The sequence below is a fragment of the uncultured Polaribacter sp. genome, from assembly GCF_947501385.1.
Classification (GTDB): Bacteria; Bacteroidota; Bacteroidia; order Flavobacteriales; family Flavobacteriaceae; genus Polaribacter.
Map to the genome: position 1 here is coordinate 115343 of NZ_CANMVP010000004.1, position 57671 is coordinate 173013.

A 57671-nucleotide genomic window follows, 5' to 3' on the forward strand; every position below is an offset into this window, starting at 1 on the left:
AAAATAGTTTTCATTTTATTTAAATTTAGTTGCGAATTTAAAAATGCCTTCTAAGACTTATATAGAAATTATTTTTGTATGTTTAGTTCTAAGTTTTTCAGTGAAAAAAATACCTAATGATCTAGAAATTGATTGTAGATTTCTTAAGTTGCAATTTACCAAATTTAAATATTTAGAAGTATTATAGTCAAATATTCCATTAACTTTTAAAAATATTTTCAGCAATCTTTAGCTAGTTTGTTACTAAAAAAAGGTTGCTTAAAAAAGATTTTAAGCAACCAATAAATTAAAACGAATTTATACAAGTCAACTAAATAATTTTCTTACCAACCTGGGTTTTGGGTTAAGTTGGGGTTCAAACTTAATTCATCTAAAGGAATAGGTAATAAATAAGCTCTTGTAGGGTCAAAATTATAATTGCCAATATCATTAAAAGGTAAAATATAACCTTCGGAGTCTAAATCTGCATTAGCTGGATCTAATTCAACATTTACAACACCATCATCATAATACGCTCCTCTAGGTTGATCTCCGTCGAATAAACTATGTGCTCTCCATCTATATAAATCACTAGCTCTAAAACCTTCTGCAAGAAATTCTACAGAACGCTCTCTTCTTATTTCGTACAATATATCTGAAAGTGCATAACCATAATTTGGCCAATTTGGATCTGTAACAATTGCTCCAAGTACAATATTTGGCATTCCTACTCTAACTCTTAATAAATTTATTGATTTGTCTAAATCTCCTTGGCTAATAGTCCCTAATTCTGCTTTTGCTTCTGCAAATATTAATAAAGCTTCTGCATAGCGCATAATAATTCTAGAAGTACTTCTTGTAAAATTATTAATATCTGCGTCTATATTTGGATTCCTATATTTTTGTGATTCATAGCCTGTATCTCCAGCATTGGCAGTGCTAAAATCTGGATTAGCCCATAAAACTTCTGAATTGTCTGTATTTTTAGTTAATAAGTCACCAGGAACCATTATAGAAGCCATTAATCTTGAATCTCTGTTATTTTCGATAGTATTTAAGTCTTGATCTCCAACATATAATGGGCTTACCGCAGTAGGTAATCCATCAGAACACAAGTAGCTACGAATGGCAAACCTAGTGTAAGCACATCTATTTGGCCAAGAAAGTTGTAACACGTTATTAATATCTAGACCTATATCGTTATAATCTCTCCAAAGTATCACCTCACTATTGCCACTTAAACCTATTTGTATAAACAAATCTCCATAATCAGGACTTAGAGAAAAAATACCACTATCTATAATATCTTCAGAAGTATCTGCAGCAATTTGTAGAAAAGAAGATCCATCAGAATCAGTAACACCAAAAACAGTTCCAGCATGATATTTTTCCCAAGTACCTTCAAATAGTGCTACTCTTGCTTTGAGTAGTTGAGCAGCTTCTTTGCTAATTCTTGGTCCAGCATCAGGGGTATTTGGAAAAGATTGGAGTAAAGATATTGCTTTGTCTAAATCTGAAAGAATAAAATTAGCGACATCACTTCTTGGGTCTCTAGCTTTAAATACCAGCTCTTCATCATTATTATCGAAATATCTATCTAAAATAGGCAGATCACCATGACTAATTAACATCTCAAAATAATAGTAGGCTCTAAAAAAATAGCCTTCACCAATGTAGTGATTAATTTCCTCTTGCTCTTGTTCACTTTCAGCTTCTGCTTGGTCAGAGCGATCTAAAAACCAGTTTGTTTCTCTAATTTCATCCCATCTACCCCAATTACCAGCAGAAGAAGTTGCAGGAACATTATAATTAGTGCCACTTAATCGTGCTGGTGCATTTTGACCAATAACCATATCTGTTCCAGTATCTGGTAAAGTGTTAAAGCCTACATTAAGTGATGCCCAACCAGGTAAAGTCTGATAAAAATCGTTAGCAGCTATTCGTAATTCTGCAGCGTTTTTGTAGAAATCTTCTGAATTAACTTCATCTAAAGGAGTTCTATTTAAAAAGTCTTCACATGACGATAAAACTATTATCGTACAAAGTATACTTATTTTTAATATATTTTTCATGATTTTTTGAATTTTTAAAATGAAACATTAAGTCCCCAAGAAATTATCTTAGATAAAGGATATGATTGTGCGCTACCTACTACCCCAGCAGTTACAACTTCTGGATCAAAAAACATTAGATCGCTAATAGTAAATAAATTTTCTCCTGTAAAAAAAAGTCTTAAGTTTGAAATATTGTATTTATTAGTGATATCCTTAGGAATAGTGTACCCAAATTGTAAGCTTTTCAATCTTGTATACGCACCATTTTGGATATAACGGTCTACAGCTCTTGCATAGTTTTTATTATTTCTTCCAGGATTTGCTGTATAAGGAGCAGGAAAATAAGCATCGGTATTAGGGCCTAACGGACTTGTTGTATCTTCAGGTCTAAAGTAATCTAAATGTTCTTCCCATACATTAATATGAAAGGGTCCTTGTGCAGGTCCTCTAAAACGTTGGTGGTTAGATAACAATACATCTCTTTTTCCAACACCTTGTACAAAAGCATTAAAATCTAAATTTTTGTAATTAAACCCAAATGTTATACCATATTGATAACGTGGAGTAGAGTTCCCTATAACACTAAAATCACCATTATCTCCTAGTTCTCCACTACCTTGATTAATGACACCATCACCATTTAAATCTTTATATTTAGTATCTCCTGCGGAAAATGCCCAACCTGTAACTGCAGATTGATCTATAGGATGATTTGCTGCTTCTTCATCAGTTAAAAACCATCCATCCCATTGGTATCCCCAAATTTCTCCTAAATCTCTACCAGCATATAAATTTGTACCAGCATTTCCTATAAAATTAGTATCATTTGGATATTCAAGAACGGTTCTTTGATAGTCTCCTAATATAGCTCTTATATTATAAGAAAAATTTTCATTTATCTGTTGTCTCCAGTTTATCTCTAAATCTATTCCTTGAACTCTTGTTATTCCTATGTTTGTCAAGGGAGCACTTGTACCCAATTGAGCAGGTAAATCGAAACCTGGAGCTATTGTGCCATCTGTATCAGAACGATACCAAGAAAAGCTAATACCAAGCTTGTTATTAAAAGCACTCATATCAAAACCAATATCTGTTTTCTTTGATACTTCCCATGATAAGTTTTCTGTAGTTAAAATTGGAGTTGGAGCTCTTAATTCTTGTGTCCCATCAAATAAAAATGTTGTAAGTTGGTTTACATCTAAACTTGAAATGTATCCATAAAGTCCACTTACATTTTGATTACCTGTCTCACCATAAGAACCTCTTAATTTAAACATATTAATATCTTCAAGAGGCCAAAATTCTTCTTTGGCAATATTCCATCCAGCTGAAAAGCTGGGAGTGAATTCGTTTCTTAAATCAGGTTCAAACCTAGAGGAATAATCCATTCTACCGCTAAATTCAAATAAATACTTTTCATTGTAGTTATATCTAAATCTACCAAAAACACCTTGTGTTGCCCAATGTGTTAAAGCATCATTTACTGTTTGGTTTTCTTGGTCTAAAGATGTACTTATAGATATAAAATTATCAGTAGCCAAATATGGAGCACTAGCACTTATTGAATGAAAATTACTTTCTTCACTTTGATAACCTGCCATTGCTTGAAAATTATGATCTCCAAAGGAAGCGTCATAAGTTGCAAAAATATTTGGTGAAAAATATTCATTGGTAATAAAAGACGGACTATAAGAGGTGTTTTCCTGAGTAATTCTATCAATAATACCTGCAGGTCTTACCAATTGGCTCGATAAAATAATAATTTCTTGTAGATTATCATCTCTTCTGTAGTTAAATTGAGCGTCTATTTTTAAACCTTTAACAGGCTTAATTATTAACCTTGGTGAAATAACCAACTGGTTATTTTTTGTTTTAGCACGTTGAGAATCCCAAAAAGGATAATAGGAATGTTGAAGGAGTTCTTCGCCATAGATTGGATCGAATTGAGGTAATGTTGGTTTTAATTTTGAAAGTAAATCTAATACCCTAGATTTATTACCAGCTACACCGAAATTTGAAGTCTCTGTTGGAAAATCGCTATAGCTTTTTCTATATTTTGTAATTAATTCTATTTCTAACCAGTCTGTAGCTTTTGCGCCTATTTTTGAATCTAAGTTATATCTTTGAAAAGATTCATTACCAACAGCTAATAAACCACCTTCATCAAACGCTCCAGCAGATATATAATAATTTAATTTTTGCGTTCCTCCAGTAATACTAAAATCATGCTTAGTTCTCTCTGCCCAATCCTTAAAAATGATTTCATCCCAGTTTGTAGCTCCAGTAGCATCAATCCCTATTGAAGAATAGCTCCAGTTTGTTCCTGCAGCATTTGCACTAATTGATGGAGCACTTCCAGGATTTTCCATATTTGCTAAAATATTTGCTAAGTCTGTTTCATCATGATAAGGATTTTGTCTGTTATTTATTCTAGCGTCATTTACAGTATAGGCAAAATCTATAGGACTCGCACTTTTAGGCCATTTTGTAGGTTGAGAAAGGGAAAAATTATTACTATAATTTACTCTCATCTTTCCATTCATACTTTTACCACTTTTTGTAGTAATCAAAATAGCGCCACCCGATGCTTGAGAACCATAAACTGCTGCAGCCGATGCATCTTTTAACACTGAAACAGATTCAATATCTTCTGGGTTTATATTATTTAAACTCATACGTATTCCGTCAACAAGTATTAATGGTCCATCGCTAGCAAGTCCTCCTGTTTCGGTACTCGCTAAATAACCACGTATATTAATGTTTGGAGCAGTCCCTGGCTCACCACCTGTAGAAGAATTGGTAATTACCAAACCTGGCACAGAACCTTGTAAAGACTGAATAGCATTTGCTGTAGGTCTGTTTTCAAAAATTTCTGAATTAATTACAGATACGGCAGCAGTTAAATTTACTTTTTTCTGAGTACCATAACCAACCACAATAATTTCATCTAATTGGGTTGCATCTTCTTCTAAAGTAACAGTTAAATTTGTTTGAGTACCAACAACAACTTCTTCTGTCTTATATCCTAAATAGGAAAAGGTTAAAGTTGCATTTGCACCCACAGAAATGGTAAACTTACCATCAAAATCTGTTTGTTTTCCGTTAGTAGTTCCTTTTTCTAAGACACTTACTCCTGGCATCGGGCTTCCAGTATTGTCTATTACAGTCCCACTAATTTGTTTTTGTAGCATAGAATTATTTAATTCGAAGTTTACTGGAGAAGTAGCAGCATACTGGATGGAGTTGAATCCAGAACATATAAGTATCAAAAGAAAGATAAGATTTTTTGAAGTAAGATCTGTTTGCTTTTGTTTATGGCAGCAACTAATTTTTTGTAGTTTAATTTTCATAATAGATAAATTATAATCATTTATATTAATTAATTTTATGATAGGAAAACCCTATTTTTGGCTGTTTAAAATCATTTATTGTAGTAGTTTTAGCATCATAAATTTATGGTTTTATCATCATTAATATGTTGCCCACTTTTATGTTACAATGAATTAACAATTATTTAAACTTAGAAATTTCTTTTTCTAAGGAATTAAAAATTTCGACGAACAACTGCCCAACTTCGATAGAAATGATAAAATTGCATTAATTTGATTAGTAGTGCTATAACTATAAATAAAATTTATTTGAAAAGTTAGTGTATATTCATAACTATGAATATGTACTATTAAAATCATACGATACAGCATCTTTTTTATCTACTGTTACTTTATGGATGAGCATTTTAACCACGTAGACATTTCTTTAGAAAATATAAATATTCCTGATGGAAGTGGAAGCGTAAATATTGAGGAGCTGCTTGATTACTGTTTTACATTACAAGCATACCATTAAAGAACTAGAAGGTTTAGATTTTCAACTGTTAGGTATTGGTTGAATAGGGATATATTGATTTTAATGAACCTACTTCTCATTTTAATTCAACTACAAATGAACAGAATTAGTGTAAACTAATTATGTTGGCATATAGTCCTTTAAACGTTATCCCTTTTAAAGTAAGTAATTAGATAGAAGAGTTTAAAATTTTATGTTTTACACTTTCTATATACGACCTGCCTATAACGTATCTAAGGCCTTCAATTTCTACACTATTTCCCTCAACAGCATCAATTTTATTAATAGCAATGGTATACGATCTGTGAATTCTGATAAAATTATGAGAAGGCAATAAATTGGTAAAGTCAGATAATGTGCTATGAATGATGTATTTACCTGTTGTTGTGTTTATTTTTAAATAATCTTTCAGAGATTCTACGGTTAGAATTTCATCCAAAAAAATTTTCTTCATTTTTTTCTTATCAATTTTTACAAAAAGATAAGGCCTGTCGTTTGTTTTGTCAAGAACGGTACTAGAACCGTCTAATCGTTTGCTAATTTTATTTACAGCCTTTACAAACCTTGGAAACTCTATTGGTTTCACCAAATAATCTAACACATCTAACTCATATGTTTCTAACGCAAAGTCACTATAGGCACTTGTAATAATAATTAAAGGAGGATTTTCTAAACTTTTTATAAAATTAATACCGTCTAAAACAGGCATGTTAATGTCTAAAAAAATAACATCTACACTCGTGTTTTTTAAAAAATTCAAGCCATCTATAGCATTGTCAAAAGTATTGACAACTTCAAAACTATCTAATTGTTGTAAGTAGTTTTTAATAATATTGATTGCTAAAGGCTCATCATCTATAATTAAACATTGTACGCTCATAACTAAATTCTATAAATTTTAAAACTATACTTTAATTCGTAATCTTACTATAAATTTATTATTGTCTGTATGTATTCTAAGTTTATACTCATGTTCTTTATACCCTAAAGCTAATCTTTTTTTTACATTTTCTAATCCGATACCACTAGATTTGTTTAAATAATTATCATGAATCGTTATTTTAGGCATAGGATTAGAGATGGTAAAAAATAAAAATCCTTTTCTGATAGATAAATCGATATCAATTTTTATATTTCCTATATTTTTTTTCACCCCATGTTTAAAAGCATTTTCTATAAAAGACAATAATAAAATAGGCGCAATTTCTTTATCTTGTATGTCTCCAGAAATAGACATATTTACTTCTAGGTCTTCATTATGTCTTACTTTTTCTAACTCTAAATAATTTTGAATACATAAGATTTCATTCTCTAAAGATTGTCTTCTGCCTTTTGTTTCATACAAAAGATAACGCATCAACTCAGAAAGTTTTAAAATTATTTTTGGTGTTTTTTTTGATTGTTCTACAGCTAAAGAGTAAATGTTATTTAAGGTGTTAAAGAAGAAATGCGGGGAAATTTGAGTTTTAAGAAATAATAATTCTGTTTCTAATTGAGCTTTTTCTAGATTGGCTACCCGTTGATGCTCTTTCAAAAAATCTAAGGTGATTTTTATGGCAGTAACAAAAGTAACCACATACAATTCGCCAAAAAACATCTCTACTACATAGTTAAGTGTTAAATTACTGGTGGGTTCTGGACCTTCTGGCCAAACATTTTGGCTTACCAAATAGTACGTAAGATTAAATTTGGCAACTACCATCAAAAGAATAGCAATCAAAATAAACAAAATATATTTAAGGTACTTTTTTCTAAAAACAAACCTTGGCATTAACACATAGATATTGAGATAGCACAATATCATGTGAATTGGAAAGCCAATTAAATTGGTAATTAAAGAATACAAATAATCATCAAAATAACTACCCCATCGCAACGTATTTAATGTAAAATAAGTAGCCCAAAACAACAGATGATGTTTTAAAGACATTTTATAAATTTGGTTAGAAATAACTTTCATTGTACTGTAAAATTGAATCTTTTTTGGTGTTTAACCTCGTTTAGGTGTTATCTGTCTAAATTTGTTTTCAATCTATTTAAAATTATGAACTTTTATACAGACGATATGTTTCACAATGTTTACATGAAAAGAAATTACCTCTTACTTTTATTGTCAATCACTATTATAAGTTGTAATAATAGTAAAAAAACTTTTAATACTTTAAATAGTAGTATTAGTTTCACAAAATACGTAGACCCTTTTATAGGCACAGGAGGTCACGGGCATACCTATCCAGGCGCTACAGTTCCTTTTGGTATGTTGCAAGTGAGCCCAGTAAATGGTATGAATGGTTGGGACTGGTGTTCTGGCTATCACTATTCAGATAGTATTATTACTGGTTTTAGTCACTTAAGCTTGAGCGGCACAGGTATTGGCGATTTGGCAGATATCTTATGTATGCCCATTAATAAAGAAGTAGACATCACGTTAACGCCAAAATCTAGAGATTCATTAGCATATACATCATCTTACAGTCATGACAATGAAAGCGCCTCTCCTGGTTATTATCAGGTGTATTTAGATGATCATAACGTAAATGTTGAATTAACGACCAAATTAAGAACAGTATATCATAAATATACCTTCAAAAAAAATGAGACCCAATCTGTAGTGATCGATTTAGGCTTTGGAATCAATTGGGATAAAGCAGTGGAAACATTTATTTCAGTTGATGATGATCATAGTATAAGTGGTTATAGATTTAGTAAAGGTTGGGCAAGAAATCAAAAAGTATTTTTTACAGCCAAATTTTCAAAACCTATTGTGAAGCATAATTTAGTTTCAGACGGTAAAATTATTGAAGGAAATATCTCAAAAGGGATAAAAACAGCTACGCAATTATTTTTTAAAAATAATGAAAATTCCATTTTAGAAGCAAAAGTGGCATTGTCATCTGTAAGTATAGAAAACGCAAAAGACAATTTAGAAAAAGGGAATTTTACTTTTGAAGAGGTAAAAAAGGAAGCCAATAGTATTTGGAATGAAGCGTTATCTAAGATCGAAGTGGATACGGCTACAGATTCTTTAAAAACAATTTTTTATACCGCTTTATACCATTCTCAATTAGCACCAGTTACATTTAGTGATAAAAATGGACAATTTAGAAAAGAAAATGATAGCATTATTACTGCTAAAAATTATACTGCCTATTCTACACTATCATTGTGGGATACATTTCGTGCAGAACATCCTTTGTTAACTTTAGTTGCTCCAGAAAAAGTGTCTGATATGGTACGTACGATGCTAGAATATTACCAACCTAAAAAGATTTTACCAGTTTGGTCCTTGTATGGCAATGAGACCAATACCATGACAGGATACCATTCTATTCCTGTAATTGTGGAAGCCTATTTAAAAGGAATCAAGGGTTTTGATGCTGAAGAAGCTTATAAAGCGATGAAAACAACCATGATGCAAGATGAGCGCGGTTTAGATCATTATAAAAAATACGGCTTTATTCCTTATCATTTATTAGACGAATCTGTGACCATTACTCTAGAATATGCGTATGATGATTGGTGTGTTGCGCAAATGGCAAAAGCTTTGGGCAAGGAAAATGACTATGAATTTTTCTTACATCGTTCTAAAGCATATCAATTTTTATTTGATAAAAAAACGGGTTTTATGCGTGGAAAATCTCAAGATGCAACATCTTGGAACGAACCTTTTGATCCGAAGTATTCAAACCATAGAGAACATACAGATTATACAGAAGGGAATGCCTGGCAACACAGTTGGTTTGTGCCACATGCCGTAAAAGATCTAGCAAAACTTCATGGCTCTAATGAGATTTTTACAAACAGATTAGAACAGTTATTTACAGAAAGTTCAGAAATTACGGGAACAAATGCATCTGCAGATATTTCTGGTTTAATTGGACAGTATGCACATGGCAATGAACCTAGCCATCACATAGCGTATTTATTTAATCATGCTAATAAACCTTGGAGAACACAATATTGGGCTCGGCATATTCTAGACACCCAATACAATACCACTCCCAATGGATTAAGCGGTAATGAAGATTGTGGGCAAATGAGTGCATGGTATGTTTTTAGTGCTATAGGCTTTTATCCTATGAATCCAGCATCTACAAACTATGAAATTGGAAGTCCGATTTTTGAAAAATCAACAATTAAAATTTCCAAAAATGTCTCATTTGTAATTGAAGCAGAAAACGTTTCATCAGACAATAAATACATTCAATCTGCAAGCTTAAACGGACTACCATTTCATCAAACAACTATTGCTCAAAAAACCATTGTAGAAGGCGGAAAATTGCATTTTGTGATGGGGAACCTACCGAATAAAAATTGGGCAACTAACAGCCACAAACCAATAACCACAAACTAAATGCATAGTATAGATGTCTTCATAATAATACTGTATGTTTTCTTAACATTAGGTGTTGGTATTTGGATATCTAAGCGTGCCTCCAAAGGTTTAAACTCTTACTTTCTTGGTGGGAAAAGTATCAAATGGTATTATTTAGGTTTGAGTAATGGCTCTGGAATGTTTGATGTTTCTGGAACTGCATGGATGGTGGGTTTGTTATTTTTGTATGGCGCAAAAAGCTTTATGTTTATGTGGATTTGGCCTATTTGGAATCAAATTTTTATAATGGTTTTTTTAGCGGTTTGGATTCGCAGATCTAATATCATGACGGGTTCTGAGTGGATTTTAACACGTTTTGGAGATGGCAAAGCTGGTAGAGCCTCTCATTTAATCGTAGCCATTTTTGCCATTGTAGCTTCTGTAGGTTTTATTGCATATTTCTTTGAAGGTGTTGGTAAATTTATGACCATTATTTTACCTTGGGATATGGCATTTGCTATATCCGATACTTCATTATTAACTTCCAGCCAAAGTTATGCGCTCATCATCATTTTTTTGACGACTATTTACACCATTAAAGGAGGGATGTTTTCTGTGGTTGCCACCGAAGTATTGCAATATGGTATTATGGTAATTGCGGGTGTTTTAATTGCTGGGTATACGTTTGTTTCAGTTTCAGACCTAGAAATTAGTACAATTATTTCAACAGAATGGAGTACCCTTTTTTTTGGGAATACTTTAGAAGGCTCTTGGTCTGGAAAACTCGCTGCTTTTAATAATTTAATAGATACTCAAGGATATAAAATGTTTGGTGCCTTTATAGGAATGTGCTTGTTTAAAGGTTTTTTTGCAAGTGTTGCAGGACCTACACCAAGTTACGATATGCAACGGATTTTATCTACTCGTTCTGTAAAAGAAGCAGCATATATGAGCGGATTCACCAATTTAATTCTTTTTATTCCGCGTTATCTATTAATCGCAGCAATTGTAGTTTTAGCATTGGTTTTTTTAGCACCAGAACTAGCCACATCAACAAATCTAAATTTAGGGGATTTAGAAATTATTTTACCAAACGTAATTAATAATCATGTACCAGTCGGAATAAAAGGGTTGCTGTTAGCGGGTTTGTTAGCTGCATTTATGTCTACATTTTCAGCCTTTGTAAATTCAGGTCCCGCTTATATTGTAAATGATATCTATAAAAAATACTACAAGCCAAAAGCAACGGACAAACATTATATCAAAGTGAGTCACATTGCTTCTTTTGCCGTGGTAATACTAGGTGTAATTATGGGCTTTTTTGCAGATTCAATTAATGCAATAACTTTATGGATAACAAGTGCATTGTATGGTGGTTATGTAGCATCTAATTTTTTAAAATGGATTTGGTGGCGTTTTAATGGTTGGGGCTATTTTTGGGGAATGACTTCTGGTTTAATAATTGCAACATTTCAATTTTTATTGGATCAAAATAAAAATAATTTTGAAGTAGATTCTTGGTTGTTCAGCATTTCTCATGTTTCTATCATTTATATTTTTCCTATCATTTTTTTGGTATCTTTAATCGGTTCTTTTTTAGGGACGCTATTAACACCAGCAACGCCTATGGAAACATTAAAATCATTTTATGCCACTGTTCGTCCTTGGGGCTGGTGGCAACCTGTTTATAAAATTTTAAAAAGTGAAGATAAAAGCATCGCTAAAAATAAAAATTTTAGAATAGACATGCTCAATTGTGGCATCGGTATTATCTGGCAATCTAGCATGATTTTGTTGCCAATTTATTTAGTGATTAGAGACTATCCTAAAATGTGGATGACCATAATGGTATTTATAATTACTACTATTCTTTTAAAATTTACGTGGTTAGATAAAGTGCGTAAACTTCCTGATTACAAAGAAATTTCAATATTAAAAATTAATTCAACTAGTAAAGATGAAGAAAGCTATTCCTTGGCAAGAGAAACCGAGCAATTGTAATGATGTTCTTTGGAGATATGCTAAAAACCCAATTATAAATAGATATGCTATTCCTTCTTCAAATAGTGTATTTAATAGTGCTGTAGTTCCTTTTCAAGAGGGTTTTGCAGGTGTGTTTCGATGTGATAATAAAGCAGTGCAAATGAATATTTTTGCAGGTTTTAGTGACAACGGAATTGATTGGGATATCAAGCACAATCCGATAACATTTAAAGCAGGAAATACCCAAATGATTGCTTCTGATTATAAATATGACCCACGCGTTGTTTTTATAGAAGATCGGTATTGGATTACTTGGTGTAATGGGTATCATGGCCCCACTATTGGTATTGGATATACCTTCGATTTTAAAGAATTTTTTCAATGTGAAAATGCTTTTTTACCTTTTAATAGAAACGGAGTGTTATTTCCAAAAAAAATAAACGGAAAATACGCCATGTTATGCAGACCAAGTGATAATGGGCATACACCTTTTGGTGATATTTATATCAGTTACAGTCCAGATATGAAATTTTGGGGAGAACATCGGTGTGTCATGAAAGTTGCAAAATTTGAAGATAGTGCATGGCAATCTGCTAAAATTGGTGCAGGACCCATTCCTATTTTAACAAACGAAGGATGGTTAATGATATATCATGGAGTTATTAATACTTGCAACGGATTTCGTTATGCAATGGGTGCAGCTTTATTAGATGAAAACGAACCAGATAAAGTAAAATTTAGAACGCAACCTTATGTATTAGGACCAGCAGTAGCTTATGAACAAATAGGGGATGTACCAAATGTGGTATTTCCTTGTGCTGCTTTGCATGATATTGAAGAAGATAAATTAGCCATTTATTACGGTGCAGCAGATACAGTTGTTGCGTTGGCTTTTGGGAAATTAAGTGAAGTTGTTTCTTTTACTAAAAATAATAGCTTTTGATGCTGAACTTGTTTTAGTTATCATGAATTTTGATTTAGTATCTTTAAAAACGAAAAGTGATGTATATCAAAAATTTAAATTGATTGAAAAAAGAATTATAATGATTATGAATAGAATTTTCCGCTATTCCAGTTGTCAGTTCGAGCGCAGTCGAGAACATTTCAATTCATACAGTCTGTTTTTTCTGTGCTTTTTTCTTATTTCTTTTTTTACAAGTTGCGCACAATCAAAAAAGGAAATAACACCCAAAACATACATCGCTTACAAAATAAATAAGACAATTATAATTGATGGAAAAGCTTCTGAAGAAGTTTGGAAAAAAACAAAATGGTCAACTCCTTTTATAGATATTGAAGGCGAAAAAAAACCTACCTATAAAACGCAAGTAAAAATGTTATGGGACGATACCTTTTTTTACATTTTAGCAACATTAGAAGAACCTCATGTTTGGGCAAATCTTACAAAAAAAGATACTATTATTTTTCACAATAATGATTTTGAGATTTTTATAGATCCAGATGGTGATGCTTCTAATTACTACGAACTAGAAATAAACGCACTAAACACAGTATGGGATTTATTTATGACCAAACCTTATAGAGAAAACAACACTGTTTTAAATGATTGGACACTTACTGGCTTAAAATCTGCCGTAAACATCAACGGAACATTAAACAACCCAAAAGATATAGATAAAGGTTGGACGATAGAATTGGCAATACCTTGGAAGGCTTATAAAAAAGGATATTTCGATAAAAACATACCAAAAGATACATTTTGGCGTGTTAATTTTTCTAGAGTAAATTGGGAGTATCAAATGAATAATGGAGATTACGAAAGAAAAAAAGACAACAAAGGGAAGTTGTTACACGAATACAATTGGGTTTGGTCTCCAATGGGCGTTGTAAATATGCACGAACCAGAAAAATGGGGTTATGTGTATTTTTCATCAAAAGAAGTGGGTAAAAAAGAGCAGTTTGTGATTCCGAATGATGAAAAAATAAAATGGAAATTATTTGAATTGTATCGTTCTCAGAAATTGTATTTTAAAAACCATCAAAAATGGGCAATACATTTAGATAGTTTAGGGGCTACAAATTTTAAAATTGATGATAAATTCATCATTCCAAAATTAGAAAATCATAGTTTTGGTTGGAATATTTCAGTTAAAAGTCCGTTTTCAAATAAAGAATTAATTATTAAAGAAGACGGTGAATTTAAAATAAAATAAGATGAAACTTATAAAAATACTTTTTTTATCTGTCATTGTAGGTTTTGTTTCTTGTAACCAAAAAGAAACAGCACAAAAAACAACTGTATCTGAAGAGCACAAAGAAATACCAATCAATTTTAAGTATTGGAATTGGATGACCATCGGGCATAAGAAAACAGATGCTGCTTATACAGCACATTTTAAAAAATTAAAAGAAAATAATATTGATGCCGTTTTGTTGAATACAGGAGCAGACCCCAAATTATTAGAAAGAGTAACCCCATTAGCAAAAAAAGAAGGTTTAGAAGTCCATGCGTGGATGTTTACCACAAACAGGCCTGGAGATTCTATTGCACTAAAACATCCAGATTGGTATATGGTTAGCAGAAGTGGAAAATCTTGTTTTGATGAAAGACCTTATGTGGGCTATTATCAATGGCTATCACCAAGTCATCCAGAAGCAAAAAAACATATTTTAAGTTTGGTAGAAGGTTTGGCGAAAGTTGAAGGAGTTTCTAGTGTTCATTTAGATTATATTCGGTATCCAGATGTGTATTTACCAATTGGTTTACTGCCAAAATACAACTTAAAACAAGAAGAAGAATTACCAGATTACGATTTTGATTATTCTGAGGCAAGCGTAGAAAAATTCATAAAAATTCATCACAAAGACCCAAGAAAAATGAAAAATCCTGCAATTGATGTTGAGTGGAAAAATTTTCGTCTAAATGAAATAAAATCTTTAGTAGATGCTGCCTATGATTTAGTACATACATACGATAAGAAATTAAGTGCAGCTGTTTTTCCATATCCAGAAATGGCAGATCACATGGTTCGCCAGCGTTGGGATAAATGGAAAATTGATATGGTATTACCAATGATTTATTATAACTTTTATAATGAAGAATTAGATTGGATTGGGTATGCTACAAAACAAGGTGTTTTAGATTTAGAAAAGAAACCCATAGAATTACACACAGGTTTATATACGCCAAAATTAACAGCACAAGATTTAAAAAAAGCCATACAATATGCCAAAGATAATGGCGCAAAAGGAGTTGCCTTTTTTGATGATTACACAATGACAGAAGAACAATTTAATGTTATTAAAAATTCAAAAGAATAGCAAACTTTCCTGCAAGGTTTTAAAAACCTTGTAGGTATCATTTTATATATCGTTATTTCGATTACGGTCAAGAAATCTCATTAAGCAGTCTAATTATATATTATATAATATGTTTAAAAGAAGAAAATTTATAAAAAAAGTAGCATTAGGTACTGTAGGAGTAAGTACAATTTTAGCTTGTTTAGACAATTCAAAAGAGGCAAAAAAAGTGGCTATGGTTTCTAAAAAAATAAAAAAACCTGTAATTATTTCTACATGGAGACATGGTTTGGCAGCGAATGAAGAAGCTTGGAAACAACTAGAAAATGGAGCTTCAACATTAGATGCTATTGTTGCAGGAGTTGGCATTCCAGAAGCAGACCCAAAAGTAAGTAGCGTGGGTTATGGTGGTCTGCCAGATAGAGAAGGCAAAGTAACTTTAGACGCTTGTATTATGGATCATCATAGCAATTGCGGTTCCGTTGCTTTTTTACAAGGAATTAAACACCCTATTGTAGTGGCCAAAAAAGTATTAGACAATACACCACATACTATGTTAGTAGGTGAAGGAGCAAAACAGTTTGCGTTATCTGAAGGTTTTGTTGAAGAGAATTTACTGACAGAAAAATCAAAGCAAGCTTGGAGAAAGTGGTTAAAAAAATCAAAATACACACCTGTCATCAATATCGAAAATCACGATACCATAAGTATGTTAGTTATTGACGAAGCAGGTAATTTATCTGGAGGATGCACAACAAGTGGAGCTGCTTGGAAAATGCACGGGCGTGTTGGAGATTCTCCCATTATTGGTGCAGGTTTATTCTTAGACAATGATGTTGGTGCAGCAGCTGCAACAGGTCTGGGCGAAGCTATTATTAGAACGGCGGGAAGTGCGATGGTTGTTGAATTGATGCGCCAAGAAAAATCTCCTAACGAAGCTTGTAAAGAAATAGTAGAACGTATATACAACAAGCATAAAAACCATAAAGACATGCCATATTTACAAGTAGGTTTTATTGCCTTAAACAAACAAGGTGAATATGGAAGTTACAGTTTGCGAGGTGGTTTTAATTGTGCTGTTTATGATAAAGAAAAAGGAAACAGAATGGAAAAAGTAACTGCTAGAATGACTCGGAAAGATTTTTAGTCAATACTTTTTCTAACTTAGGATTATAGACAAAATAAAATATAAAAAAATGAAGAATTTTAAAATTTATACTCAATATTTATTTCTTTTAACATTTCTTTTTTTGAATTCTTGCAAAAAACCAGTTGATAAGATTTATAGAGAATCAGACATTAACATTATTCCAAAGGTAGCATCATTAGAAATAAATGCGGGTGTTTTTCAGTTTGATAAAAACACACAATTTGTAGTTTCAAATGACACTCAAAAAAATGTTGCCAAAATTTTAATTGATAGATTTAAGATAGTTGCAGATTGGGACTTAAAAATTACAGAAACCGCTCCAAAAGAGAATTATATCATTTTTAAAAAGGATGGAAGTTTGGCCAACGAAGCCTATGAATTACTCGTTACTAAAAATGAAATAACAATAACTGCTTCCAACCTTTCAGGATATTTATATAGCATACAAAGTCTTCGCCAATTACTACCTGTAGAAATCGAGCGTCAAGAAAAAGTATCTAATGTAGATTGGGAAATTCCCAACCTTACCATAAAAGACAGTCCGCGTTTTCAATGGCGAGGATTGATGTTAGATATCTCACGGCATTTTTTTGGTAAAGAATACATTAAAGAAACCATTGATGCTTTGGCAATGCATAAAATGAACATTTTACATTTGCATTTGGTAGATGATCAAGGTTGGCGAATTGAAATAAAAAAATACCCAAAATTAACTGAAATTGGAGCCTTTAGAGTAGATCAAGAAGCGCTGCATTGGAATAAAAGAAAGGCAGTTACTTCTGAGCAAAAAGGAACTTATGGTGGATTTTTAACACAAGAAGAATTAAAAGAAATTGTAGCCTACGCAATCTCAAAAGGCGTAGAAGTTGTGCCAGAAATTGAAATGCCTGCGCATGTTTCTAGTGCTATTGCTGCGTATCCAGAATTGTCATGCTTTGATAAAGAAATTGGAGTTCCTTCTGGGGGTGTTTGGCCAATAACAGATATTTATTGTGCAGGAAAGGAAAATACATTTCACTTTTTAGAGGCCGTGTTAACAGAAGTAATGGCTATTTTTCCATCAAAATACATTCATATTGGTGGCGATGAAGCAACTAAAACCAATTGGAAAATCTGTCCACATTGTCAAAAGAGAATGAAAAAAGAAGGACTTCATGATGTAGAAGAATTGCAAAGTTATTTTATTCAACGGATAGAAAAGTTTATCAACGCAAACGGGAAAAAACTAATTGGTTGGGATGAAATTCTAGAAGGAGGGCTTGCACCAGATGCAACTGTTATGAGTTGGCGCGGTGTAAAAGGAGGTTTACAAGCAGCTGCAGAAGGGCACGATGTTGTTATGTCTCCAACCTCACACTCGTATTTTGATTATTATCAAGGACCTGCAGAAAAAGAACCTTTAGCAATTGGCGGGTATACCCCTTTAAGTAAAGTGTACCAATTTGATCCTATTGTTCCTTCCATGTCAGCAAAAGAGGCAGCCCACGTTTTAGGTGGTCAGGCCAATTTATGGTCAGAATACATTCCCACAGAAAGTCATTCGCAATATATGATTTTTCCAAGATTAACGGCATTGTCAGAAACACTTTGGAGTACAAAAAAATCTCGAAATTGGCCAGATTTTTCAAATCGATTGCAACCGATGCTACAACGATATGAATATTTAGGAATCAACTATGCAAAAAGTTCATTTTTACTAAAATCAGAAATAGCAATAAATGCTGATAAAAAATCGGCTTCCTTAATTTTAACGAACGAACATCCAACAGCTAATATCAAATACGCATTAGATAATGATGCATTAAATAGGTCATCGAAAACATATACAAAACCAATTTCCTTAACAGCAACTACAGTGGTAAAAGCGTCCATTTTTAGTGATGATAAACTTACGGGAGCACTATTTTTAGATACCATAAAATTCCATAAAGCTATTGCGAGTAACCTAATTTTTAAGACGAAGTATAGTAATAAATATAAAGGTTCAGGGGAATTTACACTAGTGAATACATTAAGAGGAACCAAGAATTTTAGAGATGGCAGATGGCAGGCATGGCTAAATAAAGAGGCACATATTATTTTAGATTTAGGCGATCAAAAATTGGTAAGCCAAGTAGTTGTTGGTGCTATGGAGAACCAAAGAAACGGCATCTATTATCCATCAGAAATAAAGATTTTTACTTCAAATGATGGTGAAAGCTTTAAGGAAATCACTGCTTTAAAAAGGCCTTTTAAAGTAAACAAAGCTCAAGAATTAAAAGATTTTAAAATCGATTTTAAATCACAAAATACAAGATTTATAAAGATAGAAGCCAATTTTTCTAAAAAGCGAAAAGACATCAAAGAGTTTTGGTTGTTTTTTGATGAAATTTTAATCTATTAAAACTACAATTGAATTCTAATTAAAAACTATGAGGAATTTTGTTTTTATTATCTTTTTATTACTGGCGAATTCTATAATTCTGGCACAAGAATTCACGCAATATGTAAATCCATTTATCGGTACTTCTAATTATGGGGCTACCAATCCAGGAGCTATTGCGCCAAGAGGCATGGTGAGCGTATCGCCTTTTAATGTATCTGGAAAACAGAATATTATGGAGAAAGATAGCAGATGGTTGTCGAATCCTTATGTAAACGAAAACACTTTTTTAACGGGTTTTTCTCATGTAAATTTAAGTGGTGTGGGCTGTCCAGATTTAGGGGTTCTTTTATTGATGCCAACAACGGGTAAGTTAGAAACCAATCATTTAAAATACGGAAGTACCTATAAAAATGAATTTGCAAAAGCGGGGTATTATAGTACAACGTTGCATAAGTACAATATAAAAGTAGAAACTACAGCAACTATAAGAACAGGAATTTCGAGATATTCTTTTCCAAAAGGCGAAGCTAATATCTTACTAAATTTGGGTGTAGGACTAACAAACGAAGAAGGTGCATTGATAAAAATAGTTTCATCAACAGAAATTGAAGGAATTAGGAATGTAGGATCTTTCTGTTATTACAAGCCTGAAGAAGCCTATCCTGTTTATTTTGTAGCAAAGTTTAGCAAGCCAGCAAAGGAATTCGGAATTTGGAAAAAGCCAAGTATTTATAAAGGAAAAGAAGCAGCATGGATGCCTTATAATGGCAAAACCAGATTGTTTAAAAGCTATAAAAAAGAAGTAATTGGCGATAGTATTGGCAGTTATTTTAGCTATTATTTTGAGACCCCAACCCAAGTAGAAGTTAAAATTGGGGTTTCTTATGTAAGTATTAAAAATGCCAGAGAAAATTTAGAAAAGGAAACGGAAAATTTATCTTTTGATGAAGTATATCAACAAACTTCTACTACTTGGAATGAGCAACTCTCTAAAATAAAAGTAGAAGGCGGTTCTAAAGACGATAAAACTATTTTTTACACTGCATTATATCATACATTAATTCACCCAAATATTTTAAATGATTTTAATGGCGAATATCCAAGTATGGGAACCCGTAAAACTTTAAAAACAGCAGGTACAAGATTTACGGTATTCTCTTTTTGGGATACTTATCGAAACTTGCATGCGTTTATGTCTTTGGTATATCCCAAACAACAGTCTAATATGGTAAAAAGCATGTTGACCATTTATGATGAAAGTGGCTGGTTGCCCAAATGGGAATTGAACGCAACAGAAACAACTACCATGGTAGGTGATCCTGCGGGAATCATTATAACAGACACCTACTTAAAAGGAATTAGAGATTTTGATATTGAAAAGGCATATAAAGCCATGCTGAAAAGTGCTACGCAACTAGAGAAAAACCCATTAAGACCAGGAATTAAAGAATATATAACTAAAGGCTATTTAACTACAAATCATAAAGGTTCTGTTTCGACCACTCAAGAATATAATATTAGTGATTATGCTATTGCTTTGTTGGCAAAAGAACTCGGTAAAAAAGATACTTACAAACAATTTTTAAAACGCTCAACATCTTATAGAAATTTATTTGATAATAATTTGAAATTATTGCGACCTCAAAATCCTGATAGAACTTGGTACAAACTATTTGATCCTTTGGCAGGGGCAAATTTTACGAAGAACGAAGGTTTTATAGAAGGCAATGCTTGGCAATATACTTTTATGGTGGCTCATGATACAAAAGGTTTGATAAAATTAATGGGAGGAAAAAAAGCATATAGCCATCAGCTACAAAAAGTATTTGATACCCATCAATTCGACATGGCAAATGAGCCAGATATGGGGTATCCGTATTTGTTTAATTATATAAATGGTGAAGAATGGCGTAGTCAGAAAAAAGTAAAAGAATTGGTGCGAACGTATTTTCAAAACAAACCTGCAGGACTTCCAGGAAACGATGATACAGGAACCATGTCTGCATGGCTACTTTATAGTATGATGGGCATATATCCAATTTCTCCAGCAGCACCTTTTTACACAATTACAACACCAATGTTCGATAAAATTACGGTTGAATTGGACCAAAATTATTATAAAGGAAAACAATTAATCATTACCAAAAAAGGTTCTAAAGATGGTTTGGTTAACAAAATTCAATTAAACGAAAAAAATCATAAAAGTTATTTTATAGACCATAAAGAGTTGACAAAAGGAGCAATTTTAAACATCATTCTAAAATAGCAAGCCTTAATTTGCACCAACACCTTTTCAAATTTGTTATTGGTCGAACAAATTTGAGTCTTATTTTCTTTGTTGGTTAATTTATAGAAGAAATTTAATTCTTAATAGTTGAGTAAATTGAGTTTTTGTTTGAGTTAATTTAAATTGAAAAGGGAGAATATGATACATTTTTCCTTTTTTTATTTGTTAAAATATTAAGCTGTTTTTTACAATTACAATTTTTATAGTAATTTATGGCTTTAAAATTTAACCAAATTTTTTTATTACTGTTTGAAAAAAGGTTTTCAACTATGAATGTTTTAAAATAAAATCAATTTTAATATAAGATGAAAAGCGTAAAATGCAATATTGTTAAAAAAAAATCAATTTTAGTACTTTTATTTGTGTTATGTTTTGCGTTTGCTACTTGTAAAACAAGACAAAAAGAAGAAAAAATAAAAAAACCCAACATCATTTTTATAATGAGTGATGATCATGCATATCAAGCAATTAGTGCGTATGGGCATGACTTAAATAATACACCAAATATTGATAGGATAGCGAACGAAGGCGCTATTCTTAAGAAAGCTTTTGTAACCAATTCTATTTGTGCGCCAAGTAGAGCGGTGATGTTAACAGGGAAACACAGTCATATAAATGGTAAAGTTGACAATATTAGACCTTTCGATTGGAATCAAAATAATTTTGCCAAAGATTTGCAAAAAGTAGGGTATGAAACTGCTTTGGTTGGTAAAATTCACCTAAAAGGAACTCCACAAGGGTTTGATTATTCGAACGTTTTAGTAGGTCAAGGACATTATTATGCCCCAGAATTTATAGAAAATGGTGTCAAGAAAAAAATTCCAGGATATGTCACTCAAATAACCACAGATATTGCTATTGATTGGTTAGATCATAAACGGGAAAAAGACAAGCCTTTTTTATTATTATACCATCAAAAAGCACCGCATAGAACGTGGATGCCAGAAGAAAAATATTTGGATTTATTCACGGATAAAACCTTTGACCCGCCAGCTAATTTGTTTGATGATTACGAAGGAAGACCTGCTGCAGCTACTCACGAAATGGGTATTTATAAAGATATGGATTTAGTTTATGATTTGAAGATGTTGGATAAAGAAGGCGACATAAAAACGACATATAGAAATGCTTTTAAAGGGCGATACAATAGAATGACCGATGAACAAAAAGCTGCTTGGGATGCTCATTACTACCCTATTATAGAAGATTTTAAAGCTAAAAATTTAGAAGGCAAAGATTTAGCGCTTTGGAAGTATAACAGGTACATGCAAGACTATTTAAGCACTATCCAGTCTGTTGATGATGGCGTTGGTGAAGTATTGGATTACCTCAAAGCAAACGGATTGGAAGAAAACACCATAGTTGTTTATACATCAGACCAAGGTTTTTATTTAGGTGAACACGGTTGGTTTGACAAACGTTTTATGTATGAGGAATCGTTTAGAACGCCTTTATTGATGAAATATCCTAAAGAAATTAAAGCGGGAACTGTAATAGATGGACTAGTACAAAATTTAGATTTTGCTCCTACATTTCTTGATTATGCTGGTGTTGAAATTGATGAAAGTATTCAAGGTGAATCTTTCAGGAAATTAGTAAACGGTGAAGCAAGCGAATGGCGAGATGCTATTTATTATACCTATTATGAATTTCCTGGTGAGCATCATGTAAAACGCCATTATGGAGTCAGAACTGATAAATATAAATTGATTCATTTTTATTATGATATTGATACCTGGGAGTTATATGATTTAGAAAAAGACCCATCAGAAATGAATAATGTATATGATGATAAATCGTATGCCGATGTTCAAGAAAAAATGCACAAAGAATTGCAAAATATGAGAACAAAATATGGAGATAGTGATAAGATGAACAAGGAGCATCTCAAAAGATTTCTAGACTTTAAAGAACAAAAAATAAAGGAAAGAGAAGACATAGAGAAACAAAAAAATAAAACATAAAAAATCAATGAAAAAAACGATAATTATATTTTTTGTCTTAGCAGGATTATTTTTCAATTCCTGCAAACAAGAAAAGGCTAAAATAGAACCCAAAGAGCCTGAAAATTATTTAGAGGAATCTGAGGAAGATTTTGCAAAACGTATGCAATGGTTTACTGATGCTAAGTATGGTATGTTCATCCATTTTGGATTATACAGTCAATTAGGAGGTATTTATAAAGGAAACGATAAAGGACGTTATGCAGAATGGATTCAAGGAAACCAAAATATACCTTCAGAAGAATATGTAAAACTTCTTGACACTTGGAATCCAAAAGATTTTGATGCAGACAAAATTGTAAAACTAGCCAAAGATTCAGAAATGAAGTATTTAGTAGTAACCACAAAGCATCATGAAGGATTTTGCTTATTCGATTCTAAATATACCGATTTCGATATTGCAAGTACACCAATGAAAGGTAGAGATTTTATTAAAGAATTGGCAGAGGCTTGTAAAAAACAAGGCATCGTTTTTGGAACGTATTATAGTATTACCGATTGGCATGAAGGTTCGCAATATGTAGAAGAAGGAAAAGGTTGGGGTATGATGAAAATGCATGAAGGACAAAAAGAAAAATATGTGACTTACATGAAAAATCAAATTAAAGAATTAATTGAAAATTACGATACTAATATCCTCTGGTTTGATGGTGATTGGGTAGATTGGTGGACGCTGGAAGATGGTAATGATTTATACCAATACAGTCGTGAATTAAAACCAAGCATTATCATAAATAATCGAGTTTCTAAAAGGAAGTTATTCAAAAAAGATTTTGGAACACCTGAGCAATTCCATTTAGATTCTATTGTAAATTACAACTGGGAAGCTTGCTATACCATTAATGATTCTTGGGGTTATAAAGAAAAGGACACTTTATGGAAATCGCCAGCAGAAATCTATGAAAAATTAAAAGATATCACAGCAAAAGGCGGGAACTTTTTATTAAATGTAGGACCAGATGGTAATGGTGTTATTCCAGAACGTTCAGCTGAAATATTATTAGAAGTTGGTGAAATGTTAAGAAGAGAAGGTAAATAATTATAACATAAAATGAAAAAGCTAAGATATTTAATGGTTCTAATTATCTCTGTGTTTGCAATAAGTTGTAAAGAAAAACAAGTTGCAAAACAGGAAAATACAAAACCAAATATTTTGTTCATTTTTACAGACGATCAACGACATGATGCTGTTGGAAGTCTTGGTATCGAAAATGTCAAAACACCCAATATAGACAAACTAGTCCAAAACGGCACGTCATTCACCAATTCATACATTTTAGGTGCTACAACAGCTGCTGTTTGTTCGCCAAGTAGAGCGATGTTGATGACTGGACGCCACTATTTTAATATCGAACCAAATGTATATGCGCAATTTGCATTTTCAAAAGAAGACAGAGGGAAAAGTGATAAACTAACGTTTCCAGAATACTTTAAAGCTAATGGTTATAAAACGTTTGCTACAGGAAAGCAGCATAATGGAGAACCATGGGTAGAAAGAGGTTTTACACATGTAAAATCTGTATTCTTAGGAGGCATGACTACCCATTTTGGCACTAAAGTAAAAGATTACACCCCTAAAACAGGTTGGTCTGAGGCTTATCAAAATAAAGAAAAATTTAGTAGTGAAGTATTTGCTGATGCTGCAGTAGGTTTTTTAGATAGTTATATAAAAGAGAATCCATTTTTAATGTACATTGCTTTTACAGCACCACATGACCCACGTACAGCACCACAAGAATTTCATAATATGTATCCTACTGAGGATATGGTGTTACCAGATAATTTTATGCCTCAGCACCCTTTTGAAATTGCTGATGACAATATTAGAGATGAACGATTGGCACCTTTTCCAAGAACAGAAGCCATTATTCAAAAAGAAATATCGGATTACTATGCGATGATTACAGCAACCGATGCACAAATTGGACGCATTTTAAAGGCTTTGGAAGCTTCAGGTCAAACCGAAAATACAATAATTGTTTTTGCAGGTGATAACGGATTAGCATTGGGTCAGCATGGTTTATTAGGTAAACAAAATGTATATGAACATAGTGTAGGTGTGCCTTTAATTTTTTGTGGCCCATATATTCCAAAGAATCAAAAAGTAGATGCTTTAGCATATTTGCATGATGTATTTCCAACGTTATGTGGTTTAACAGGTTTAGAAATTCCTGACTCAGTTGAAACAGAAGATTTATCACCAGTTATAAAAGGCGAAAAACAGCAAGTGAGAGAAAGTATGATGTATGCGTACAATACTTGGCCAGGGGATTTTTTGAATGAAAACAGAAAACACAATCCCGGGGGAGGAGAAAGGGCAGTAAGAAAAGACAATTATAAATTGATTGTTAGTAGTAAAGAAGATGCATTTACATATCAGCTATTTGATTTAGAAAAAGACCCTTGGGAACTATCTAACTTAGTTGAAGATGAATATTACACTTCGGTTAAGGAAGATTTACTAAAAGAATTAGAAGAATTAATGAAAAAAGCTGGAGATACCGCAAAATTGAATAAAAGAGAATTTGGGCTTTTTGATAATCCAGAAGCTTTCCGATTCAAATAAGAGATAATGAATAGAATGAAACATTTTAGAGTTTTAAGCTTTTTATTTTTTGCAAGTGTTGTTAGTATAACATTGGCTCAAGAAAAAGAATTGTCTTGGGATGAACTAGCAGACCAATACGAATGTCCCGAATGGTTTAGAGATGCCAAATTTGGAATTTGGTTTCACTGGGGCCCACAGGCAGTTCCAGAACAAGGTGGCGGTTGGTATGCCCGCCATATGTATATGCAAGACGTCGGCAAACAAAAATTCGGAAAAATGGCAAATCCGTATCATTTACAAACGTATGGACATCCATCAGAATTCGGATTTAAAGATGTTATCAACTCTTGGAAAGCTGAAAATTTTGATGCCGAATATTTAATAAATTTTTCAAAAGAAAATGGAGCAAAATATATTGTTGCCTTAGCCAATCATCATGACCATTTCGATTTGTTCGATTCGTCTTATCACCCATGGAATTCGGTAGATGTAGGCCCCAAAAAAGATATTATTGGAGCATTTGAAAAAGCAACCCGTAATGCTGGGTTAAAATTTGGAGTTACCAGTCACGACGACCGGTTTTTAAACTGGTGGTTACCTGCTTTTGGATCAGATAAAGATGGAATCCATAAAGGTGTTCCTTACGATGGACGTTTAACCAAAGAAGACGGAAAAGGAAAATGGTGGGAAGGTTTAGATCCTAAAGATTTGTACGGGCCAGCACCAGAAGACAGAACTCCCGAGGTTATTGAAGAGATTAAAAAGAACTGGCAAAAACGACATATTGAATTGGTTAACAAATACAAACCAGACTTATTGTACAACGATGGTTTTAACTTTTCTTATGATAAATATGGAAAAGAGGTTGCCCGTAAGTTGTACAACAATAGCTTTAATGAAAATGGTTTTGTAAATGCAGTAATGCTATTAAAAAGAAAAGAAAAAGGAACGGTTAACGAAGTGGAATCCGGTGGGAGTAACACATTACGTGAAGATCCTTGGCAATCAGAAATTACATTTACAGACTGGTTTTATAAAAAAGACAGACATTTAACCCACAACGCGCGAACTATTTTGGAGATGCTTATTGAAGCGGTAAGTAAAAACGGAAATTTACTACTGAATATAGAATTACATCCAGATGGAACAATTCCCGCTGAACAAAAAGTCAATATAAACATCGTGGGCGATTGGTTAAAAATAAATGGTGAAGCTATTTATGGAACACGACCATGGAAAGTGTATGGCGACGGAAAAAGTGTTCGTGAAGATACTGAAATAACCAGTAATGTCGAAGTTAGAAATGCAGGCGATGATTTCGCTAAAAAAGTAAACACAGCAGAACATTATAACCAAAGAACAACAGCTTCACCCGAATATGCTAGTGATGAAGTTAGATTTACTAAAAAGGGTGATAATTTATATATTATGGTTATGAATCCTGAAAAGGGTGACATTGAAATTCCGACATTTGGATTTAACAATAAAGCGAACCCCGGAAAAATTAAAAAGTTATCAAGGTTGGATACTCATGATAAAATAAAATTTAAACAAACAAAAACGAATGCTATCATATCAATTCCAGCAATTAATGGCAGAAGTTATCCTATGGTTCTAAAAGTAAATTTTAAATCTATTAACTTTTAAACAAAGCTAAAAATGAAACCAAAAAGTCATTTTGTTATCCTTACTTTCATCTTGTTTCTAATAATTTTTAGTTGTAAAAAAAATGCAGAAGAAAAAGTCAAAGAAGGTAAACAGCTAAGACCAAATATCCTATACATCATGTCCGACGACCATACGTCACAAGCCATGAGTATTTACAAAGGTATCTTAAACGACTATGTTCACACACCAAATATTCAACGTTTAGCATCTGAAGGTACCGTATTAGACAATTGTTTGGTGTCAAACTCTATATGCACACCCAGTCGTGCAACAGTGCTAACAGGACAGTATAGTCACATAAACGGCGTAACTACTTTAGGGGCTGGTTTATCACCAAATCACCCAACCATAGCAGGCGTCATGCAAAGAGGAGGTTATCAAACTTCTGTTATTGGAAAGTGGCACATGAAACAAGAACCCTCAAAAGATTTTGATTATTACTGTGTATTACCAGGTCAGGGAAGATATTGGGACCCAATAATGAAAACCAAAGAAAATTGGCAAGATTATGAAGATGGTGGTAAACCTTACGAAGGATTTAGCACCGATGTGATTGCAGATATGACTATAGATTGGATAGAAAACCGAGATAAATCTAAGCCATTCATAACTATGTGTCATTTTAAAGCAACACATGAGCCGTTCGATTATCCAGAACGATTTAGTCATTTATACCGCGATGAAGATATTCCAATTCCCGATTCATTTTATGATGATGGCGCAGAAACTACAGGAAGGTCATTTAAAGGGCAATCTGTTGATAATTTGAAAGAACGCTATTTGTTAGCTTCAAAAGACCCAGAGAATGTGCCAGGTTATATGAAGTATCCAGAATTACCGTTTTCAGTTGATGGTTTAACTCACAAAGAGGCGCGTTATAAAACCTATCAAAAATATGTAAAGGATTTTATGCGTTGCGGTGCAGCAATTGATGACAATGTTGGGAAACTATTAAATTATCTTGAAGAATCAGGATTAGCAGAAAATACCATTGTAATCTATACCGCAGACCAAGGGTACTTTTTAGGAGAACATGGTTGGTTTGATAAGCGTTTAATTTATGAAGAATCGATACACATGCCTTTTGTCATTCGATATCCAAAGGAAATTCCTGCTGGTAAACGTAATTCCGATTTGATAGAAAATGCTGATTTCTCAGCACTTTTTGCAGACTATGCAGGTCTTGATTATCCAGAAACTATGCAAGGGCGTAGCTTCCGCGAAAACTTAAAAGGAAATACTCCAGCAGATTGGCGAAAGTATGGCTATTATCGTTATTGGGACCACTCTAAAGACCGCCCAGGGCATTTTGGGATTAGAGGAAAACGATACAAACTGGCTTTTTTCTATGGAAACGGACTTAAAGTAAATGGTTACACTAAAGAAAATCAACCTACAAAATTCTGGGATTTTTTCGATTTAGAAAAAGACCCTAACGAAACCCATAATGCATATAGCGATGCCGAATATCAAGATATCATCAAGGAAATGAAAGTAGAAATTTTAAAACAACGCGATATGCTTGGTGACACCGATGCTGATAACGAAGAAATATTACAAATTATAGAAAACCACTGGGACATTTAAGATGACTTATTCAAAATATTTGCAACATATAACTAAAGGCATACAAATAGGATTATTATGTGTTCTGTTTTCGTTTTGTTCAAACCCAAAAGAAAAAGCGAAAAAAGACCATTTCAAATTATTTTATACCGTATCTGCTGAGAAATGGACAGAAGCTTTGCCCGTTGGAAACGGAAGTTTAGGAGCTATGATTTATGGAGGTGTAGAAAAAGAACACATTCAATTTAATGAAGAAACGTTGTGGGAAGGCAAGCCACACGATTATGCACATAAAGACGCTTATAAATATCTAGATACAATACGACAGCTATTGGCTGACGGTAAACAAAATGAGGCTACAAAACTGGCTAACAAAGAATTTATGAGTGTGCCACTTAGACAAATACATTACCAGCCATTTGGCGATTTATATATAGATTTTCAAGGACATGAAAACTATTCAGGGTATATAAGAGATTTAGATATTGAAAATGCAATTGCTACGGTTTCATATAAAGTAGATGATGTTAAATACAAACGTGAAGTTTTTTCAAGTTTTCCAGACCAAGCCATGGTAGTACATTTAACAGCTAATCAATCAAAAGCTTTACATTTTGAAATCTGGTTGGATGCTATTCATGAAGACAAACAACTTATAACAAATGGTAATTCCCAAACGCTTGGAGTAAAAATAAAAGATGGTGTTTTAAAGGGCATTTCTACAATAAAAGTAGATACCGATGGGGTTGTGAAAGTTGAAGATGGCAAGCTAAAAATAGCAGAGGCATCAAAGGCAACAGTATATTTATCCGCTGCAACTAATTATGTGAATTTCAATGATGTGTCTGCAAACCCTAATCAAATCGTAAAAGAAAGTTTAAGTAAGCTAGAAGGAACAGCGTATGAACAGATAAAGGAAAGCCATATAAAGGATTATCAAACGTTGTACAACCGTTTTCAAATTGATTTTGGAGATAATGGCAAATCAAAATTAACAACAGATAAAAGAATTTTTGATTTTTGGAAAAATGCAGATGACCCGCAACTTATCTCGCTTTACGTTCAATACGCACGTTATTTAACAATAGCTAGTAGTCGTCCAGGAACTAAACCACCAACGCTTCAAGGCCTTTGGAACGATAAAATAAAACCGCCATGGTTCAGTAGTTATACCACCAACATTAATCTAGAAATGAATTATTGGCCTGTAGAAGTTGCCAATTTAAGCGAGTGTCATGAACCCTTGTTCGATTTTATTGAAGATTTATCAAAAACAGGGGAAAACGTGTCGAAAGAACATTATGATGCTAAGGGGTGGATTGTGCATCATAACGTAGATATTTGGAGAGGCGCAGCACCGGTAAATAATGCAAATCATGGTATTTGGCTTGGCGGTGGTGCGTGGTTATGTTCGCATATTTGGGAGCATTATTTGTTTACAAAAGATGAAAAATTCTTAAAAGAACGCTACCCATTAATGAAGGAAGCTGCTGTTTTTTATGCAGATTTTCTTTATGAAGACCCAAAAACTGGCTATTTAATCAGTACACCGTCAAATTCTCCTGAAATTGGCGGTTTGGTTTCAGCACCAACTATGGATCATCAGTTGATAAGGGCTTTATTTAGAAGTGTTGTAGTGGCTTCTAATATTTTAGGTGAAGATGAAAGTTTTTCAAAAAAATTACAAGCGATGATTCCTAAAATCGCACCTAATAAAATAGGCAAACACGGTCAGTTACAAGAATGGCTAGAAGATAAGGACGACCCAAATAGTCATCATAGGCACGTATCTCATCTTTGGGCAGTATATCCTGGTAATGAAATCAATTATGAGGAAACACCGGATTTAATGAAAGCTGCAAAACAATCCTTGGAATACCGAGGCGATAATGGTACAGGTTGGAGTTTAGCTTGGAAAGTAGATTTCTGGGCACGTTTTAAAGATGGAAATAGAGCATATAAACTATTAAACATTTTATTAAGTCCCGCTGAAATTCCTGAACGAAAAATTAGAGGTGGTTCATATCCAAACTTATTTGATGCACATCCACCATTTCAAATAGATGGCAATTTTGGTGCAGCAGCAGGTATTATCGAAATGTTAATTCAAAGCCATTTAGGCAAAATTGAAATTTTACCAGCATTACCAGATGCATTACCAAACGGAAATATCTCGGGAGTTTGCGCAAGAGGCGGTTTTGAGTTAGCGTTCGAATGGAAAAATGGGGTTTTAAAGTCAGTAGAAGTTTTATCTAAAAATGGCGAAAAATGTACATTGGTTTACAAAGATAAAGTCATTGAATTTGATACTGAAAGTGGCCAAACGTATAAGTTTGATGAATTATTGAATAAGAAATAATTTTTTAAAAAATGTGGTATAATGAAGTTGATTATAGGTTTTTTAGCTTTCTTTTTAGGTAGTGCTTTTTTAGTAAGAGCTCAAAATGAAAAGCCGTCGAATCCAAACGTAATTATTTTTTTTACAGACGACCAAGGCTATCAAGATGTGGGTGTTTTTGGGTCACCATTAATTAAAACACCAAACTTGGATAAAATGGCAGCAGATGGTATAAAATTTACCTCTTTTTATTCAGCATCTTCCGTTTGTTCGCCTTCGCGGGCTGCATTGTTAACAGGGTCTTATCCGCTACGTGTTAGTGTTCCCGTTGTATTATGGCCTAATAGCGATAGTGGTTTGCCAACACAAGAGCTAACCATAGCTGATATGCTTAAAACAAAAGGCTATGCAACCGCATGTATAGGTAAATGGCATTTAGGTGATAAACCTGAGTTTTTACCAACAGCCCAAGGTTTTGATAGCTATTTAGGTATTCCATATAGTAATGACATGTCTGTAAATCCAAATTTTAAAGTAGCAGAAGATGCTGTTTTTAGAGAAGGGATGACCTTAGATAGTTTACGATATGCGAAACCTAAGAAATATTTTGTACCACTACTTCGTGATGATGCCGTTGTTGAATATCCAGTGGACCAGACAACACTAACAAAAAGATATACCAAGGAGGCAATAAGCTTCATTAAAAAAAATAAAGAAGAACCTTTCTTTTTATATGTAGCTCAAACCATGCCACATATTCCGTTATATGCTTCACCAGATTTTAAAGGTAAAAGTGCACGAGGTTTATATGGTGATGTTATTGAAGAGATTGATTGGAGTATGGGAACCATATTAAAAACCTTAGAATCTTTAGGAATAGATGATAATACACTCGTGATTTTCACATCGGATAATGGCCCTTGGAATCTTAAAGATGGACAAGGAGGAAGTGCATTACCGCTAAGAGGCTTTAAGTTTCAAACTTATGAAGGTGGTATGCGCGTACCTATGATAGCACAATGGAAAGGCAAAATTAAAGCAGGAAGTTTTACAGATAAAGTTGCTTCCACCATAGATTTGCTACCAACTATAGCATATCTAACAGAAGCTAAGGTTTCAGAAAAGCCTATGGATGGTAAAAATATTTGGCCTTTACTTTCTGGAAGCAAAAAAGCTAAATCTCCACACAGAAAAGATGGTTTTTATTATTATTCAGGCAAGACGCTTGAAGCAATACGAAGAGGTGATTGGAAATTGAGAATCAGAAATGGAGATGTAGAGCTATACAATCTTAAAAATGATATTTCAGAAAGTATAAATATAGCATCAACAAACCCGAAAATTGTAAAAAAATTACAAAAAATGATGGATGATTTTGATGCTGATTTAAAATTAAATACGCATTAGAATGCCTGAGAATTTTTTAAAAGTGAGAATAACAAAAACAATTAAATCGGTATGCATCATTGCTCTTGGCCTAAGTTCAATAGCAATGTCGTATGCTCAAGAGTTGCCATATAAAAACCCCAAACTTTCAACTGAAGATAGAGTTTTAGATTTATTAGGTAGAATGACTTTGGAAGAAAAGTTCTGGCAAATGTTTATGATACCTGGAGATTTAAGTATTGGTAAAGAAAAGCTTGAACATGGTATTTTTGGATTTCAAATATCTTCAAAAGGGAAAAATGATAATGCTGCAGAACAAATAATGGATTACGGTTCAACGGGTAGTGCAAAAAAAATGGTTGAAGATATAAATGAAATTCAACGCTATTTTTTAGAAGAATCCCGTTTAGGTATACCTATAATACCATTTAACGAAGCGTTGCACGGTTTAGCACGAGATGGAGCCACAGCCTACCCACAAGCTATCGCATTAGCGGCAACTTGGGATACTACTTTGGTTGCAAATGTGGCAAGAGCTATAACTAAAGAAACTAAAACTAGAGGTATCCGACAGATATTATCACCAGTATTAAATATTGCCCGTGATGTACGATGGGGGCGTACCGAAGAAACGTATGGAGAAGACCCCTATTTAACAACACAAATGGCGATTTCTTTTATAAGTCAGTTTGAAAAAGAAGGCGTAATCACCACACCAAAACATTTTGTCGCCAATGTAGGTGCGGGTGGTCGTGATAGTTATCCTATTAGTTTTAATGAGCGTTTATTGGAAGAAATTTATTTTCCAGCTTTTAAAGCCGTATTTCAAAAAGCTGGTGCAAGGTCAGTCATGACATCGTATAATTCATTAGACGGTACACCATGTACGTCTAATGAATGGTTATTACGTAAAAAACTGAAAGACGACTGGGGTTTTGATGGTTTTGTGATTTCTGATGCTGGAGCCACAGGAGGTGCCAATGTATTACATTTTACAGCAAAAAATTATGCCGAAGCCACAGAAGATGCTGTTGAAGCAGGTTTGGATGTGATGTTTCAAACCAATTACAATCATTATCCCTTATTTTGGGAAGCTTTTGAAAATGGTATGGTAGATATCAAAGCCATTGATGAAGCGGTCAGCAGAATTTTAAAAGTGAAATTCGATTTAGGTCTATTCGAGAATCCTTATGTAGATGTAAAGCAAGCAGCCTTTTGGAACGGACATAAAGACCATCGTGAACTAGCTAGAACTGCAGCTTCAAAATCTATGGTGTTATTAAAAAATGAGAATACTATTTTACCTATAAACAAATCGGCAAAAGTTGTTCTTATAGGCTACGATGCTAAAGCAGGACGTTTAGGTGGTTACAGTGGACCTGGAAATAACATTGTTTCCATGCATGATGGTGTTGTAAATAAAATAGGAAAGGATAATGTGTTGTATGCTTCGGGCGTTTCATTTAAAGAAGAAACCTATAAAGTAATTGCCTCAGAATATTTATCGACTACAAAAGATGGTGAAACAGTTAAAGGGTTAAAAGGTAATTATTTTGATAATATAGAATTAAGCGGACAACCAAAAGTGGAACGGATTGATAAGCAAGTAAAATTTGGATGGACACTTTTTTCACCACATGAAGATTTGGCTTACGATTGGTTTTCTGCACGATGGACAGGAAAACTAAAAGCGCCTAAAACTGGGATATTCAATATTGGTATTGAAGGTAATGATGGCTATCGCATGTATTTAGGTGGTAAATTATTTATAGACAATTGGCAAAAACAATCCTACAGTACCATTTTAAAAGAGTTTTCACTTGAAGAAGGAAAGGAATACGATATTAAAATTGAATTTTTTGAATCCGCAGGAAATGCAAAATTTAAACTTGTTTGGGATGTAAATGTTAAAAATGAATGGGAGCAACAAATTGCTGATGCTGTAGCGACAGCTCAAAAAAGTGATGTAGCAGTTGTAGTGGCTGGTATTCACGAAGGTGAGTTTCAAGACCGTGCATTGTTAGCACTTCCAGGACATCAAGAAGCCATGATAAAAGCTGTAGCGGCAACAGGCAAACCTACAGTTGTGGTTTTAGTTGGTGGTAGCGCTATTACGATGGCAAATTGGAAAAATGATGTAGATGGTATACTTATGGCTTGGTATTCAGGAGAAAATGGTGGAAATGGTTTTGCTGACTTTCTTTTTGGAGATGAAAATCCTGCGGCAAGATTACCAATAACGTTTCCAGTAGACGAAGCGCAATGTCCTTTGTATTACAATAACAAACCAACAGGGCGAGGTGATAATTATCACAACTTAACAGGGCAACCCTTATTTCCTTTTGGTTTTGGGTTGAGTTATACCTCTTTTGAATATTCAAACCTTGAATTCAGTAAAAACAATATTAATGCAGATGAAAATATAAAAGTTTCTTGTACTGTAAAAAACATAGGCTCGGTTGATGGAGATGAAGTAATCCAATTGTATATCCGAGATGAATTAGCGTCGGTTTCAAGACCCATAAAAGAGTTAAAAGGGTTTAAACGCATCACTTTAAAAGCTGGAGAATCAAAAAAAGTAATGTTTGATTTAGGACCTGAAGAATTGTCGATGTTAGATAAAGATATGAATAGATTAGTAGAAGCAGGTGATTTTAGAATAATGATTGGAGCTTCTTCTAAAGATATTCGTTTAAGAAAAATTTTAACTGTCAAATAACTAAAACAAGTTGATAAGTAACTTTTAACTATAGATCCTTTTTTGAAAATGAAATTGACGCAAAAATCAAATATAAAATTAACACATGTTTTAAGTAATATACTGTTGTGTTGTTTAGTATTTTTTGTGGTTTCATGTACTTCTAAAACACCAGAAAAACAGCCTGTTGATTATATAAATCCTATGATAGGTGCTGTTACCTACGGAAAAAAGACAAAAGATGCTCATGGTTTTGGAAAAACTTTTCCAGGCGCTGCAACACCTTTTGGGTTGGTACAACTAAGTCCAGATACGTTTACAGGCGGCGATAATGGTTCGGGGTATTCTTATGAACATTCAACTTTAGAGGGGTTCAGTTTTACGCACATGAGTGGTGTGGGTTGGTTTGGAGATTTAGGTAACTTTTTAGTAACACCAACTACAGGAAAATTAAATACAAACAGAGGTGTGCCAAAAAATCCTGAAGATGGTTATCGTTCTCGATTTTCACACGATACAGAAGTTACAAAAGCAGGCTATTATGCCGTAACACTTGATGATTATAATGTTAAAGCAGAACTTACTGCGGCACCTAGAGCAGGAATTATTAGGTTCACATTTCCAGAAAGTGATAGTGCCCGAGTTCAAATAGATTTATCTCGTAGAGTAGGTGGTACGTCAACAGAACAATATATAAAAGTTGAAAATGAAAATACGATTTCTGGCTGGATGAAATGTCCTCCCGAAGGCGGTGGTTGGGGAGCTGGGGCAGGAAATGCAGATTATACGGTTTATTTCTATTGTCAGTTTAGTAAACCTTTAAAAGATTATGGATTTTGGAGTGCTGGTATTCCAGATGTTCCCAGAAAAATGCGTTTTATTAGAAAAGATGACTACCAATCAGCAGTAAAAAATGCTCCAATTTTTAAAAATGAAAAAGATATCCAAGGGAAACATATCGGTTTTTATTCAAACTTTAATACCAAAGCAGGTGAACAAGTATTGGTAAAAAGTGGAATTTCTTTTGTGAATGTACAAGGGGCTAAAGAAAACCTAGAACACGATATAAATCATTGGGATTTTGATAAAGTAAAAGAGCTAGCTCGTAATATGTGGAGTGATGCTATAAAAAATGTCACCGTTTCAGGAGGTACAGAAGCGGAAAAAACTATTTTCTATACTGCTTTATATCATACCATGATTGACCCTAGAACATTTTCAGATGTTAATGGGAATTATATAGGAGCCGACAAAAAAGTACATCAAACAAAAGATTTTACGTACCGTACTATTTTTAGTGGTTGGGATGTATTTCGTTCACAATTTCCTTTACAAACGCTTATCAATCCAACATTAGTAAATGATGAGATTAATTCATTGCTACAAATGGCGGAATTAAGTGGTAGGGATTATTTACCCCGTTGGGAAATGTTAAACTCATATTCAGGTTGCATGTTGGGTAATCCAGCAGTTATTGTGATTAATGATGCGTACCAAAAAGGAATCCGTAACTACAATATTGAAAAAGCATTTCAGTATGCTTTAAATACAGTTAATAATACTGGAAATGGAGCTTTAGGATATTCAAATAATCATATTTCTAAAACCTTAGAATATGCTTATTCAGATTGGGCTTTGGGAACATTTGCGACGGCATTAAATAAACCAGAAATAGCAAAAGAATATCTTCAAAAAAGTAAAAACTATACCAATATTTGGAATGAAGAAGTCGATTGGTTTCGTGCAAAAGACAGCTTGGGAAATTGGTTGGAATGGAAAGGAAAAACGGTTCACGGACAAGGTTGTATTGAAAGTAATCCCTATCAACAAGGTTGGTTTGTTCCACATGATATTGAAGGTTTAAAAACGTTGATGGGAGGTGAAGAAGCTTTTAAAAAGGAACTTATTTCATTTTTTGAAAATACTCCAGAAGATTTCCTTTGGAATAACTACTACAACCACCCAAACGAACCCGTACACCACGTGCCGTTTATGCTAAATAAAGCAGGTGTACCACATTTAACCCAAAAATGGACACGTAAAATATGTGCTGATGCATACGGAATAGGACCTTACGGGTTATGTGGTAATGAAGATGTAGGGCAAATGTCTGCGTGGTATGTGTTGGCAGCTATGGGCATTCATCCTATAGCTCCCGGAGATAATAAATATCAAATAACAAGCCCAGTTTTTAATGAAATTGAAATCAATTTAGACAACGATTATTATTCAGGTAAAACCTTTAAAATTAGAGCAAATAACAATTCAAATGAAAATATATACATACAATCTATGACTTTGAATGGCGAACCATTAAACCGATTTTGGATAACTCATGAAGAAATTACAAAAGGTGGTATTTTAGAAATGGAAATGGGTTCAGAGCCAGTAATTAAATAAAAAAAACAGTAAAAAATCAATATGAAAAAGATAATTCTTATAGCTGCGTTTAATTTAGTGGTTTTAATAACTAAAGCTCAAGATTACCAATATCCAATGCCCGAATATACGCCAACAAAAGAGAACTTGGAAGCTCGTAAAGACTTTCAAGATATGAAATTTGGTATGTTCGTACATTGGGGGATTTATAGTGTATTAGGAGATGGCGAATGGGTGATGTTTCAACAGAAAATAAAATACCCAACTTATAAAAGATTAGCTGATTTCTTTAATCCTCAGGCATTTAATGCTAGAGAATGGGTAGCCGCAGCCAAATCTGCTGGCATGAAATATATCACCGTGACTACAAGACATCATGATAGTTTTAGCATGTTCGATACAGAGGCTTCCGATTATAATATTGTAGATGCGACACCTTATGGTAAAGACCCCATGAAAGAATTGGCAGAAGCCTGCAAAGCAGAAGGGCTGCAATTAAATTTTTACTATTCTTTATTAGATTGGGCAAGAGAAGATTATGGATTTGGACAAAAAATAGTAGATGGTAAACCTGTTGATGCCGATTGGGACAGTTATATTAAATTTATGAAAACCCAGCTAACGGAGTTGCTTACCAATTATGGTGAAATAGGTGTGATTTGGTTTGACGGCCACTGGGAACGTAAAAAGGCTAATTGGCATTATGACGAAATTTATACTTTAATTCATGAATTAAGTCCGAATACCTTGATAGCAAATAACCATCATTTAACGCCCATTCCGGGAGAAGACATACAAACTTTTGAAAGGGATTTACCAGGTGAAAATAAAGGCGGTTATAGCGAAGGTGTTCAAGTTAGTCAGTTACCATTGGAGTCTTGCGCAACTATGGCGAAATCTTGGGGATTTAATTTGAACGATAAACAATTCAAAAGCACCAAACAAATTATACATTTTTTAGTAAAAGCATCTGGTAAAAATGGTAATTTATTATTGAACGTTGGCCCGATGCCAAACGGTAAAATTCAGCCAGAATTTATTGAAACTTTAAAAGAAGTTGGTGAATGGACTTCAAAATATGGCGAAAGTATTTATGGCACTCGAGGTGATATTATAAAAACTCAAGATTGGGGAACGGTCACTAGAAAAGGAAATAAACTATATGTGCATATTTTAAATCCATTATCAGAGCCGTATCTGTTTATTCCTGAATTTGAGTATAAGATTAAATCAGCGACTTCTTTTGATAGTAATGAAAAGATAAAATTCAAACAGCAAAAAGAGGGGACTTTTTTATATGTTGATACTAAAAATTTAAATGAAATTGATAAAATTATCAAGCTGACAATTAAATAAAACTTGTCTTAATGAATGCTTAAACTTTAAATTTTAAAATGAAAAAACACCTATGTATAGCTTTGATTTTGCTTGTTAGCTTTATGTCTTGCAAGAAAAAGGATGCGCTTTCTGAAAAAGTAAAGTTAACCAGTTATGTAAATACCTTTACAGGAACTGATGGTCCAGGAAACACCTACCCAGGAGCCGTGGTGCCTTTTGGAATGGTACAATTAAGTCCCGATAATGGTTTACCAGGTTGGGATAGAATTGCGGGCTATTTTTACCCCGATTCTACTATAGCGGGCTTTAGTCATACCCACCTTTCGGGTACAGGAGCTGGCGATATGTACGATTTATTGGTGATGCCTTTAAATAGCAGATTTACTGAAAGTTTAACGCCAGAAGGAAGATACAGACCGTATTCTAAATTCTCACATGACCAAGAAAAAGCGAGTCCAGGATATTATTTGGTAGATTTATTAAGTTCAGGAATTAAGGCAGAATTAACCACAACCGCTCGTGTTGGGTTTCATCAATACACATTTCCAGAAGATGAGAAAAGTCAGATTATCCTAGATTTAGGATATAGCTTAAATTGGGATAAGCCTGTGGATACAAAAATTACTATTGAGGACAATCAAACCATTTCGGGCTACAGAAAATCAACAGGATGGGCAAAAGACCAACGGGTTTATTTTGTGATGACATTTTCTAAAGCTTTTGATACAGCGCAATTATTTAAAAATTCAGAAGAAAAAGATAGCATCAGTGTTACTGGAAAATTCACACGTATTGTAGCTAATTATAAAACGTCTGAAGATGAAAAAATTCAAGTAAAAGTAGCTTTATCATCAGCAAGTATAGCAGGAGCAAGAAAAAATTTAGAAGTAGAATTACCACATTGGGATTTTGAACAAACCGTTGAGAAGGCTAGTAATATTTGGGAGACCTATCTTTCAAAAATAAAAATAAAAGGAACGGAATCTCAAAAAGAATTGTTTTACACCAATTTATATCATGTTTTTTTAACACCATCCTTACATAGTGATATTGGCGGCGCATATAAAGGAGCAGATGGTAAAGTTCATATAGCAAATGGTTATAACAAATATGATACCTTTTCATTATGGGATACCTTCAGGGCAACACATCCATTATATACCATTTTAGCACCTAAGGAAACGCAAGACATGGTGAAATCTTTTTTATCGCATTATGATGAAACAGGATTGCTTCCAGTGTGGTCTTTAGCAGGAAATGAAACTAATATGATGATTGGTTATCATGCCGTTCCTGTTATTGTTGATGCTTATTTTAAAGGGATTCCTATGGATTCTAAAAAGGCTTTGGAAGCCTGTGTAGCATCAGCAACAGAAAAAGGCAGACAAATAGACACGTACATGGAATTAGGTTATGTTCCCACAAGTGAAGAAGGAGAGAGTTGGTCAGTGTCTAAAACCTTAGAATATGCTTACGACGATTGGTGTATTGCACAGTTAGCTGAAGCTTTGGGTAAAGAGGGTATTAAAAAAATATTTTTAGAAAGAGCCAATAATTGGAAAAACTTATACGATTCTAAATCTACATTTTTCCGACCTAAAAGTGAAACTGGTAAATTTAGTAGTCCTTTTTCCGCGAAAGCGTATACCAGAGAATTTTGTGAAAGTAATGCGTGGCAATATTTCTGGTTTGTACCGCATGACATAAATGGTTTAATAAATACTTTAGGTAAAGAACAATTTACTGCAAAGTTAGATTCTATGTTTACATATTATCCTTCATCAGAAGATAAACTTCCCATTTTCAGCACGGGCATGATTGGGCAATATGCTCATGGAAACGAACCAAGTCATCATGTTTCATATTTATACAATAACATAGGACAACATTGGAAAACACAGCAAATGGTTCGTAAAATTATAGAAACCCAATATAGTACGAAACCTAACGGCTATTGTGGAAATGAAGACTGCGGACAAATGTCTGCATGGTTAGTGTTTTCATCCATGGGCCTTTATCCTGTAAATCCAGCAGATGGTATTTATAGTATAACTTCTCCTTTTGTAAAAGAAGCGGCTATTCAATTAGAGAATAACAAACAGTTTGTAATAACTACTGAAAATCAATCCAAAGAGAATTTTTATATACAGTCGATTACCTTTAACGGAAACCCTTATAATGAACTTACTATTAGTCATAAACAAATTATGGCAGGCGGAAAATTACATTTTGTGTTGGGGAATGTTCCTAATAAAGAATTGATTAAAAAATAATATTATGAAAACGAAATTGTGGTTTATGTTTTTAAGTGTTTTAATGCTTACATCTTGTATTAAGAAAGAACTAAAACTAGGCAAAATATCTATTATACCTTTACCAACAGAATTAATCGCAGGTGAAGAACATTTTGTAATTAAAGAAAACACCACAGTTTCTGTAGAAAATGAACAACAAGAAGTAATTGCTAAGCGATTTTTTAATCAGTTTGAAAACGTTTCGGGATGGATACTAGAAGTTAAGTTGGGTAAAGAAGAAGGAGACATCATATTCAGTACAGATACTTCTATTGAAGAAGAAGGTTATCAACTTCATATCAATAAAACAAAAATTCAAATAAAAGCAGCATCAGGCGCTGGTTTTTTCTATGCTTTGCAGAGTTTAAAACAATTGTTACCAGCATCATTTTATTCACAAGAGGAGCAAAGCAATGTTGTTTGGGGCGTTCCTGCTGTCATTATTAAAGATAAACCCGCTTTTAAATGGAGAGGACATATGCTAGATGTGTCACGTCATTTTTTTAATAAAGAACAAGTTAAAGATGTCATTGATTATATGGCTGAAATTAAACTGAATCGTTTTCATTGGCACTTGTCAGATGATCAAGGATGGCGATTAGAGATCAAAAAATATCCAAAACTAACAGAAGTTGGTGCATGGCGAGTTGATTACAATATTACAGATGAAAGTCTTTCGAATTGGTGGGGAAGACCTGTACAAAAAGAAGGTGAAAAAGCCACTTATGGTGGGTTTTATACCCAAGATGACATTAAAGAAATTGTAGCGTATGCTAAAGAGCGTTTTATAGAAATAATACCAGAATTAGATATGCCAGGGCATTCATTGGCCACCATTGCTTCCTATCCAGAAATATCCTGTACGGGTGGTCCCTTTTATGTTGCTACTGGTGGCGTTATGAAAAACAATACGCTTTGCCCAGGTAAAGAGGCAACTTTTGAATTTGTAGAAAATGTTTTAGAAGAAGTAATAGATTTGTTTCCTTTTGAATACATACATATTGGAGGTGATGAATGCAATAAAGAGTCTTGGAAAATAGACCCCGATTGTCAACAACGTATAAAAGATGAAAACTTAGCTGATGAAAAAGAGCTTCAAAGTTATTTTGTTAAACGTGTGGAAAAAATGGTGAATGCTCGAGGTAAAAACATGATTGGTTGGGATGAGATTTTAGAAGGCGGTTTAGCGCCCAATGCAACTGTGATGTCATGGCGGGGTGAAAAAGGCGGTATTGCTGCTGCCAGAGCCGGGCATGATGTGATTATGACGCCAGCAAAGTATTGTTATTTAGATTTAAAACAGGGTGATGACGATTTAGAACCAAATTTGGGTTACAGTTACAGTTTTCTAAAAGAAGCCTATCACTATAAAATTATATCCGATAGCTTAACACAAGCTCAAGGAAAGCACGTTTTGGGAATACAAGGTAATTTATGGACAGAATCTATTAGTGATTGGGGGAAGCTAACCTACATGACTTTTCCAAGATTATATGCCATTGCAGAAAATGGTTGGACACAAGAAAAATCTAAAGATTGGGATAGTTTTACAACGCGACTGCTTGATCAATTTAAACGGTTTGATGCTCAAGGTGTGCGTTATGCAACGAGTGCTTTTAATGTAAAAATAAATCATAGTGGTAATGCAAAAGGTGCTATCGATATTTCTTTGCAGTCTGAAGTTGAAGGCTTAGATATTTATTACACTTTGGATGGTAGTGAACCTTCATTAAACTCTAATAAATATGAAGGTGCGTTTTCTATTGATACAACAACTACTATAAAGTCTACTAGTTTTTTTAAAGGCAAACAAGTAGGAAACATATCAGAAAAACATTTTCCCATACATAAAGCTTTTGGTACTAAAGTTATTTATCATTCAGATGTCGTTAATCCGAAGGAAACAGATGAAATTGATAAACTAGTTGATTTAAACTACGGCAAACTTCATCGATGGGATTCCAATTGGCAAACTATAAAAGGTAATTTAGAAGTAGATATTATTTTCCCAGAACCTATTGAAATTCAAAAACTAGAAGTAACCAGTTTACGATTCACTATTGGCGGTGTTTATGTACCAGAATATATTGAAATATATGGCTCGCAAGATGGAAAATCGTATGCCAAATTGGGCGAAATTCATCAAATAGATGAAAGTCATACACAAGGCAGAAATAAAATAAAGTCCATAATTAGTTTTGATAAAACTTTAGTAAAATCAATAAAAGTAAAAGCAAAAAGCGTACATCCAATACCAGAAGGTCATCATCAAGCTGGAGTTGCTTCAAAAATACAAGTGGATGAATTAGTGGTTTATTAATTGTTCAGTTTTCAATTTTTACCTAATAAAATATAAATAACTATGGTTATTAAGCATAAAAAAATAGACATATGCTTGGTGTATTTCCACTCTTTCAAGTCTACAATGTGTAAATCTTCTTGTTTGAAATCTTTATCTGATGGATAAAAATGTGACACGCCGAACATAACTGCTAAATTTAGCAAAAATTCTATCCCCCAGATATGTACAAAATGAACATTAACTCTAAAAATAAAGGTTGTTAGAATATAGAATGCTAAACCTACGAATAATGCAGCCTTGGCACCCATAGCAGATATTTTTTTAAGAAAAAACCCAGCTAGCATGATTGAGGCAATAGGAATAAAAAAAATTCCATTTAATTGTTGTAGTAATTGGTACAAACCATCTGGAGCATTAGCTACCATCGGTGCTACAAGAATTGCAAAAACAGCTAAAATGGCAGAAGTTAACTTCCCTACTTTAACTAATTTTTTATCGCTACTTGCTTTTCCAAAATGTCTCTTATAAACATCTATACTAAAAATAGTGGCAGCACTATTTAAAACACTATTAAAAGTACTCAATACAGCTCCCATAACTATAGCAGCAAAAATTCCCACTAACCCAACAGGCAATACTTTTTTAATAAGTTCTGGATATATCATGTCCTGGTTATCGTAAAGTGAATCGCCATAATAATAAAACCCAATAACCCCTGGTAAAATTATTATAATTGGCACCAATATTTTTAAAACCCCTGTAAATAATAACCCTTTTTGGGCTTCCACTAAATTCTTAGCACCTAAAGCACGTTGAATAATGGTTTGATTCATACTCCAAAAATAGAGTTGGTTGATAATTAACCCCGTAAAAAGAACTCCAAAAGGCAAAACCGAATCTTTTGCACCTATAACATTAAACTTTTCAGGACTGTGAGCATACACTTTACTTAATCCAGTAAGCGGATTGCCATCACCAATACTAACTAAAGCGATTAACGGAATTGCTAATCCACCAATTAAAAGTCCGTAACCATTAATCGTATCTGAAACAGCTACTGCTTTTAAGCCACCAAATATGGCATAAATAGAACCCAAAACCCCAATGGCGACAACAGTAATCCATAGGCCTTCTTGTTTTGATACTTCTAAAACTTCTGAGATGTTAAAAATACTTTCTATATTAATAGCCCCTGTGTAAAGTACAATTGGCAATAATGTTACTATAAATGAAATCATTAAAAACAATGCAACCAAAGTTCTTGTTGTACTATCAAATCGTTTTTCTAAATATTGAGGTATCGTTGTGAGTCCCATTTTTAAATATCTAGGAACAAAATAGATAGCTGCGGCTACTAATGCTAAGGCTGAAGTGACTTCCCAAGCTATAATAATAAATCCGTTTTTATAAGAAGACCCATTCATACCAATTAAGTGTTCGGTAGAAATATTAGTTAATAGCATGGAGCCCGCAATTACAACACCTGTTAAACTTCTTCCCCCAAGAAAATAACCATCTTGCGAATCTAATTTTTCTTTTCTTAATTTAAACCAAGAATAAAAAGCGACAAAACCTGTAAAGGCAATAAACGTAAGAACAGTATACATTATGGTTAGTTTAGTTGTGAAAAGAAAAATATCTTTTAAATGAATACAATTATATATTCAAAAAAAAGCGCATTGCAGTATGGTAACTTTAATTTAAAATTTCAATTTTTCTGGCAAATATTTAGACACTAATGCTTTGTAGTAAGGAAGTAATGCTTTGGCATCTGGTGGAACTGGTGCTTTTGAATATAAATCGTAGGGATTGAATTTTTTAACCCACTCAAACATTTCAACGTCTTTCTCATTCATTAAATGTACATAATCATTTTCGCGATGTTGTGAATAAAATGAATGATATCGTATCATATATAAAGCAGGGTCTGGCAAATAATCTTTAAATATCTGGTATAAATATTCATCATGTCCCCAACTCATTTTTACGTTATCCAATCCACAGTTTGGCTTATAAATACCATATTTGGTATTATATTTTTCATTCGTGTAATCTGGGTTTTCTTTAAAGAATTCTGAATACACAATTTTGTCTGAATAGGCACAACCAACAGGAAACGTATCGCCTACAACGGCCCATTGTGGCTCACCAAACAAGCATAAAATTTTTCCTAAATCATGCACAAATCCAGTTAGCACAAACCAATCTGGATGTCCGTCTGCCCTAATAGCCTCAGAGGTTTGCAATAAATGTTGCATTTGGTCCAAATCTATATCTGGGTCACTATCGTCTACCAAAGTATTTAAAAAATCTACGGCTTCCCAGATAGACATCTCCTTTTTGTTAAACTTCAAAAACTCTTCCTCTTTATAACAAACAAAATCATAAGTCTGATACGTATGATTTAATCTGTAAAACTCTCTAACAGTATCTAATCTCTCAGAATCTATATAATTGCGAAATTCTTCTTTTTCCTTTTTTGTTTCAGCTGGATCTGGGTATCTTACCAACAAATCATTCTCCCAATCATCAACATTATCCATAGGGTTTTCAGAATCAATATTTAAAGGCTTTTTCATTACTTAAATTAATTTATTGAATAAAAACTATAATAAACTAAAATAGAATATATGTGATGTAGCTAAATGGACAAATACATCAAAAAGATGGACAAATTTAATATTTAAAAATAGCTCATAACTCTATTTTATTAATTTACTAGGCGGAAACCCAAACTGCTTTTTAAAACATCTGCTGAAGTATAAAGGGTCATTAAAGCCTATTAAATCTGTAACTTCTGATACATTATACTTTTTAGTTTTTAAAAGTTGGGCTGATTTTTTTAATCTGATAGTTCTAATGAATTCATTAGGTGCTAAATCTGTAAGTTCTTTAACTTTTCGGTATAATTTAGAAGAACTCACACCCAATTCCTTACATAAAAAGGAAGTTGTTAAATCTACTTTATTTAGATTTACTTCAATTAAATCTATTGTTTTTTTCATTAATTCCTCATCAATTGGAGAATGCGTCAATAAACTTATTTCACTTTCAACTTCATTTGAAAACTTAGCCTTTAACTCTAATCGTGTTTTAATGATATTAACAATCATAGCTTTAAGTAATGATGGGTCGAAGGGTTTTACCAAATAGCCATCTGCACCAACATTAAAGCCTTTAACTTTATCTTCATTATCTGAAAGTGCCGTTAACAAAACTACTGGAATATGGCTTATAAATTCGTCATTTTTCAATTCTGAGCAAAATTCAAGCCCGTCCATAACTGGCATCATTATATCTGCCACACATAAAATAGGCTTCACCTGTTTGCAAACTTGAAGCCCTTTTTTACCATTTTCAGCTTCATAAACTTTGTAGTAATCAGATAAATAATCTATCAAATATTTTCTAAGTTCTATATTATCTTCAACAACTAATATTTTTTCTTTAATTAGCGTATTACTAATTATTTTTTTACTGGTAATACTTGGCACTATTTCAGTTTCTTTTTCATTTGAAACAAATTCAAAAACCTCTTCTTCGTCATAAAACTCACGTTTTATAGGGATTTCCACAATAAACACACTTCCCTTTTTAGGCGTGCTTTGTACTTTTATAGTCCCTTTATGAAGTTCTACTAAAGATTTTACTAAAGACAGCCCAATTCCTGAACCTGTATTGTTTTCTTTACTATTAGTGGCTTGATAAAATCTTGTAAAAATCTTTTTTTGACTTTTTGATGGAATACCAATACCATCATCACTTACTTCAATTACTAAATAGTCTCCTGTTTCATCTTTCAGTCTTACAAACAAATCTACGTGCCCATATTTATTGGTGAATTTAATAGCATTTGATAATAAGTTATATAATATTTTATCATATTTATCTCTGTCTATCCAACCAAAAAGAGTCTCATCTTCAGTATTAAAATTTAGTTGAATATGTTTATTAAACGCCAGTTCTTTAAAAGAATCAAGTGTGTTTTTAGCATATAAAAATATATCTGTTTTTGATACTTTAAGCTTTAATTCTCCTGTTTGTGCTTTTCTAAAATCTAGTACTTGATTTACTAACTTTAACAATCTACTAGCATTCTGATGAATGAGATTATATCTACTTTTTTGATACTCTGTACTATTATTTTTACCCTCTTCTATTAATTGTTTTGCTGGACCTAAAATTAATGTTAATGGTGTTCTTAATTCGTGTGAAATATTTGTAAAAAAACGAAGTTTTTCATTATTTAATTTAACATCTCGTTCTCTATTTACTTTTTCAGTAACCAATTCTTGTTTTAATATTATTCTATTTTTAATTTCTCTCCTAATGAAATAGATAATTAAAAACACAACAAATAGAAACAGCAAAAGGGCCTGATAGGTTAGCCAAAATGGAGGTTTAATTTTTATTTTATATGAAACAACATCGCTCCAATGCCCATCACTATTGCTAGATTTTATGTTGAAAACATAATCGCCCGGGAATAAGTTTGTGTATTGAACAGTTCTGGAATTACTATTTGCAAGTATCCAATTTTCATCAAAACCTTCAAGCATATATTCAAACTTATTTAGTTTTTCATTGGTATAAGAGGGCGTTGAAAATTGTAATGAAAAATTTCTGTTTTTGTAATTAAGCTGAATGTTTTTTGACTCATTCAAGTTTTTTTCTAATACTATTTGTCCATTAATTTTAACACCAGGGAATACGGCTTCATTTTGAACTTTAAATTCTGTAATAACTGGTGCTGGAGACCATTTGTTTTCGTTAATAATATATGGGGAAAAATAGATAATTCCGTTTTTACCGCCTAAATAGATATTGGAATTATCATAATTATAAAACCCGCTAGAACTAAACACATCCAATCTATTCCCACTATTAACATGATATATATTAAAATCCTTGAGATTTGTTTTTACTCGTGCTACACTATTATTATTCATATTAAGCCATAAATCCTTATTGGAATCTGTTACCATATCCGTCACCCATTTACCAGCTATTTCACTTGGCGCTTTTACAGGTTCAAATTCATCTATAGAATTATTATAAGTAGCTAAACCAGTACGTGTTGCCGCCCAAATTTTTCCGTTTCCATCTACTATAATATCGCTTACATTATCATGTGGAAGCCCTATATCATCATTAAAATTATTGTTATATGATTTAATATGACCTGTTTCCATAGTGTACTTTACAACGCCGCTTTCGGTTGCGAACCAAATATTTTTATAGGCATTTACTTCAATGGCATTTATTTCAAAACCTGGAAGCAAGGTGCCTACCGATTTGTCTAATTTTAAGGTTTCAGTATTCAAGACAACAACGCCTTCACCAAAAGAACCCAATATTAAAACTTCTTTTTCTATGTTCTTAAAAGCGAAAACAGGTGATTGTTCAAAACCTACATCTATTACTTTTGATGTGTTTTTTTTGTAATTATAAACCAATATTTTTCCATTCCATAAGCCACAATAAAAAACCTCGCCATCATTAGAGTAAATACTTGCAATATCTTTTTGATTATTATACAAGGGAATAAAAGCATCATCTTCTGAAATGAAAAGTCCGTTATGCCTTGTTGCAACAATAATTTTATCATCACTTGTTTTTGAAAACCCTCTAATACGTGGTGCTTGATTACCTATATATTTTGAAATATCTTTATTAAGATTAAATTGGTTTTCATAAGGATCATATTTATCTAAGCCATCTTCTGTCCCTATCCAAAGTACACCTGAAGCATCAAAATATAACGCAGAAACCAAATTATCTATTAAAGAAGTATCGTCTGAAAGTACTGCGTAATGCCATTGAAAATTACCATTAATTATATCTTCCAATTGATTACAAACTAGCAAACCGCCTAAAGTTCCAACCCAATATTTGCCATCTGGAGCTTGAACCACAGACAAAAAATAAGGTCCTAAACTATCTCTAATTTCGTCATCTTCAATATAAAGGTTTACAAAAGCATTTGTTGCTTTGTTAAATTTATAAAGCCCTTCTCGTGTTCCAATAAAAATATCTGATTTTGCATCTTCATATATAAAATTAATATACGGGTTCTTCTCATCAGAATTAGGTATTGATAGTGTATAACTAACAATCTGTGACACTTCACCGTTAGTATTTAAAACTATTTTTGCTACAGATGCTGTGTCATAACTACCAATCCAAATATTTCCTTTTTTATCTTCAAAAATTGCTTTTACGTAATCAAATCCGTTAATATCAATTTTTTCAAATCGGTTTTCATCCATGAAGAATATATAGCAACCTTTTGTTTTAGTTCCTACCCAAACTCGTTTAAATTTATCTACATAAATAGAACGAATCTCTTCATCTGGTAAACTATTAGGGTTATTACTATCTGGCAAAAAAGTAGTAAATTTATGAGTGTCTGTTTTAAAAAGAGTCAATCCTTTTCGTGTGCCAATCCAGAGATTATTTGAATCTTCATCAAGATGTAATGCTGTAATATCATCATTATTAATTTTGTTATCACCGGGTGATGAACTTAAATACGTTTTAAATTGATAACCATCAAAACGATTAAGACCAGAAAAAGTTCCTAACCATAAAAAACCGTGTTTATCTTGAACAATATGACGTACAGAGTTATGAGACAATCCGCCATTATCATTATAATGTTCAAATTTTATGTTCTGCGAATTTGAACTAAAAAACGAAAAAATGCTTAAAAAAAATATAATAAAATAATACCTCATAAAGTAAATTATGTATCCAATTTAATCATTATTTATGGATTTATTGGCTCTATTGAATTTGTTTTTAAATTGATTTTAAAATGATTAGAAGGCTTTCCATTTACTGTTTTTTCAAATATACTTTGCCATAACACAAATATTTCGTTACCTGATTTTGACAATTTATGGCAAACAAATTGATATTGCTCTAAGCGTTTTAATCCAATATCAACTATGGCTAACTCATCTGCATTTCTTAATCTGTAAAAATCGAAAATCATATCAAAACCCGTCCAACTTTCAAAATCGTTGAAATTCCATTTTTTTTGCTCTAATTGTTTATTGATTTTCTCTACATTTTCCTGCTCCATTAATAACAAATCTTTACCTGAAGATTTTAAAATAGTCTCAGTAAATGTTTTAGGCCAATCTTTTGGTATAAACCGAAGTCGCGTTAATTCTTTTAAATGCCACTCCGTAAACGCTCCATAGTTTTTGGCTTTAAGAATGTCTTTATTCCAAATTCCAAGCTTGTCTGTTTCTTCTAAATATTTATACTCTTGCTTATAAAGCGGAAACAATTTATTAAAACTATACACTGAATCTATAACTACCGTTTCTACTTCAAATTCAGAATCTGAACGTATAGTTAGTATTTTATAAGCTGGTGTATAAGCCGCTAATGACGGGGTTTGTATATTAAATAATGTGTTCCCTTTTTCGGTAGTTCTAACACCCGTATCGTTTATATGCATGTGGCCACCAAAATGAATTTGTATACCAGCATCTGCAAATGTTTTGGCAACATTTTCGTTAGGAACACGATGCAATTGCATCTTATCTGAACCAAAAAATAGTTTCATTTCTGAAGAGGCATCATCATTAAAATCGACCATAGGATAGTGGCTAAAAGCAATTAATATTTTACCATATTTTATAGCTTTATTTGATACTTTTTTGACCCAATCTACAAGATGATTTTTATGGGATAACACATTATTATAACCCATACTAGCTCCAGAAAAATCATCTGGATTATTCACTAAACCTGATGTTTTTTCATTTGGGACATATACATTAGCATCTATTGCTAAAAGCCAAACACCTTCAATGGGTTCTACCACATAACTTGCATCTGGCAGAAAAGAAGTATTGTCCTGAATGGGATATACTCTTTTTTCTAAAGCGGCATCTTTACTTGCTTTTTTAAAATCATAGGCTTTATAAGTATAGTTTGAAAATGGCGTTTCCCAATATAGATAGTCTTGTTTTGGGTAAAATCCGAAATTGGACATTTCATTTAAAACTCCTTTATATCCCCAATTTTTTATACCTGATGTAATAATAGGTTTTAACTGCTCTTCTTCTGATATTTTTAAGTTCCTTTCTGAACTTGCAATAATTTGCTCTTTTCCACCTTTACCTAAAAAATCTTTTTTTACTGCTTCTTTGGAAAACGGTTTAACAGGGTCGTGATTACCTGTTGTGGCGAAAAACGACATGCCATATTTTTTCGAATAGCGATCAAGAATACGTCTTAAACCTTTAACATGTATAGGTTGTCCATCGTCACTAAAATCTCCTGGGAGCACCACTATTTTAATACCTTTTTTAGAAATATCATCTAAAGCTGTTGTAAAAGCAAAATAGTTTTCATTGAAAATTCTCGTAGATTTTAACTGAGATTGCATGGTTCTTATATTTACAAACTCACCAGATATTGGATTCTTTATGCCTTGGTAATTAGCATCTTCAAATTCTGCATAAATATCTTGAAAATGAATATCGGCTAAAAAAGCCATTTGCACATTTTCTGATTGTAAATTTTGCTCAGTTTTACAACCTATTAGTGCAAAAAAGAAAGAAAACAATACTAGGTTTTTAAAAACTTGCATCTAAATAAAATAGTTAAAAATTATTTTTTAAATGTTTCCTTTGGGAATGTGCGACTGAATTTTCATCCTCCTAAATCTATTAGAATTTTATCTAACATCACTCTCGGGCAACCATCCAAACTTTTAAGGGATGTTTTGTTGCTTGGTTAACTATTTTTTAATCATGTTCCCTAATTTTTAGTCGTTCATATTTATTATTTTCAAAACTTACCATAAAAGTTGAAGGAAATAATGTTGATGGCACATAATAATCGGTTGAAATGACTTGTGCGCCCGATGCCTTCGCTTTTTCAAATCTTTCATAGTTATTTGTTCGAGCTTCTTTAGTACCAGCATCAGCTCTTGTACGCACCATATAACCTTTTAAAACCAATTCCTTTATATAATCGAAATCTGTAATAGGATTGTTTATAATTCTGAATGCTGCTTCTGGATATCCTTCTTTACTATTTACGAATAAAACTCGATTTTTTAAAGACGCATGATTTTCTAAATACCTGTTTATTTTTTCTTCTTTTTCATCTAAAACAAAAAGGAATCGTCCTTTTACACTTGCTAATTTTGGCCAGCCTTTTGTTAGAACAGCCTCTTCTAAAGTTTTAAAATCACCTCGAACCATATCTGGCGTTATTAATTTATCAGCAGAAAAAATACTTTTAATTTCAACATCAATACTATCTAAAGCATTTTCAGTAAACCCCAAAGGCTCTCTAGTACCAGCTACTTTTTGGTCTTTAGCATTTATTAAAATAAAAATAGGTGTGTGATTGGGGTTATTATCAGACCAGTTTTTTAATGCTCGCAGCCCCTCTTTAAACAATAAATAATGACTTCTAAAATCAATATCTTGAACGTGAAACATTTTTAAACCAGGTTGTAGTAATTTTTTATCAGTATCAAACTCTAAAGGTTCTTCACCCATAGATTTAACTATTTCTAAGCCTTTTGGATTTGAAAAATATCCACCTAACGGGTCATGAAATATATCCAATTCCAGATTCCGCAAGCCCAAATCTAATTGCTCTTCTAATGATATATGCCCATATTCTAATGATTTAGCTTTTGTAGAATCTAATGAAAACAAATAATTAAATAATGATTTTTCAATTGGAATTTTATATGAATTGTGACTACCAATAACCTGAATATCATTTAACTTATCTTTTGTTTTTACTATACTTTTTAACCAATTTTCAGCAAGGATAGGCCATGTTTCAGCAGCAATGTTTCCTTTTCTCAATCCATAACCATGACCACCTTCATGCAGCATGTGTAATTCTACGGGCACTTTTTTATCTCTTAATGCAGATGCAATTACTAAAGAACTGTTTCCATGAGGGTCATCCATCGTTCCAAAAATAAAGGCGGGAGCTGTCTGCTCATCTATTATTAATTCTGGACTTAAACTTCTGTTTTCACCTTTATCTAAATAAGCGGGATATATAAGCATAGAAAAATTTGGGCGACTAGATAATGCATCTATATCATCAATTTTTGGATAAGCATTCTTTTTATAGCTAGTTGAAGCCATAGCAGATAAATGCCCACCAGCTGAAAAACCGATAACACCAATTTTTTGAGGATTTAAATTATAAAGGGATGCTTTACTTCGTACCGTTTTTATGGCGCGTTGTATATCTTGTAAAGCACCTTTTCGATTTTTTGGCACACGATATTTCAATACAAAAGCGGTGTAACCTAAACCATTTAACCATTCGGCAATTTCATATCCACCTTTATCTATAGCTAATATGCTGTAACCACCCCCTGGTGAAACTATAATTGCTCCCTTAGAATCATTAGGCGTTTCTGGTATAAAAACAGTTAGGGATGGATTGGTAATATTAGTCAATCTTATAACATCTCCACTTGTATTATCTGTTTGAAAAGGTTCATGTTTAGATTCTGTTTCTCCTGGTATCTCATCTGGCCATAAATAAAGAACCTCTCTAGTTTGTGCTGAAATAAAACAAGAGAAAAAGAGAATTATAGCGCTTAATTGTAGTTTCATATTCTATTTAAAATGAAATTGTTTTTTGCAATTTAATATCTTTAGATGAAGCTCCAATCATAAATTCATACAAACCACTATTGAATGTCCAAGCTTTTGTGTTTTCGTTCCAATATTGTAAGTCTTTTTTAGAAACTTCAAATTGAATTGTTTTAGATTCGCCTATTTTAGTAGAGATTCTTTTAAATCCAACAAGCTTCTTTAATGGACGTTTATCTAACACTTCTTTAGTTTTGGAATACAATTGAACCACTTCATCGCCATCGTAATTACCAATATTTTTTATGGTAGTGGAAATTAATAATTTTTCATCTTTTTTCTTAATTTTCATGTGTTTATAGAAAAAAGAAGTATAACTTAAACCATACCCAAAAGGGTATAATACGTCGCCTTCAAAATACATATAAGTTCTCCCATTATATATTTCATAATCATCCATAGACGGCAAATCAGAAATAGATTTATAAAACGTAAAAGGAAGCCTCCCAGCAGGGTTATAATCTCCAAATAGTACATCGGCAACAGCTGAACCACCAGCTTCACCTGGATACCAAGCATCCACGATTGCTGGAATATTTTTATCAATCCAATTAATAGCTAAAGAACTTCCAGCTACTAATACTACAATCGTATTCTTATTTGCAGCGTAAATGGTTTTTAAATAATCTATTTGGTCTTTTGGAAGTTCTAAAGATTCTCTGTCTTTCCCCTCTTTTTCAATAGTTTTGTTAATACCCATTACAGCAATAACGTAATCGCTTGTTTTTGCTGCTTGAATATCTTCATCGTATAAATCACCTTTTGTATTATTTGGTACTTCCCAAAGTAACTGGCATATGGCATCACCTCCATTATCAAAATATTCAAGTTTAATAGCATATTCTTTATTGGCTTCCATAGTTAACTCTACTTGATCCGTTGTTGCTCCTCTGTTATGCCATTCGTCAACTACCAATTTATTATTAAGCCATAGGCGTACACCATCGTCTGAATTAACACCTATTTTATAAGTTCCAGAAACATTAGGATTAATGTAACCTGTCCATCGCATCGACTTATGTCTGTAGTTAGTATAAGGATCTGGTGGGTTATTTACCGGATCGAAATTAACCTCTTTATCTACACGGGTTTGCGGTATACCTTCTAAAAATTTATCATCAAAATATTCAGCATATAGACCTTTTTCGTTATTAAAGTCATTTCTTAAATGTTCAGATTCTATAAGGTTTAGATTTTTGGCTGCCGTTTTCCATTTAATGTAAGTTACTTCAATTTCATCTGCTACTTTATTCTTTATCCCTTCAAGAGGTGAAATAGGCTTTATTACAGGTAAACCACTATAATCACCAAAAACAACTTGGTTGGCATTGAAACCTAGAACTGCAATTTTTTTAATTTTATCAATATTTAGTGGTAAAGTATTATTGCTATTTTTAAGTAATACAATAGATTGTCTTGAAGTTTCCAATGCTAGTTTTTGATGCTTTTCGGAACCAATAACTTCTGGTGAGATTTTAGCATAAGGATTATTATCCGCAGAATCGAATATACCCAACTTAAAACGTGCTGTTAATATTCTTTCAGTCGCTTTATCAATACTTTCTTGAGACACCAAACCCTTCTGATAAGCCAATAAAAGATGATTTGCATAAATATCATTTCCACATTCCAAATCTAACCCAGCTTCTATAGCAGCTTTTGCTGCTTGCTCTTTCGTATCAACATAATTGTGCGATTTCACTAAATAAGAAGGTGCTCCGCAATCGCTTACCAAATAGCCTTTAAAACCCCATTCTTCTCTTAAAACCGTATTTAAAAGCCAATTATTTACGGTACTTGGCACACCATTAATGGCATTGTAGGCACTCATTATGGATTGTGCATTCCCTTCCTGTATAACAGCTTTATAAGCAGGAAAATAGTATTCACGTAGTGCTTTTTCAGAAACGCTTGCATTGTATGCAAATCTATTGTCCTCTTGGTTATTGGCTACAAAATGTTTGGGCGTTGAAACTACTTTTAAATATTTTTCGTCATTTCCCTGTAAACCTTTTACAAAAGAAACACCCATTCTACTCGTTAAATAGGGATCTTCGCCATAAGTCTCTGGTGTTCTACCCCATCTAGGGTCTCTTGCCATATTAATAGTTGGTGACCAGAACGTAAGCAAATCGCTATACACATTTTTTTGATCTTTTCCTTGGTTATAAAAATTCCATTTAGCTCTTGCTTCATCTGATATTGCAGTAGCGACTTTATGAATTAAATCTGGATTCCAAGTTGCTGAAAGCGCAATAGCCTGTGGAAAAACAGTAAAACGCCCACCTTTAACGACTCCATGTAAAGCTTCGTTACCATGATAATAATTTTCAATATTTAATCTGGGAATTGCTTCTGCGGTAGATATTAATAATGATACTTTTTCTTCAATAGTTAACCTATTTAGTAAATCATTTACTCTGGCTTTAATGGCTAAGTTTGAATTTTGAAATGGAAAATTATTTTGTGCAGAAACGAATGCAATAGTAAATAAACAGACAGTACACACAAGCAATCTTTTCATCATTATTTCTATTCTGTTGTCATTTTAAAACCAGCTATCGGTATTTGGCTTTTAGCATACTTCGGCATTTCTATTTTTAGACCTTGAGGAGTTTGCCTCCATTTTATTTTTTCTGTACTGCCTAATAATTCAACCTCTTTAATTTTAATGTTCTTATTTTTTGATAATGATTTGATAGTCACTTGTTTTTCCAAAAAACTACATACATACGCATAGACATTTCCTCCTTTTAAAGTAAAACGTATTTCTGGGATAATAACTTTTGAAGTTGCATCATTTGCATTGTCTTTCATGGTATTTTCATCTTCCTTTTTATCAATATCTTCTATTTTTTTAGCATTGGAAAGTAATTCCACTTGAGTAATCCACGGCTTTGAACCATAAATGCCTTCTGAATTTTTTTTCATCCATTTGCCCATTTTCGCCAAACGTTCCTGAGCTAAGCTTGTAATTTCCCCCGCTGCAGTGGGGCCATTATTCAACAATAAATTGCCACCTTTGCTTACGATTTCCAGCAATTGTCGCGTCATTAATTCAGATGATTTATAAATAGTATCATACTCTATATAACCCCAGTTTTTTCCCATCGTAATACAAGCTTCCCAAGGATTCATCTCTAATCCTTTCACAATTTTTTGTTCGGTTACTTTATAATCGCCTAAACCTTTTCCAATTCGGCTATTGATAATACAATTCGGTTGAATGCTCAATATGAGTTCTCGCAAT

At 32.9% G+C, this 57671-nt stretch carries 33 protein-coding genes (2 of these 33 running past the window's edge); 21 read left to right on the forward strand and 12 right to left on the reverse strand.

Going from position 1 to position 57671, the window contains the following annotated elements; genetic code table 11:
- From Q0998_RS03990 to Q0998_RS04000, 3 genes are all read right to left on the reverse strand, one after another.
- Positions 1-14 carry the beginning of a sulfatase gene (locus Q0998_RS03990; protein WP_299666574.1) on the reverse strand. The gene continues 1414 nt to the left of window position 1, outside the view, so the window shows 14 of its 1428 coding nt (coding positions 1-14); its start codon is at positions 12-14; its stop codon lies beyond the left edge, outside the window.
- Between the two features lie 309 nt (positions 15-323).
- Positions 324-2051 (reverse strand): RagB/SusD family nutrient uptake outer membrane protein, encoded by a 1728-nt coding sequence (locus Q0998_RS03995; RefSeq protein WP_299666576.1) that lies wholly within the window; start codon positions 2049-2051, stop codon positions 324-326.
- Between the two features lie 14 nt (positions 2052-2065).
- Positions 2066-5302 carry a TonB-dependent receptor gene (locus Q0998_RS04000; RefSeq protein WP_299666578.1) on the reverse strand — a complete coding sequence of 1079 codons (3237 nt, stop codon included), beginning with the start codon at positions 5300-5302 and terminating at the stop codon, positions 2066-2068.
- A gap of 454 nt (positions 5303-5756) precedes the next feature.
- Here Q0998_RS04000 and Q0998_RS04005 point away from each other — a divergent pair, with 454 nt between their 5' ends.
- Positions 5757-5879 (forward strand): hypothetical protein, encoded by a 123-nt coding sequence (locus Q0998_RS04005; RefSeq protein ID WP_299666715.1) that lies wholly within the window; start codon positions 5757-5759, stop codon positions 5877-5879.
- A 169-nt stretch (positions 5880-6048) separates the two neighbouring features.
- On the opposite strand, the gene Q0998_RS04010 is transcribed toward Q0998_RS04005, so the two are convergent.
- Positions 6049-6759 carry a LytTR family DNA-binding domain-containing protein gene (locus Q0998_RS04010; protein ID WP_299666579.1) on the reverse strand — a complete coding sequence of 237 codons (711 nt, stop codon included), beginning with the start codon at positions 6757-6759 and terminating at the stop codon, positions 6049-6051.
- Positions 6760-6783: 24 nt separating this feature from the next.
- Positions 6784-7839, reverse strand: a complete 1056-nt coding sequence (locus tag Q0998_RS04015) for a sensor histidine kinase (RefSeq protein ID WP_299666581.1) — start codon at positions 7837-7839, stop codon at positions 6784-6786.
- Between the two features lie 123 nt (positions 7840-7962).
- Between Q0998_RS04015 and Q0998_RS04020 the strand changes: the two genes are divergently transcribed.
- From Q0998_RS04020 to Q0998_RS04115, 20 genes are all read left to right on the forward strand, one after another.
- Entirely contained in the window at positions 7963-10233 is a 2271-nt protein-coding gene (locus tag Q0998_RS04020; protein WP_299666712.1) for a GH92 family glycosyl hydrolase, read from the forward strand.
- On the forward strand, positions 10234-12195 hold the full coding sequence (locus tag Q0998_RS04025) for a sodium:solute symporter family protein (RefSeq protein ID WP_299666584.1): 1962 nt from the start codon (positions 10234-10236) through the stop codon (positions 12193-12195). It abuts the gene before it with no gap.
- Positions 12152-13120 (forward strand): glycoside hydrolase family 130 protein, encoded by a 969-nt coding sequence (locus Q0998_RS04030; protein WP_299666586.1) that lies wholly within the window; start codon positions 12152-12154, stop codon positions 13118-13120. Before Q0998_RS04025 ends, Q0998_RS04030 begins: the two co-directional genes overlap by 44 nt.
- Positions 13121-13226: 106 nt before the next feature.
- Entirely contained in the window at positions 13227-14351 is a 1125-nt protein-coding gene (locus Q0998_RS04035; protein WP_299666589.1) for a carbohydrate-binding family 9-like protein, read from the forward strand.
- A gap of 1 nt (position 14352) precedes the next feature.
- Positions 14353-15459 carry a family 10 glycosylhydrolase gene (locus Q0998_RS04040; RefSeq protein WP_299666592.1) on the forward strand — a complete coding sequence of 369 codons (1107 nt, stop codon included), beginning with the start codon at positions 14353-14355 and terminating at the stop codon, positions 15457-15459.
- A gap of 109 nt (positions 15460-15568) precedes the next feature.
- Positions 15569-16585: a N(4)-(beta-N-acetylglucosaminyl)-L-asparaginase gene (locus Q0998_RS04045; protein WP_299666594.1), complete on the forward strand. Its 1017-nt coding sequence runs from the start codon at positions 15569-15571 to the stop codon at positions 16583-16585.
- 49 nt (positions 16586-16634) lie between these two features.
- On the forward strand, positions 16635-18971 hold the full coding sequence (locus tag Q0998_RS04050) for a family 20 glycosylhydrolase (protein WP_299666596.1): 2337 nt from the start codon (positions 16635-16637) through the stop codon (positions 18969-18971).
- 28 nt (positions 18972-18999) lie between these two features.
- Positions 19000-21219: a GH92 family glycosyl hydrolase gene (locus Q0998_RS04055; RefSeq protein ID WP_299666598.1), complete on the forward strand. Its 2220-nt coding sequence runs from the start codon at positions 19000-19002 to the stop codon at positions 21217-21219.
- A gap of 326 nt (positions 21220-21545) precedes the next feature.
- Complete coding sequence (locus Q0998_RS04060) at positions 21546-23204, forward strand: sulfatase (RefSeq protein WP_299666601.1); 1659 nt, start codon at positions 21546-21548, stop codon at positions 23202-23204.
- Between the two features lie 7 nt (positions 23205-23211).
- Entirely contained in the window at positions 23212-24282 is a 1071-nt protein-coding gene (locus tag Q0998_RS04065; RefSeq protein ID WP_299666603.1) for an alpha-L-fucosidase, read from the forward strand.
- 12 nt (positions 24283-24294) lie between these two features.
- Complete coding sequence (locus Q0998_RS04070) at positions 24295-25809, forward strand: sulfatase-like hydrolase/transferase (protein WP_299666605.1); 1515 nt, start codon at positions 24295-24297, stop codon at positions 25807-25809.
- Between the two features lie 6 nt (positions 25810-25815).
- Positions 25816-27438 carry an alpha-L-fucosidase gene (locus tag Q0998_RS04075; RefSeq protein ID WP_299666609.1) on the forward strand — a complete coding sequence of 541 codons (1623 nt, stop codon included), beginning with the start codon at positions 25816-25818 and terminating at the stop codon, positions 27436-27438.
- 12 nt (positions 27439-27450) lie between these two features.
- Positions 27451-29046 (forward strand): sulfatase, encoded by a 1596-nt coding sequence (locus tag Q0998_RS04080; protein WP_299666611.1) that lies wholly within the window; start codon positions 27451-27453, stop codon positions 29044-29046.
- 19 nt (positions 29047-29065) lie between these two features.
- Positions 29066-31384, forward strand: a complete 2319-nt coding sequence (locus tag Q0998_RS04085) for a glycoside hydrolase family 95 protein (protein WP_299666614.1) — start codon at positions 29066-29068, stop codon at positions 31382-31384.
- Between the two features lie 21 nt (positions 31385-31405).
- The gene (locus tag Q0998_RS04090; RefSeq protein WP_299666617.1) at positions 31406-32770 is read left to right on the forward strand and encodes a sulfatase; all 1365 of its coding nucleotides are present in this window, start codon (positions 31406-31408) and stop codon (positions 32768-32770) included.
- A 1-nt stretch (position 32771) separates the two neighbouring features.
- Positions 32772-35468: a glycoside hydrolase family 3 protein gene (locus Q0998_RS04095; RefSeq protein ID WP_299666619.1), complete on the forward strand. Its 2697-nt coding sequence runs from the start codon at positions 32772-32774 to the stop codon at positions 35466-35468.
- A gap of 48 nt (positions 35469-35516) precedes the next feature.
- Positions 35517-37847 (forward strand): GH92 family glycosyl hydrolase, encoded by a 2331-nt coding sequence (locus Q0998_RS04100; protein ID WP_299666622.1) that lies wholly within the window; start codon positions 35517-35519, stop codon positions 37845-37847.
- A 21-nt stretch (positions 37848-37868) separates the two neighbouring features.
- Positions 37869-39182 carry an alpha-L-fucosidase gene (locus Q0998_RS04105; RefSeq protein ID WP_299666625.1) on the forward strand — a complete coding sequence of 438 codons (1314 nt, stop codon included), beginning with the start codon at positions 37869-37871 and terminating at the stop codon, positions 39180-39182.
- Positions 39183-39220: 38 nt separating this feature from the next.
- The gene (locus tag Q0998_RS04110; RefSeq protein WP_299666628.1) at positions 39221-41437 is read left to right on the forward strand and encodes a GH92 family glycosyl hydrolase; all 2217 of its coding nucleotides are present in this window, start codon (positions 39221-39223) and stop codon (positions 41435-41437) included.
- A 4-nt stretch (positions 41438-41441) separates the two neighbouring features.
- Positions 41442-43778: a family 20 glycosylhydrolase gene (locus tag Q0998_RS04115; protein ID WP_299666631.1), complete on the forward strand. Its 2337-nt coding sequence runs from the start codon at positions 41442-41444 to the stop codon at positions 43776-43778.
- Between the two features lie 11 nt (positions 43779-43789).
- Here the strand turns inward: Q0998_RS04115 and Q0998_RS04120 are convergent, their stop codons facing one another.
- From Q0998_RS04120 to Q0998_RS04150, 7 genes are all read right to left on the reverse strand, one after another.
- A complete protein-coding gene (locus Q0998_RS04120) occupies positions 43790-45367 on the reverse strand; it encodes a solute:sodium symporter family transporter (RefSeq protein ID WP_299666634.1) in 1578 nt (525 codons plus the stop codon).
- A 93-nt stretch (positions 45368-45460) separates the two neighbouring features.
- On the reverse strand, positions 45461-46339 hold the full coding sequence (locus Q0998_RS04125; protein WP_299666636.1) for an inositol oxygenase family protein: 879 nt from the start codon (positions 46337-46339) through the stop codon (positions 45461-45463).
- Positions 46340-46462: 123 nt separating this feature from the next.
- On the reverse strand, positions 46463-50497 hold the full coding sequence (locus Q0998_RS04130) for a two-component regulator propeller domain-containing protein (protein ID WP_299666639.1): 4035 nt from the start codon (positions 50495-50497) through the stop codon (positions 46463-46465).
- A 32-nt stretch (positions 50498-50529) separates the two neighbouring features.
- Complete coding sequence (locus Q0998_RS04135; protein ID WP_299666642.1) at positions 50530-52278, reverse strand: metallophosphoesterase; 1749 nt, start codon at positions 52276-52278, stop codon at positions 50530-50532.
- A 250-nt stretch (positions 52279-52528) separates the two neighbouring features.
- Positions 52529-54382, reverse strand: a complete 1854-nt coding sequence (locus Q0998_RS04140; RefSeq protein ID WP_299666645.1) for a Ca2+-dependent phosphoinositide-specific phospholipase C — start codon at positions 54380-54382, stop codon at positions 52529-52531.
- A gap of 7 nt (positions 54383-54389) precedes the next feature.
- Positions 54390-56945 (reverse strand): glycoside hydrolase family 3 protein, encoded by a 2556-nt coding sequence (locus Q0998_RS04145; RefSeq protein ID WP_299666648.1) that lies wholly within the window; start codon positions 56943-56945, stop codon positions 54390-54392.
- An 8-nt stretch (positions 56946-56953) separates the two neighbouring features.
- Positions 56954-57671, reverse strand: the 3' portion of a protein-coding gene (locus Q0998_RS04150; protein ID WP_299666651.1) for an alpha-L-fucosidase. 695 nt of this gene lie beyond the right edge of the window; 718 of the gene's 1413 nt are visible here — the last part of the coding sequence; its start codon lies off the right edge, out of view — the gene reads right to left on this strand; it ends in the stop codon at positions 56954-56956.

Bases quoted from the DNA above. Each gene is read 5' to 3' on its own strand.
- Q0998_RS03995 (WP_299666576.1), bottom strand. From the start codon at position 2,051: ATGAAAAATATATTAAAAATAAGTATACTTTGTACGATAATAGTTTTA.
- Q0998_RS04005 (WP_299666715.1), top strand. From the start codon at position 5,757: ATGGATGAGCATTTTAACCACGTAGACATTTCTTTAGAAAATATAAAT.
- Q0998_RS04010 (WP_299666579.1), bottom strand. From the start codon at position 6,759: ATGAGCGTACAATGTTTAATTATAGATGATGAGCCTTTAGCAATCAAT.
- Q0998_RS04015 (WP_299666581.1), bottom strand. From the start codon at position 7,839: ATGAAAGTTATTTCTAACCAAATTTATAAAATGTCTTTAAAACATCAT.
- Q0998_RS04020 (WP_299666712.1), top strand. From the start codon at position 7,963: ATGAAAAGAAATTACCTCTTACTTTTATTGTCAATCACTATTATAAGT.
- Q0998_RS04025 (WP_299666584.1), top strand. From the start codon at position 10,234: ATGCATAGTATAGATGTCTTCATAATAATACTGTATGTTTTCTTAACA.
- Q0998_RS04030 (WP_299666586.1), top strand. From the start codon at position 12,152: ATGAAGAAAGCTATTCCTTGGCAAGAGAAACCGAGCAATTGTAATGAT.
- Q0998_RS04035 (WP_299666589.1), top strand. From the start codon at position 13,227: ATGAATAGAATTTTCCGCTATTCCAGTTGTCAGTTCGAGCGCAGTCGA.
- Q0998_RS04040 (WP_299666592.1), top strand. From the start codon at position 14,353: ATGAAACTTATAAAAATACTTTTTTTATCTGTCATTGTAGGTTTTGTT.
- Q0998_RS04045 (WP_299666594.1), top strand. From the start codon at position 15,569: ATGTTTAAAAGAAGAAAATTTATAAAAAAAGTAGCATTAGGTACTGTA.
- Q0998_RS04050 (WP_299666596.1), top strand. From the start codon at position 16,635: ATGAAGAATTTTAAAATTTATACTCAATATTTATTTCTTTTAACATTT.
- Q0998_RS04055 (WP_299666598.1), top strand. From the start codon at position 19,000: ATGAGGAATTTTGTTTTTATTATCTTTTTATTACTGGCGAATTCTATA.
- Q0998_RS04060 (WP_299666601.1), top strand. From the start codon at position 21,546: ATGAAAAGCGTAAAATGCAATATTGTTAAAAAAAAATCAATTTTAGTA.
- Q0998_RS04065 (WP_299666603.1), top strand. From the start codon at position 23,212: ATGAAAAAAACGATAATTATATTTTTTGTCTTAGCAGGATTATTTTTC.
- Q0998_RS04070 (WP_299666605.1), top strand. From the start codon at position 24,295: ATGAAAAAGCTAAGATATTTAATGGTTCTAATTATCTCTGTGTTTGCA.
- Q0998_RS04075 (WP_299666609.1), top strand. From the start codon at position 25,816: ATGAATAGAATGAAACATTTTAGAGTTTTAAGCTTTTTATTTTTTGCA.
- Q0998_RS04080 (WP_299666611.1), top strand. From the start codon at position 27,451: ATGAAACCAAAAAGTCATTTTGTTATCCTTACTTTCATCTTGTTTCTA.
- Q0998_RS04090 (WP_299666617.1), top strand. From the start codon at position 31,406: ATGAAGTTGATTATAGGTTTTTTAGCTTTCTTTTTAGGTAGTGCTTTT.
- Q0998_RS04095 (WP_299666619.1), top strand. From the start codon at position 32,772: ATGCCTGAGAATTTTTTAAAAGTGAGAATAACAAAAACAATTAAATCG.
- Q0998_RS04100 (WP_299666622.1), top strand. From the start codon at position 35,517: ATGAAATTGACGCAAAAATCAAATATAAAATTAACACATGTTTTAAGT.
- Q0998_RS04105 (WP_299666625.1), top strand. From the start codon at position 37,869: ATGAAAAAGATAATTCTTATAGCTGCGTTTAATTTAGTGGTTTTAATA.
- Q0998_RS04110 (WP_299666628.1), top strand. From the start codon at position 39,221: ATGAAAAAACACCTATGTATAGCTTTGATTTTGCTTGTTAGCTTTATG.
- Q0998_RS04115 (WP_299666631.1), top strand. From the start codon at position 41,442: ATGAAAACGAAATTGTGGTTTATGTTTTTAAGTGTTTTAATGCTTACA.
- Q0998_RS04120 (WP_299666634.1), bottom strand. From the start codon at position 45,367: ATGTATACTGTTCTTACGTTTATTGCCTTTACAGGTTTTGTCGCTTTT.
- Q0998_RS04125 (WP_299666636.1), bottom strand. From the start codon at position 46,339: ATGAAAAAGCCTTTAAATATTGATTCTGAAAACCCTATGGATAATGTT.
- Q0998_RS04130 (WP_299666639.1), bottom strand. From the start codon at position 50,497: ATGAGGTATTATTTTATTATATTTTTTTTAAGCATTTTTTCGTTTTTT.
- Q0998_RS04135 (WP_299666642.1), bottom strand. From the start codon at position 52,278: ATGGCTTTTTTAGCCGATATTCATTTTCAAGATATTTATGCAGAATTT.
- Q0998_RS04140 (WP_299666645.1), bottom strand. From the start codon at position 54,382: ATGAAACTACAATTAAGCGCTATAATTCTCTTTTTCTCTTGTTTTATT.
- Q0998_RS04145 (WP_299666648.1), bottom strand. From the start codon at position 56,945: ATGAAAAGATTGCTTGTGTGTACTGTCTGTTTATTTACTATTGCATTC.